Here is a 57,166-nt window from a genome sequence, read left to right as displayed (position 1 = left end):
CCTCTACGTGATTGCCGACATCGGCAAGCTAAAACTTGAGCTACACGCCGCCGAAGCCTTACTGCGCAAGGCGGGTCAGGAACTCGACGAAATCAACGCTGCGCCCATAGACGAGCACTCGGCAGCGCGCGCTTCCATTGCCGTGGCGCGTGCCAAGGTAATGACCACCGAAATCTCCTTGTTGGCCAGCGAAAAGCTGTTCGAACTGGCGGGCAGCCGCGCGACCCTGGCCGAGTTCAATCTCGACCGCCACTGGCGTAACGCACGCGTCCATACCCTCCACGACCCGGTGCGCTGGAAATACCACGCAGTCGGCACCTGGCATTTGAACGGCACCCTGCCTGCTCGCCATTCCTGGATCTGAACCAGACCACTGGAGAACACCTTTGATGAGTTCCAACCTTCAGGCGCGCGACAACGCAGCGCTGATTACCAGTGACGCTCAGGCCCTGCAAACAGCCCGCGAACTGGCCCTGCACTTCAAGACCGACAGCGCACAACGCGACCGCGAGCGTCGTTTGCCTCATGCCGAACTCGACCTGTTCAGTCAGTCCGGTCTGTGGGGCATCAGTGTCCCGAAGGCCTTTGGCGGCGCGGGTGTTTCAAACGTTACGCTGGCCAAGGTGATACAGCTGATTTCCGAAGCCGATGGCTCGCTGGGCCAGATTCCGCAAAACCATTTCTATGCCCTCGAAGTGTTGCGCGTGAACGGCAACCCGCAGCAACAGGCGCAACTGTATGCCGAGGCGCTGGCTGGCGTGCGGTTCGGCAACGCGCTGGCCGAACTGGGAACCAAAACGGCACATGACCGCACCACTCGCCTGACCCGTGACGGCGACGGTTATCGCATCAATGGCCGCAAGTTCTACGCGACCGGCGCGCTGTACGCGCAACGTATTCCCACCTCGGTGATCGACGACGAGGGTGTGCAGCAACTGGTTTTCGTCGCGCATGACAGCGAGGGCCTGACCGTCATCGACGACTGGAGCGGTTTCGGGCAGCGCACCACGGGCAGCGGCTCGGTGCTGTTCGACAACGTGTACGTCCGCGCCAACGACGTCGTACCGTTCCAGAGCGCTTTCCAGCGCCCCACTACAGTCGGGCCGCTGGCGCAGATTCTTCATGCCGCGATCGACACCGGCATCGCCCGCGCAGCCTTTGAGGACGCCCTGACCTTCGTGCAGACGCGCACCCGGCCGTGGATCGACTCGGGTATCGAAAAGGCCGTGGACGACCCGCTGACGCTGCACAGCTTCGGCAAACTCGGTATTCGCCTGCACGCTGCCGAAGCACTGCTCGAGCGCGCCGGGGAGTTTCTCGACGTTGCCCAGGCAGACAGCAATGCCAAAACCGTGGCCGCCGCCTCGATAGCCGTTGCCGAAGCCCGCGCCATCAGCACAGAGATTTCCCTGGCGGCCGGCAGCACGTTGTTCGAACTGGCTGGCAGTCAATCGACACTGGCTGAACACGGCCTGGATCGCCACTGGCGCAATGCGCGCGTTCATACGCTGCACGATCCGGTGCGCTGGAAGTTTCACGCCATCGGCAATTACTACCTCAACGACACCAACCCTCCGTTGCGGGGGACGATCTGATGGCGCGTAAAAAGATCCTCCTCAACGCGTTCAACATGAACTGCATCGGCCATATCAATCATGGTCTGTGGACGCATCCGCGTGATACCTCAACGCAATTCAACAGCCTGGAATACTGGACCGAGCTGGCGAAACTGCTGGAACGTGGTCTGTTTGACGGTTTGTTCATCGCCGACATCGTGGGCGTGTACGACGTCTATCAAAACTCGGTGGACGTCACCCTCAAGGAAGCCATCCAGTTACCGGTCAACGACCCGCTGCTGCTGGTTTCGGCAATGGCTGGCGTGACCAGACACCTGGGCTTTGGCCTGACGGCCAACCTGACCTACGACGCGCCCTATCTGTTCGCCAGGCGCATGTCGACACTCGATCATCTGAGCCGTGGCCGGGTGGGCTGGAACATCGTGACCGGCTACCTCGACAGCGCGGCGCGCGCCATGGGTCTCACCGAGCAGAACGAGCACGACCGCCGTTACGATCAGGCCGATGAATACCTGGAGGTGCTCTACAAACTCTGGGAAGGCAGTTGGGAAGACGATGCCGTCATCAATGACCGCGAGCAGCGCGTCTATGCCCAGCCGGGCAAGGTGCACAAGGTACGGCACCAGGGCGAGTTCTATCAGGTCGAGGGCTACCACCTGTGCGAGCCGTCACCGCAACGCACGCCAGTGCTGTTTCAGGCCGGCAGTTCGGAGCGCGGCCTGCAATTTGCCGGGCAAAACGCAGAATGCGTGTTCATAAGCGGCCAGAACAAGACCGCGACCCGCGAGCAGGTAAACAAGGTGCGCGCCAGCGCAGTGAAGGCCGGGCGCAACCCGGAGGACATCAAGGTGTTCATGGGCCTTAACGTCATTGTCGCCGCGACCGAGGCGCTGGCTCGGGAGAAACACGCCGAGTACCGCCACCATGCCAGCGCCGAAGCAGGCGTGGCGCACTTTGCGGCGTCGACCGGTATCGATTTTGCCGAATACGAACTGGACGAACCCATTCAATACGTGAAGAGCAACGCCATTCAGTCCGCGACCAGAAACCTGAAAAACAACGACTGGACCCGCCAGAAACTACTCGATCAGCACGCGCTGGGCGGCCGTTATATCACCCTGGTCGGCTCGCCTGAACAGGTCGCTGATGAGCTGGAATCGTGGATTGCAGAAACCGGCCTGGATGGTTTCAACCTGACCCGCATCGTCACGCCAGAGAGTTATGAGGACTTCATCGATCTGGTGATCCCGGAGTTGCAACGCCGCGGGTCCTACAAGACCGCTTACGAAGACGGCACCTTGCGCAGAAAGCTGTTTCCGGAAGGCACGGATCGATTGCCGGAACGGCACGCGGGAGCGGCACACCGGCGTATTTGATTATCAAACGGACGCAGAGCGTCCAGAACGGCATTACCACGCAGAATGCTCGGCGTTATACATAAGTCTGCTCTTGATTCTGGCCGAAGGCCGTGGGAGCGGACTTGTCCGCGAAAGGGCCGGTATATTCTCTGAAAATGCATCTACTGAGATACCGTCTTCGCGGACAAGTCCGCTCCCACAAAGCTCCATATTCAAGGAGTCTCAGGACTTTGTGCAGAACGCAGGAGCAATAATTTCTTAAAGGACCGCACCATGAGCAAAACCCTCGCTGCACTGGCCCTCGGGCTGTTGACCCTGACCGCTTACGCTGACGACAAGCCCTTGAAAGTCGGCACCACGGCAGCCTTCGCCATACCGCTTGAAGCCGCTGTCGAAGAAGCTGGCAAGCAGGGCCTGAAAGTCGAGCTGGTCGAATTCACCGACTGGATCGCCCCCAACGTCACCCTCGCCGCAGGCGATATCGACGTGAACTACTTCCAGCACATCCCTTTCCTGACCAACGCCAATGAAGCCGCCGGTTTCGGCCTGGTGCCCTACGCGCCGGGAATCATCAACAACGTGGGTCTGTACTCGAAAAAGTACAAAAGCTTCGATGAGCTGCCGACTGGCGCAACCGTGGCCATCGCCAATGACCCGATCAACAGTGGACGCGGCCTGCAACTGCTGGCCAAGGCCGGGCTGATCACCCTCAGGCAAGGCGTCGGCTACAAGGCGACCGAGGAAGACATCACCGCCAACCCGAAAAAGCTCAAGATCATTCAGGTTGAAGCCGTGCAGCTGGTGCGCGCCTACGATGACGCGGATCTGGTGCAGGGCTACCCTGCCTATATCCGTCTGGCCAAAACCTTTCCCGCCGACTCGGCCATCCTGTTCGATGGCCTGGACCACCCGGAATACGTCATTCAGTTCGTGATCAAACCTGATCATAAAGATGATCCGCGTCTGGCGAAATTCGTCGATATCTACCAGCACTCGCCCGTCGTCCGCGCTTCGCTCGACAAGGTCAACGGCAAGCTTTACCAGGCGGGATGGAAAGAATGACCGCAACCGCGCAACGCCAACTGCCACTCGATACCCCGATCGCAAGCACACTGGCGCAACAGGCCGAGCTGCACCCGGAGCTGAATCGCGCCCATGTGCGGTTCATCAACCTGGGCAAGACCTATCACGGCAAGCAAGGCCCCGTTGAAGCGCTGGGCAATATCGACCTGGCTGTCCAGCGCGGCGAGATCTTCGGCATTATCGGCCGCAGCGGCGCAGGCAAGTCCTCGCTGATCCGCACCATCAATCGCCTGGAACAACCCAGCAGCGGCCGGGTGCTGATCGATCAGGTGGACATCGGCGAGTTCGACGAAGACAAACTGGTGGAGCTGCGCCGACGCATTGGCATGATCTTCCAGCACTTCAACCTGATGTCGGCCAAGACCGTCTGGCAGAACGTCGAGCTGCCGCTCAAGGTCGCAGGCGTGCCCAAGGAGCAACGCGCGCGCAAGGTCGCGCAGTTGCTGGAACTGGTGGGTTTGCAGGACAAACACAACGCATACCCCGCGCAACTGTCCGGCGGGCAGAAACAGCGCGTCGGCATTGCCCGCGCACTGGTGCATGATCCCGCAATCCTGTTGTGCGACGAGGCCACTTCAGCACTGGACCCGGAAACCACTCAGTCGATCTTGGGCCTGTTGCGCGAAATCAATCAGCGCCTGGGCCTGACCATCGTGCTGATCACCCATGAAATGGCGGTTATTCGTGATATCTGCCACCGCGTTGTGGTGCTGGATCAAGGCCGAGTCGTCGAGCAGGGGCCGGTCTGGCAAGTGTTCGGCGACCCGCAGCACGACGTCAGCAAAACCCTGCTGGCACCGCTGCAAACCGGGCTGCCGAAGGAGTGGGCCGAGCGTCTGAGCGATCAGCCGCAACGGCCTGATGCAGCCCTGTTACTGGATGTGCATTTTACCGGTGCCAGTGACCAGGGGCCTGATCTGGCCGCGCTGTTTGCCGCGCTGGGCGGCAAGGTGCAATTGCTGCAGGGCGGGGTCGAGCGCATTCAGGAGCGGGCCATCGGCCACTTGATTCTGTCGGTCGCCGGCTCAGTGCATACACGCGACGAGTTGCTGGCACGCGCCCGTCAACTGGCGCCACGCGCGGAGGTATTGGGTTATGTGGGTTGATCGTTTGCTGCAAGGCACCCTCGACACGTTTCTGATGGTCGGTGTGTCGTCATTGATCGCACTGCTGCTGGGCATCCCGCTGGCGGTGATTCTGGTCACCAGTTCCAAAGGCGGCATCTATGAGGCACCGGGGATCAACCGCGTGCTGGGTGCCTTCGTGAACCTGTTTCGCTCTATTCCCTTCCTGATTCTGATGGTCGCGCTGATCCCGTTCACGCGGATGATCGTCGGCACCACGTATGGTGTCTGGGCAGCCGTTGTGCCACTGACCATTGCTGCCACGCCGTTCTTTGCACGGATCGCCGAAGTGAGCCTGCGCGAGGTCGATCACGGCCTGGTCGAAGCGGCGCAAGCGATGGGCTGTCGGCGCTGGCACATCATCTGGCACGTATTGCTGCCAGAAGCGCGCCCCGGCATCGTCGGCGGCTTTACCATCACGCTGGTGACGATGATCAACTCATCAGCCATGGCCGGTGCCATCGGCGCAGGCGGGCTGGGCGACATTGCCTATCGCTACGGCTATCAGCGCTTCGATACGCAGGTGATGCTGACCGTGATCGTCTTGCTGGTGGCGGTCGTAGCGCTGGTGCAACTGGGCGGTGACCGGCTGGCGCGCAGCTTCGACAGGCGCTGAGCAGCCGCAACGCAGCGAGGGTATATTGGCGGTCTTCCTTTACCGGACCGCCCCTGATGAAACTCGACCCTCAGATGCTTGCGCAGATTACCTCGACCACCGTCAGCCATTACAACAGCGTGGCCGACGAATTTCGCGAAGGCACACGCGACCACGACGTCAGCCAGAATATCGATGCCCTGTTGCGGCATATCGAAGGCCCGGCACCGTTGCAGATTCTCGACTTCGGCTGCGGGCCGGGGCGTGATTTGAAGACGTTCACAGCGATGGGCCATGTGGCGGTCGGGCTAGACGGCTCAGAACGTTTCGCCGAAATGGCACGCGCCGAGACCGGTTGCGAAGTGCTACAGCAGAACTTCCTCGAACTCGACCTGCCGCAAGGCCGCTTCGATGGCCTCTTCGCCAACGCAGTGCTGTTCCACATCCCCAGACAGGAACTGCCACGCGTGCTGCGCGAACTGTATGCCACGCTCAAACCGGGCGGCGTGCTGTTCAGCTCCAACCCGCGTGGTGAGAATCAGGAAGGCTGGAACGGCGAGCATTACGGCGCGTACCACGACCTCGAAACATGGCGCGAACTGCTGACCGAAGCCGGGTTTAGCGAGCTGGAACACTACTACCGCCCCGCCGGGCTGCCGAGAGAGCAGCAGCCTTGGCTGGCAAGTGTCTGGCGGCGTCAGTGATGTGCGGCGCTGTGCAGTTCGTGTGCTGGTACTTCTGACAGTATCGTTCAGCAACCTGTGCGTCTTAGGATAGATTCAGCCACTTAAACAGGCGGCTTGCATCCATCCGAATCGATCAAAGGAACTGATCATGGCGAACGAATATCTGGAAAATGGCGATTTCAGCGACAATCTTACTCACTGGACAGCCCCAGTGGGCTTTGAGCCAGACTTCAAGCCCAAAGGCGAAGGTCAAAGCATCAAGCTGAATACGGGAGTGACCGTAAGCCAGTCTATTATTGAACTGCCCGCCCAGCGTCTGCATCTCGAGTTCGACGTTCTTAACGCAGAGGATGTAGACGACGTGTTCTTCGTCGTGGTCGTGGGTGGCTACAACATTAAGGATGAGATTAATCTGACGCAGGTCGTAAACTTCGCAACTCAGGAATGGGTGCATTATTCTGGCGACTTCGATTTCCAGGTGCAGCTCAGGAAATGCTTCTTGAATATATCTGCCCCGGCGGAGACCTCCAGCTTTTCGCCTTCAGGCCTGACAAAGGCCTCGCCGTTCGGCCCGGTACGGTTCGCCAACCTCAGCCTGTCCACGATCGACGTCAAAGACGCAGGCGAGACCGACTGATTGCCGGGTCGTCAGCCCTGCCCCGCGTTACAGGCGGCAGGGCACGCCGACCTCAATGCGCTGGCTGCGCGTGCTCATCGTCACCCTTGTCAGTCGCTTCGCGACGCTGTTCGTCGGTTGGTTCCTTGATGCGGTACCAGGCCACGTACAACGCAGGCAGGAATAGCAGGGTCAGCAACGTGGCGATGATGATGCCACCGATCATGGCGTAGGCCATCGGGCCCCAGAACACTTCCCGCGCAATGGGGATCATGCCCAGGCTCGCCGCGGCCGCGGTCAGCAAAATCGGACGACGGCGATGCTCGGTGGCTTCGACCACAGCGTCCCAAGGCAGATACCCACTGCGCTCATAGGCATCGATCTGGGTCACCAGAATCACCGAGTTGCGGATGATGATGCCGATCAGCGCCAGCACCCCGAGAATCGCCACGAACCCCAGTGGCGTCCCCGTCGGGATCAGCGCCAGCACCACACCGATTAGCCCCAGAGGCGCGACACTGGCCACCAGAAACATCTTCTGAATGCTGTGCAACTGAATCATCAGGAACGTCGCCATGAGGAACAGCATCAGCGGCGCAACGCTGGCAATCGGCCCCTGCGCCTTGCTGCTTTCTTCGACCGTGCCGCCCGTTGCAACCTTGTAGCCGACCGGCAGACCAGCGGCGAACTTGTCGATTTCAGGTTGCAGCTGTTTGACCAGATCGGTTGGCTGAATCGCATCCCGTACCGCGCCCTTGACGGTGATGGTCGGCATGCGATCGCGGCGCCAGACCAACGGCTGCTCCAGCTCGTAACCAACGGTGGCGAACGCCAGCAGCGGAATGGATGTTCCAGTCTGGGTCACGATTTGCAGGTTCTGCAGGGTTTCCGGCGTGCCGCGTTCTGCGTCTTCAGCACGTCCGATCACATTGATCAGATAGATATCATCACGCACCTGGGTCACGGTTGAACCGCTGACCACGCTGTTCATCAGCTTGGCGACGTCTTCCGACGACAGGCCCAACTGCCGGGCCTTGTCCTGATTGATATCGATGCGCAGCACCTTGCCCGGCTCATTCCAGTCGTAGATCACTTCGCCCACATGTGAGTTGTGATCGAGCAGTTTGGCCAGCTCGATGGCGTGCTGGCGCACCTTGTCGATGTTCTCGCCGCTGACGCGATACTGCAACGGACGACCCACCGGAGGGCCCATCTCCAGCGCCTGCACATACGAACCGATGCCGACGAAGTCATCACGCAAGCGTTTTTGCAGACGGGCAGTCAACGCGCTCCGCTCCTCCAGGCCTTTGCTGACAATCACCAGCTGGGCGTAGAACGGGTTTTCCAGTTGCTGATCGAGTGGCAGGTAAAAACGCAACGCGCCCTGGCCGATGTAGGTGCTCCAGCGCTCGATGTCCGGATCGTCCTTGAGGCTCGCTTCAAAACGATCCACCACCTTGCGCGTTTCGTTGATCGAGGCGTTCTGCGGCAGGTTCAGGTCGACCAGAATTTCCGGGCGGTCCGAAGACGGGAAGAACTGGTTCTGCACGAACTGCATGGAGAACAGCGACGCGGCGAACAACCCTACCGTGATGGCAATCGCCAGCCAGCGATGGCGCATGGCCCAGAGCATGCTGCCGTTGAATGCCCGGCCGATGCGGCCCGGCTCTTCGGATTTCGGTTTGATGTTGGCGCTCAGAATGTGCACGCCGATCACCGGTGCGAACAGAACGGCGACCAGCCACGACACCAGCATCGCCACGGCTATCACGGCAAACAGCGTGAATGTGTATTCCCCCGCAGAGCTGTTGTTCAGGCCGATCGGCACAAAGCCGGCCACGGTCACCAGCGTACCGGTGAGCATCGGGAACGCTGTCGAGGTATAGGCGTAAGTCGCGGCCTGCTCCTTGGATTCACCCATTTCCAAACGTGTGACCATCATTTCCACGGTAATCATAGCGTCGTCCACCAGCAGGCCGAGGGCGATGATCAGCGCGCCGAGGGAAATCCGTTGCATGGTGATGCCGCTGTATTCCATGAACACGAACACCATCGCCAACACCAGCGGAATCGAACACGCGACCACCAACCCTGCGCGAAACCCGAGGCTGACGAAGCTGACCAACAGCACGATAATCACTGCCTCGAACAACGCGCTGGTGAAGCCGCCCACAGCCTTGTTGACCACCTCGGCCTGATCCGACACCTTGTGCACGCCAATGCCGACTGGCAGCTCCGCTGTTGTAGCGTCCATACGTTCGTGCAGCGCCTTGCCGAACGACTGGATATTGCCGCCCTTCTGCATCGCAATGGCCAGGCCGATCGCCGGTTTGCCATCGAAGCGGAACAGCGGCTTTGGCGGATCGGTGTAGCCACGGGTTATGTCAGCAATGTCGCTCAGACGATAAAAACGGTCATTGATGCGCAGATTGACTGCAGCCAGATCCTTCTCGGAAGCGAACTGGCCGGAGGTACGCACCGAGATCCGCTCCGGCCCGGCTTCTATCACCCCGGCAGGCGTCACCGCGTTCTGCGATTGCAGGCTTTGCACCACCTGGCTCTGGTCGATGCCCAATGCTGCGAGCTTGCGTGTCGAGAAGTTCAGGTACACCACCTCGTCCTGCTGACCGATCATCTCGACCTTGCCCAGCCCGGGCACGTCGCGGATGTCGGCGCGGACCTTCTCGACGTAGTCACGCAACTGACGCATCGAGAAACCGTCTGCGGTAAACGCATAGATCGAGCCGTACACATCGCCAAACTCGTCGTTGAACGACGGGCCTTGCAGCCCCTGCGGGAACTGGCCACGGATGTCATCGACTTTCTTGCGCACCTGATACCAGATTTCCGGTATCGCCTTGGCACTGGTGGTGTCACGCAGGTACACGAAGACCGTGGACTCGCCCGGTCGTGTGTAGCTCTTCACGTAGTCCAGCGAGTCCAGTTCTTCGAGCTTCTTCTCGATGCGGTCGGTGACCTGCTTGAGGGTCTCATCCACCGTCGCGCCCGGCCAGCGGGTCTGGATAATCATGGTCTTGATGGTGAAGGACGGGTCTTCCTCGCGCCCAAGCTTCATGTAGGAAAACACGCCCATCAGCAGCGCGACAAACATCAGGTACCAGACGAACGACTGATGCTTGATGGCCCACTCGGATAAATTGAAATTCCCTTTCATCGCGGGCTTTCCTCATCGACTTTGACTTTCTGGCCCGGCTTGAGGCTGTTGACGCCCGCGCTTACCACTTTTTCACCTGCCTTGACGCCGTCGGCCAGCACGAAACTGTTGCTGTCACGGCTGATAATGTTCACAGCCCTCGGGTTGACCGTCTGGTTTTGCGGGTCGACGATCCATATCTGGCTTTTGCCATCGGCCTGCTGCAAGGCATTGATCGGCAAACGCATGCGCGGCGTGATGGTCGAGCTGAGCGTCACGCTGATGGCCGTGCCCAGCCGGAAGGCCGCTGGCGTTTGCGCCAGCGTCAGACGTGCACGGCGGGTACGTGTGGTACGGTCGGCCTGAGGTTCGATTTCACGAATGGTGGCGGTGGTGTTCACTTCCGGGTTCAGCTGACTGGCGACCGTGAATACCACGTCGGACGGCAGCTGGTCGGCCAGTGTGTCAGGGAGGTCGATCACCGCTTCCTTGATGTCCGGCCGCGCCAGGGTCACGACTTCCTGCCCGGCCGTAACAACCTGACCGGCTTCAACTTTCCATTCGGTGACCACAGCATCGTGATCACTGCGCAGCTCGCTGTAGCTCAATTGATCGCGGGCCTGTTGTGCAGCGGCTTTAGCCTGCTCCTGCGACGAGCGGGCGGTCTTCAGATCAGTCAGGGCGATGTCCAGTTGCGCCTGGGCACCCACACCGCGATCAAACAGTTCCTGCTGGCGGCGAGCATTGGCCTGAGCGTTGATCAACTGCGCCTGCACATTGGCCAGGTCGCCCTGCCGGGCACGCACTGTATTCTGCTGATCGGTCGGATCAAGGGTGGCGAGCAAATCGCCTTTCTTCACTTCAGCGCCTACGTCGACGTTGCGCCGGGCAATACGTCCCGCCACACGAAAACCCAACACGCTCTGATAACGCGCCTGAATATTGCCGGCAAAACGCCCGAAATCCTGATTTGACTCAGGCCTGGCTTCGACGAATACGACAGGACGCACCGGCTCCGGAGGGGCCTCGTCCTTGCCGCAGCCACTCAACAGAAAGCCACTGGACAGAAGGCCGCCCAACAACAGGCATGACGACAGACGCTTCATGGCTGCACCTGCGCGCTCTGCTGTTTGGGCTGTTCGGCAATCTCGACCTGCATGTCCGGGTGTAACAACTGTCCGCCTGCCACCACGACTTTCTCCCCACTTTTAAGCCCGTCGCCGATGATGACTTTGGCGGTCAGGTAACGGGTGACTGTGACCCTGCGCAAATTGACTTTGCCCTGCTCGTCCACCACCCACACGGCAGGCTTGCCCAACTGCTCGCCAAGGTCCTTGGTCAGCGCCGCCCAAGGCAGCTCGACACTGGCATTGGCCGGTGCGCTCAGCGCCACGCTGACTACCGAGCCCAGGTCCATGCCTTCAGGCAGCGGATCGAGCGCGATCTTGACCTGTAAAGTGCCGGTTTGCGCCGAGACTGCCGGGGTCACTTCGCGTACTTTGCCGCTGACCTTGATGTCCGGGTTGTCGAGCAGCGTGACCTGCACAGGCTGATTGGTCGGCGGCTGAACGAACAGGGACTCGTAGACATTGAACACCGCATCCCGATCACCGTCGCGTGCCAGATCGAAAATCGGCATCGTGGCCTGCACCACCTGCCCGACTTCAGCCTGACGCGCGGTGATCACACCCGGCGCATCCGCGACCAGTGCGGTATACCCCAATTGTTCACGGGCATTGGCCAGTTGCGCTTGCGCAGCCTTCAACGAGCTTTCGCTGCCGCGCAAGGCGGCCTGGGCCGAGTCATATTCACTACGGCTGGTATAGCCTTTGGGCAACAGCTTTTGTTGCCGGACAAAAGCGGCGCGGGCCTGATTCACGCGGGCCTGCTCGGCGGCCACAGAGGCTGCGGCCGAATCGACATTGATCTGCAAATCCTTCGGATCAAGCCGGGCCAGCACCTGCCGGGCAGTGACCCGGTCGCCGACATCGACATTACGCTGAATGATCTTGCCATTGACCCGGAATGAAAGCCGGGTCTGCACCCGCGCCTGAACATCACCGGTCAGGGCGACACTGGCGGCGAAGTCGGCACTTTTTACCGTTTGCACATAAACCCTGGGCAGTTCGGGCGCCGCCGGTTTTTCCTCGCCACACCCCGTTAACATCGCCAAGGCAGCAGCGAGACCGAATGTAACCAGTCTAGAAGGAAGAACGGGCATGCAGACTCCTTGTGCGGCTGCCGGATGTGGGCGCGATAGGGCGAGAGAATAGCGTGACTATGCGACTGTGCGCGAGAGGGAGGGTTCATTAACTGGGCAGAGGTTGCGCGGGAGAGGCCCGCAGCAGCTTTCTTTTGAATGTGGTCAGTTCAAACTCCTGCAGAGACACTGTCTTGAATGTCTCTGCCGAACTTGAACATAGTGTATATATCAAACCACCGATTCATGCCCCCCACGGATTGAATGCGAGGGCTGTTCAGATATAGTTGGCATCCTATCTACTTCATACAAATACTTTTGAAAAACAGGCCTTCTTATATTTCGGTATTTAGGATAGCCCGTTCTGCGAATAGTAGCCGACCGTGCCGGCGCGACGCTTGATGGTAATAGCCGTGGTCGTGGTAATGCAAAGGATGCGGCCGGTAAATCAGCACTGGATTGCGGAGGGCGTTGATTTGGAAATATTAGCGAATTTCTGCCTGCCGGACGCTGGTTCTGTCTAGCAAGCCCGAAACTCTCCAGCCTGGAGGTTGAACGCCCCACTCCAGCAGCCTTCTTTACAATTGAACTCAGAGCAAAACCAACGCCCGCAACAGCTAACACACTGCCCACGCCCATAAGCACCCCACTGAGCGTTGGATTCGATTCTTTTACGTGCGTAGACACATAAATTGACCCACCTCCAGTGAGCAATAGCCCAGCCGCCAAAAACCCACTTAAAAAAGACGAAAAATGCCCGGTCGGGTCTATGTATTTGATCGGATTGTTTAGCCCATACGCATACGCATTCAACCCACCGTCACCAAACGGGCTAAAACTGTCCGGGCTGTTAAAGCGCATCAGCACCGGGTTGTAGGCGCGATAGCCATTGCCGAGCAGGTAATGGCCGGTTACCAGGTCAGGCTGCTCGCCGTTGAAACCGGGTAGTTCTGCAATAGCCTGCTCGGCTTGACGATGCCCGAACGGCGTATACGCGATATCAACCTGCCTCCCGTCTTCGCTCGCGTGCAGAACGCTGTTGTGCAGGTCACTGGCGACCATCGTCGTCACGACCTCTTCGCCCTCGCGACTCTGCTGCGCCAGTAACTGGCCGCCTGCGCGGATACAGGTTCGTTGCCTGTCGCCCTGCAACTCTGTCATCAGTTGCTCGCCGTTATAGAACCGACTGGAGAGGACCTGAGCCAGCGGGTTCAATGTGGAGACACGGTCCAGCGGGTCGTAGGTGTACGTGCAGAGGAGAGCCATGATCGATCCTTGATGATGGAGTAAGCGTTCAGGTGAATCAGGCTGGAGAAATCATGTACAGATAAACGTATCAGTACATCATGCGACTCAATTCGTCTGCCGGATCACCCCAAGGGCGTGTTTCTCGAATGGCGCTAGCGGTATCAGCGAACTCACTTTTTAAACTTGAACGCCTATCATTGAGCAGTTTTATATCTGCCCCTGCATCCTCCCAACGCTTGATGCGCGGGTTGAATGTCCGAACGGCCAGCACTGGAATCACCATGCCTATTGCAGTCGCGAGCAAAACATCCTTGGCAGGGCCGTCAGGGTCGACCGCGTTGATTACACGGCTTACGGTAAACACGGTGCTCGCTGCGATCTGGCCGAGTGCCGAGGAAGCTGTCAGTTTCGTCGATAGCGGAGCATTGCCCTTGGCGACAGCCTTTATCGCAGGAACAGCCGCTTTTACACCCAGGTAAGCACCGAACAAACCGAGCCCTACCCACACAAATGAAAGTATCTGACTCTCATCTATCTTATGCCCGGTCGGATCAGACCGATTAACCGGATCACCCGCGCAGTACGCATAGGCATTCATACCGCCCTTGCCAAACGGGCTCAGGCTGTCCGGGCTGTTGAAGCGCATCAGAACGGGGTTGTAGGCGCGATAACCATTGCCCAACAGATAATGACCGGTCAATGGGTCGGGTCGCTCATCGTTGAAGCCTGGCAGCTGGCTCAACGCTTGCCGATGCCCGTAGGGGGTGTAGGCGATAGGGTCAGACAAGCCGGCCGATACGGTGTGGAGCACGCTGTGCTGTTGGTCCGAGCCGATCAACAGCGTAGCGAGCGCTGACTGCGTGGCCAGCAACTGACGGTCGCGATGCAGGAACCGAACCTGTTCTGCCCCCTGAATCTCGCTGACCAGGGTGTCGGACTGATAGAACGAGCGGGCAATGGTCCCTGCCACAGGCGTGCGAGCCGCAAGCCGGTCAAGCGCGTCGTAGCGGTAACGGCACAGGGTAGTTTGCTGGCGCATGGTGAGTAACCGGAGTGGTCTTGATCGGCGAGGCAGGCCTCTTCAGGCACACAATGCATTGCGGGGACCGCAGCGGCTACTCGTAGAACTGCTAGGTTGCGTCAGGGGCTGTCAGTGGCTCTGAACACATTCCAGCTCGGCCTTGGCCATGTTGATCAGATGCACCACCGAGAACGCCAGATCACGTTTCAGGCCCTCGAGGTTGTCACCGGTTTCAGAAGCGGTGGCAGAGGCACAGCGCAGTATTTCGCTGACCTGTATCAGGGAATCTTCGAGAGAGTTGGGGAGCGGTGGAGACGGGGTCGAGTTGATCATCGCTTATTCCTTTAGCTGACAAGACCACCAGATGCCTGCTGCTAAACAAACAAGGGTGGCGACTTTGACGCGGGTTAGCAGACCGGTGTGGAACAAGCGCAAGCAACCGGCGCACCCGAAGGTGCCCCACGCAAAGCCGCCATAAACGGCACTTGCGCCACTTGTAATCCACAAACAGGCTGCTAAACCCGGTCGCTGACTCGCAGCGACCGACGCAGCCTAGTGTGCGGATTTGGCAGGCGCAAGGGCCCGGGATTTTCTAGGAAAGGTCATACGCAGGAAAGAGAAAAGACTGAAGGAAAGGTCCTGCAGGACAGGTTTTTCGTGAGCGGAAGTAACCTGATTTGTTCAGAAGAGGACGCAGAGCGTCCAGAATGGCATTCCCACGCTGGAGTGGTATGACCCCCGAAGGTTGGACGCAACCTTTGGAGGCGTCATGGGTAAATATACAGTGCAGGCAAAACTCGCAGCCGTGAAAGAATATTGTGCCGGCAAGGCAGGGTTGAGGGATGTTGCGCATCGCCACGATGTGGACTTTTCCTGTCTTCGTCAGTGGGTCGCGGCTTATCAGATCCACGGCCCAGCGGCTCTTAAAGAGAAAAAGCGGCAGCGTTACAGTGACGAGTTCAAGCTAGCTGTTTTGAAGCGCATGCATGATGAGCGATTATCACTGCGCCAGACAGCGGCCTTGTTCGATATCCGTCAGTTCGGCATCATCAATCTATGGCAGCGCCTTTTTGACGAAGGTGCGCTTAACGCCTCCTCAAAGCCCCCTGAGAAAGCTGGACGCCCAAGAAAGATGACGACGACCCTTCCCCCTGTGAATTCCGCTCCAGTCGACGATGAATCGCGTTCGCGTGACGAGTTGCTTGCCGAGGTGAAGCAACTGCGGATGGAGGTCGATTATCTAAAAAAGCTCGATGCCTTGGTTCAGAAGAAGCAACGAATAGCGCAGCAGAAAAAGCGCAAATCGTAATAGAACTGAGGCCTTTGCATTCTCTGGACGGCCTGCTGAAGTTTGCCGGTCTGGCACGCAGCACTTTTTACTATCAACAAAAGGTACTGCTGGCAGACGACAAATACGCAGGGCTGAAGGACCTGATTCAGGCAACGTTCTACGAGCATAAGGGCCGGTATGGCTATCGTCGCATCACGGCAGTCTTGCGCAGGGCGGGCCATCTTGTGAACCACAAGACGGTGCAGAAACTAATGGGGCAGCTAGGCCTGAAGAGCCTGATACGCGTGAAGAAATACCGTTTCTACAAAGGCGAAACAGGTAAGGCCGCGCCTAACCTGCTAAAGCGTGATTTCAAAGCGCAATACCTTAACCAGAAATGGGCCACCGACGTGACCGAATTCAAAGTAGGAGGCCAGAAACTCTATCTGTCGCCGATCATGGATTTGTACAACGGCGAAATCATTTCCTATGCGATTGCCAGGCGCCCGCTGTACTCCATGGTCGACGAAATGCTTGACGGAGCATTCACGCGGCTTGGACCGGATGAAAAGCCGATTTTGCATTCTGACCAGGGCTGGCAATATCGGATGCCTATTTACCAGCGACTGCTCCATGAGAATTCGATCACAGCCAGCATGTCGCGCAAGGGTAACTGCTATGACAACGCGGCTATAGAGAGCTTTTTTAGCACGCTGAAATCCGAATTTTTCTACCTGAACAAATTTAACGATCTGGATGAGCTTCAAGCGGGTATCGAAGAGTACATTGAGTATTACAATCACTCACGCATAAAACTGAAGCTTAACGGCCTGAGTCCTGTGGAATTCAGGATGCAGGCCGCCAAGGCAGCGTAAGTGGATAATTGTCCAACCTTCGGGGGGCATACCAGAGCGTGAGGAACGATAGGCGCCCGGGAGATCTTCTATCGTTCCTCACGCTCCGCGTGGGAATGCCCTTCATGACGCTCCGCGTCATCTTCAAAACGCGTCGATCAACTGCCCTCTGTGCCGGGCGCCTCTTCGAAGAAGTAGTCCTTCCAGCTCGCCGCCTTGTTTTTAAGTACGCCCAGTTCATGCAGTTTTTCGGCGTAGATGAAGGTGCGCTGCGGGGTGACGGTGAAGTCGATTTCCGGGTCAGCGACGATTTTCTCTACCAGCGGCAACGGCAGTTTCGATTGCTCGACACGGATGTAGGTCTGCGCGGCAGCGGGCTTGTCGGCCTTGATGATCTTCTCGGCTTCGGCCAGCGCGTCGTAGAACGCCTTGTAGGTTTTGGGGTTTTCGTCGTGGAATTTCTCGGTGGTATAGAGCACGTTGAACGTCGCCTGACCGCCCAGCACGTCATAGGAACTGAGCACTTTGTGGACGTTGGGGTTTTCCAGCGCCTGATACTGGAACGGCGGGCTGGAGAAGTGCGAGTTGATTTCCGAACCGCCCGCCAGCAGCGCTGCGGTGGCATCCGGGTGCGCCAGGCTCACCGAGATGTTGTCGAATTTCTTGTAGTTGTCGTTACCGAATACCTTGGCGGTCTCGATCTGCAAAGTACGCGACTGAAAGCCCACACCGGCAGCCGGTACAGCGATGCGGTCCTTGTCGGTGAAGTCCTTGATGGTTTTCACGTTGGGATTGTTGGTCAGCAGGTAGTTGGGCATGGAACCCAACGAAGCAATGGCTTTGACGTTCTGTTTGCCCTTGGTGCGATCCCAGACGGTCAGCATCGGTGGCACACCTGCCGACACCACGTCCAGCGCACCGGCCAGCAGCGCTTCGTTCATCGCCGTGGCACCGGAGATGCTGTTCCAGTCGACCTTGATGTCCAGCCCCTGTTCCTTGCCATGTTTCTCGATCAGTTTCTGATCGCGCACCACGTCGAGGATCAGGTAGCCGATACCGAATTGCTGAGCAATGCTGATCTTGCCTTCCGCCTGCACGCCGCTGCTGAGCAGGGCACCGAACAGGCCAAGTGTCGCCGCCAATACAGTCAGCGCCGGACGATGAAATGTTGTTGTCATGTGGTTCTCACCCTGATTTTTTTAAAAAAGACGGTGCTTCAACGCTGCATGCCCCAGCGCTTGACGGTCAGGCGCTCGATATTGGCGAACAGCAGGTTCTCGACCAGCAGGCCGATGAGAATGACTGCCGCCAGACCTGCAAAAACCTTGTCGGTATACAGCTCGTTACGATTCTGGAAGATGTACCAGCCCAACCCGCCCTTGCCGGACGACGCACCAAACACCAGCTCGGCGGCGATCAGCGTGCGCCAGGCGAAAGCCCAGCCGATTTTCAAGCCGGCAAGGATCGACGGCAGCGCAGCGGGAATCAGGATGTGCCAGACAAAGCGCAAGCCTTTGAGGCCATAGTTGCGCCCGGCCATACGCTGGGTTTCCGAAACGCCGAGAAAACCTGCGTAGGTATTGAGCGCCAGCGCCCACAGTACCGAATGCACCAGCACGAAGATCAGGCTGTTCTGGCCCAGCCCGAACCACAGCAGCGCCAGCGGCAACAGGGCAATGGCCGGCAGCGGATTGAACATCGCAGTCAGCGTGCCGAGCAGGTCGCGGCCCAGTTGGGTGGACACTGCCAGGGTGGTCAGGGCGAACGCCAGCACGATGCCGATCAGGTAGCCCTGAATCAGTACGGTCAGGGAAATCCACACCTTGCCTGGAAGCTCGCCGGAGATCAGCCCGTCATAAAAGGCGGCCGCCGTTTGCAGAAAGCTCGGCAACAGCAGGTCGTTGTTCTGCAAACGTGCAGCCAGTTCCCAGATCACCGCCAGAGCGATCATGATGACGCATTTGCGCACCCAGCTCAGTTGCCAGATACGCTGCGCCAGCGGCAGATCGCGGGCCAGGTCTTCCTGAGTGAAAGGCTCCAGCGTGATTTCATATTCTTCGCGAGCGGGAGGTGCGAGGCTCATGGTTCGGGTTTCCCGGTAATCGTGTAGATAGGACGCGGAGCGTCCTGAAAGGCATTACCACGCGGAGCGTGGGAACGATCAAGGCAGTCGCCTAGTAAGCAATCCGGATGTCCTGAAAATTCAGATCCTGCTCCACTGGCCCGGCCTCGCCCTCATCGAACAACAAACGATGAATACGCTGCGCGGTCTGCTGAAAGCCAACGCCGCCCAGGCTTTTCAGGTCGTATTGATGGCTGTTGATTTCCGCCCGTACGCGGCCGGGATGCGGTGACAGCAGCAGGATGCGGTTGCCCACCACCAGCGCCTCTTCAATGGAATGGGTAACGAACAGCAGCGTGAAACGCACCTCGTCCCACAGCTCCAGCAGTTCTTCCTGCATCTTGCGCCGGGTCAGTGCATCGAGCGCGGCGAACGGCTCGTCCATCAAGAGGATTTTCGGCTGCATGGCCAGGGCTCGGGCAATTGCCACGCGTGCTTTCATGCCACCGGACAAGGTATGCGGATAGGCATCGGCAAACGCGCTGAGGCCGACTTTTTCCAAGTAATAACGAGCGCGCTCCAGCGCCTCGGGACGCTTCAGGGTGCGTGACGCCAGCAGCGGAAACATGACGTTCTCGATCACGGTTTTCCACGGCGGTAACTGGTCGAATTCCTGAAACACCACGATGCGGTCCGGGCCAGGTTCGGTGACCTGATGACCTGCCAGACGAATCTCGCCCTCGCTGGGCCGGATGAACCCGGCTACGGCTTTGAGCAATGTGGACTTGCCGCAACCGGATGGGCCGAGCAGCACAAAACGATCGGCCGGGTCGACCTCGAAACTGACCTGATGCGTCGCCCGCACCACGCGCTCTGGCGTGCGGTATTCAAGGCTTACACCGCGAACTTGCAACAAGGCTTCAGTGATGTGCTGAACAGTCGGTTGCGGTTGGGCGCTCGTGCTGGCCGTGTGGCCTTGCGCGACAGCATTCATGAACGGCTCTTCTGAATCAAAATGGCGCGGTGCCTTGAATGGTCGTGCGATGCAGTTTGCGTCGCAGATGGGCCGGGCAGCCGGCAGCCAGGTGAATCAGGGAACGGTTGTCCCAGAACACCATGTCGTTGGCTTGCCATTGGTGCCGGTAAATATGCTCGGGCTTCACGCTGTGGGCGTAGATCTCGTTGAGAATCTGGCGGCTCTCGTCTTCCGGCAGGTCAAGAATCCGGGTGGTGAAACCCTCGCTGACAAACAACGCCTTGCGGCCTGTTTCAGGATGCGTGCGAACAATCGGGTGGCTGACTTCGACCACTTGGGCCAGTTGCTCGGCGGTCAGGGTCGGACGCCAGTTGGCGGCGTTATGGCCCTCGGCGTAGCGCGCAGTGTAACTGTGAACCGCCGAGCGCCCTTCGACGGCATCACGCAGGTGTTGCGGCAAGGTGTCCCACGCCTGATGCATGTCGGCGAACAGCGTGTCGCCACCTTCGCTCGGCAACTCTTGTGCGTAAAGCATCGAACCCAGGCTTGGCAGCTCTTTGTAAGACAGGTCCGAATGCCAGTATTTACCGGCATCGCCCAGCCCCACAGGCTTCTCGTTCTCGACAATGTTGGAGACGATCAGGATTTCCGGATGGTTAGCCAGCAGAAACTGCTTGAGCACATGGATCTGCAACACACCAAAACGACGGCTGAAATCGACCTGCTGCTGCGGCGTGATCTGCTGATCGCGGAACACCACGACGTGGTGATCCAGATGCGCCTGATGCACTCGCGCGAAATCCGCGTCATTCAACGGCCTGGACAGATCCAGCCCGACGATTTCCGCGCCCACCTTTCCGGTGAATGGACGCACGTCGAACGATTGCGAAGCAGATTGAGCGGACGATGAAGCGAGGGAGGCTGCTGGCATGAGAACTCCGACTCCAGAACAGTGTGACTGAAAGGCGGAACTGTATAGATATAAGAAAGAGAATTTAAATACCGTTGAGGAATATCGATAGTTCTGAATGCTTCCTGAGGATTTTTTGAGCGCACTCGCTAACATAAATGTGTCACGGCAGATACATCCAAGTGTAAGAACGCCTTGCTAGGGTCGGCGCCTTATCAAGATTGAGTACAGGCGCTCGCCATGCGATGTAATAAACCGGTTGCCCACGTAATGATGTCGTCGTTGATACTTTCACTGCTTGCGGTATCGGTACAGGCAGCGAGCCGTGCAAATGACGACCGGATCAACGGGGTCGATCTGCTTTCCGGGTTCAACACGTTGTGGACGACCGGTGCAACCTGGGATACCGGCACACCGACTGCGCTGGGGCAGAGCCTGCTCCGACGCAACCTGCAAATTGTCGTCGACCGTGCCAACTCGCGCACGCTTGCCCAGGAAACCGCCGCTTACTTCGATGACCGTCGCGATCAGAGCTACAGCGCCATCAGCGGTCTGGGCTCATTGAGTGATGCCTATAAAGCAGGCGCGGGGGCCTTCACTACCATCACGCAATTTGACGACAGCAACAAAACCGTCAAGTACGACGACAAGGGCAATGGCGCAGGCAGTTCGTCTTCAGCGCTGGGCAAAGTGGTCGATCTGGTCGGCGCCGTGCGCAAAGACGCCTCCACGACCCCGGCCAAGTCCCACTATCTGTATCCACGGCCATGGCGGCAGAGCCTGGACGGACAAAACCTGGCATTCGTCGTCGCGCCGTCTTTGCGCCCGGCCGAAAGCACCACGCCGGCCAGTGACTCGGGGTTCCCCAGCGGCCATACCAACGCCGCCTACCTGTCTGCCTACGCCTTGGCCTACGCAATCCCAGAGCGGTTCAGCGAGTTGATGCTGCGTGCTTCGGAGATTGGCATGCACTCGCCCCTCGACGTGATCGGCGGGCGTATCACGGCGACCTATTTCGCCATCGACAACCTGTCCAATTCAGCCAACACGCAATTGCGCGCCGATGCTCGCGCACAGGCGCTGGCCTACTTCACCGCTCAGTGCGGCGGCGACGTCAACAATTGCATGACGGCCATCGACCCGGCCACCGATCGCACTTCCCAGCATGCGCAGGACAAGGCGCTGTATACCGCGCGCATGACCTACGGCTTCGACCCGGTCGGCCCGACCAATCTCGCGCCGGTCGTGCCGACCAACGCTGAAGTGCTGCTGGAAACACGTTTCCCGTACCTGGACGCAAGCCAGCGCCGCGAGATTCTGGCGACCACTGAGCTGTCGTCGGGCTACGCAGTGATCGATCAGTCAGGTGGCTACGGTCGCTTGAACCTGTATGCCGCAGGCGATGGTTACGGCGCGTTCAATTCCAACGTCACCGTCAACATGAACGCCAGCCTCGGCGGCTATAACGCCATCGACGCCTGGCGCAACGACATCAGCGGCAGCGGTGCGCTGATCAAGAACGGCACGGGCAACCTGATCCTGACCGGCAACAACACCTACTCGGGCGGCACGCTGATCAACGGCGGCACCCTGACCGGTCATGCCCAGGCCTTCGGCAGCGGCACGATCACCGACAACGCAACGCTGGTGGTCGATCAGTCCACCAACGACACCCTCGCCAACACCCTGACCGGCAACGGCGCGTTGATCAAACGCGGCGTCGGTTCACTGAACCTGACCGGCAACAGCAGCCTGTCCGGCGCGACGACCGTGCAGGCCGGTCGCCTGGCAGTGAATGGCAACCTCGGCAACTCCATCGTCAGCGTGCAGCAAGGCGCGACGCTGGGTGGCAACGGCACCGTCGGCGGCATCAACGTCGCTCAGGGCGGCGTAGTCGCACCGGGTAATTCGGTCGGGCAGCTGAACGTCAATGGTGACGTCAACCTGGCTCAGGGTTCGGTTTATCAAGTGGAATCGGACGCCAATGGCAATGCCGACCGCATCGTCGCCAGCGGCCGTGCGACCCTCAATAACAGCACGCTGTCATTGGTTGAAGGCGGCAACTGGGTAGCGGCAAGCCGTTACTCGATTATCTCTGCAGCCGGTGGCGTCAGCGGTGCATTTGCCGCCGTGCAAACCAACTTCGCGTTCCTTACCCCGACGCTGAACTACACCGCGACAGACGTCGGTCTGACGCTGGATCGCAATGCACAAACCTTCGCCAGCCTGGCGACCACGCGCAATGCCAGCGCCGTCGCTCAGGGGCTCGACAGCGCGGGCGCAGGCAATGCGCTGTGGCGTCAGGTGGTGCAGGACGACGCAGCAACCGCACAGGCGACCTTCAAGGCGTTGTCCAACGAGCTGCACGCATCGACTCAATCTGCGCTGATCGAAGACAGCCGTCTGGTGCGCAACGCCATGAACGATCGCATGCAGCAGGCGCAGTCCGCGCAGTCATTCGGCAGCACTACGCAAACCCTGGCCGGCGATGCCTCGCGTGGCGTGGTGTGGACTCAAGCCATCGGCGCGACCGGCCAGACCGACAGCAGCCGCGACGCTTCAGGCCTCGAAACCCGCACCAGCGGCCTGCTGTTCGGCGCCGACGTACCCCTCGACGACACCTGGCGCATAGGCGCACTGGCAGGCTTCAGCAACAGCAGCTTCGACCTGCGCCACGCGTCCGCTCCACCGACAGCGACAACTACCACCTGGGCGTTTATGGCGGCGCGAAATGGGGCCAACTGGGCCTGCGTCTCGGCGCAGTGCGCACCTGGCATGAGCTGACCGCCAAGCGTACGCTGGACCTGCCGGGCTCGTCCGAGCACTTCAAGGAAGACTACAAAGCAGCGACCAATCAGGTCTTCGGCGAACTGGGCTACTCCATCGAAATGGGCAATGCGCTGCTCGAACCCTTCGCCAACCTCGCCCATGTGCGCCTAGACACCGACGCCTTCGACGAGAACAGCAACGCCATCAGCCTGGAAAACAAATCCCAGAACAACCACATCACCTTCAGCACCCTGGGCCTGCGCGCTGCCACTCGCTTGAACGCCGACAGCGTGACGATCAAACCCAACGCCACACTGGGCTGGCGTCGCGCCTACGGCGACGTCACCCCGGAAAGCCGCTCAGCCTTCAGCGGCGGCAGCACCTTCGAACTCTCCGGTGCACCGATTGCCCGCAGCGCCGCAGTGCTCGGCGCAGGTGTCGACCTGGGGTTGAGCGATACCTTGAGCGTAGGCCTGAGCTACGACGGTCAAGTGAGCAACGATGCTTCGGATCAGTCGCTGAATGCTCGGGTGACGTTGGCGTTTTAAAGGCAGGTAATGGTGCTGCTCTCTGTAGGTTCAGAGGGCAGCATGCGGGACTTCGCGCTCCAACGTGTAGGACCAATCAGAAAACCTCTGGCCACTTTGACTTCATTATCGGCCTTCTCTATGGTGCATCTACCAGACGGGGCAGTCAGGGAGACACCGAATGCCGCTATGGAGCATTGTGCCGTCGTGGCTCGATATAGAACGACGCTTTAGCCAAAGCATGGGCTACCAGCCTGGAGCCAGCTTCCAGCGCAGCCTCAACAATGAGCCGGTTTCAACACTACAGCTCAACCTCAGACGCGTCGGCAATATCAGAAGCGCGTTCAACCGCGGCGAATTGGAAGCGGCCCGTCGGCTTGGGCGGCGTTTCGCAGATATCGACATCTCCAGCATCATCAACGACCTGATAGACGTGGTTAGCCAAATGGCTATGATCGTCGCGGGCAGTACGCTCGCCGGTGGCGCAATAGGTGCGGGAGTCGGCAGCTTTTTCTTTGGTGCAGGCGCCGTGCCTATGGGCATGGCGGGTGCCGCAATCGGCCTGGAACTTAGCACCTGGATCCTTGGCATTCTCGGCTTGGCATCCATTGCCGAATTCTTCGTCGACGGCCTTCCTCGTATTGTCGACAACTACACGCGTGGCATCGCCATCGCCTGGCAAGGCACCCGTGGCGAGCCTGGCCTCAACCCCTTCGGCGGCGACGATCCGCAGGTTGTAAGCCGTGCAGCGCACCACATCGCCCAAGGCCATGAAGAAGTTGTGATACTGCTACTGGGCGCCATCGTCGCCTACCTGACGCGCGGCCGAGGTAACGCAAGCGTGCTTGCCAATGAAATGCAAGCCAGTAAAAAAGGTGCGAAGCTGGGCCAATGGATGCTCCAGCACGAAGACGCCCTGACAAGACACCCCGACCTGCAAAACGCCAGCCCTCGTAAAAGTGCACTGGACAAACAGGAACCGCCGCCTCCGCCGCCCAATCGACGTGCGGACGAGCCCGAACCGAAAAGAGCGTCGGGCATGGCGGAGCATGAGGTGCCATGTTTTAGATTAAGTGAAAAGCACCGCAACCTTGCTAAAGAGTTTGATGACCAGCTAGAAGCTCAGCAAAATGGGTTGAATGACTTGACGGTGAATGATTATCTGAAAGGGCGGAAAGCTTTTACGGATGGGGACGTTGTGCGAGACCCTCAGTTGGCTGCAAAGGCGCGCGAGGAATTTCGCAATGAACTAGAGGAAAAAATGCAAGACGAACTAATCTCGGGCGGAGCTATGCCCGAGTGGGCAGAAGCAACAGCCAAAAAAATGGCCTCAGAAAAAATGGCAACTCTGGCCGCACTGCATAATCCTGATTTATTTGCTGGAGGGAAAGACATAATTGGTGGTTTTGGTGATCGGAGGATCAACTCTAGCTTGGGTGCACAATGGCCAAGCCGTATTACAGGCTTGGATAGTGCCGCACAGGAGGTGCCAGAGGCGTTGCGTAGGTCTACCAATATGAATGCCAAACTTAAAAAATGTGAATAGAGGGAAAATTATGGACGAGCACTATGCTTTTTTTCTCAAAAAGTTCGGCCCGGCGATGGAACGCCGTGAAGTACCCGCATCAAGCATTGCCAAGTATAAACACAGACTCCCTGATCAGCTACTTGATTACTGGGCTGATCACGGCTGGAGCGGGTATGCGGAGGGACTTTTCTGGACGGTAAACCCTCAAGATTATGAAGAAATACTTGACCAATGGCTTTCAGACACCAAATTCTGCAGCCAAGACAATTACCACGTTATAGCTCGAAGTGCGTTTGGAAAACTTTACGTATGGGGTGAGAAAAACGGATTTAGCTTAACTATAACCAGCTCTATGGCACGTTATGTAGAACGGGAATCTAAGTTTAAAGGCGACGCACTCGATTTGGGAATAAGAGCATTTTTCTCTACAAAAAGCCCGAAGACCAATGGTTTTGAAGAACTATTCCTCCCCGCTCTTGAAACTCTCGGCCTACTTAAAGCGGATGAAATGTACGGCTTCGTTCCTGCTCTTGCCCTGGGAGGACCGATGGAACTGAAAAACTTGAAAAAAGTGAAAACTATCGAGCACTTAACATTCCTGTCTCAGCTCTCGCCACTTCAGGACTGGGGGTTTCCAGATGTCTAAATCCGGAAACCAGAGATTAGCCTTCTTCATGACGCTGTCAGTTCGGACTGCATGATGGACGAAGACTTTGCTTTCTTCCTAGGGTCTGTTCCCGTTTCGACGTAACCCATTGATCTCTATGAGAACAGGCCCGTATTGTTGGAGTTCTCACACAACACCAATACGAGCCTGCAATGCCCCGATTAATGCTCAGTGATGAGCACTGGCCGAAGCTTCGAGAAATTTTGCTGCACGAATCGATCTACAACAAGCGAGATTTGCGCACCACGGTTGAAGGCATGCTGTACCGCATGCGTGTGGGTTGCCCTTGGCGAGACCTGCCGAAAGCGTTTGGAAACTGGAGCAAGGTCTACAAGCGGTTCAATGCCTGGTCTGCTTCAGGCAAGTGGGTCAAGGTGCTTGAGGTGCTGATGACCGATCCTGACATGGAGTGGGTTTTCATTGATGGCAGTTATGTAAAGGCTCATCAGCACAGTGCAGGTGCTGCCAGCACGCAGGACCAGGCCATCGGAAAAAGCCGAGCCGGTAACACCAGCAAGATTCACCTGGCTGTAGACGCTTGTGGGCTGCCCATTGCATTTGACGTGACCGGAGGCCAGACCAATGATTGTTCGCAGGCGGCCTCGTTGATTGCCAAGATGCCCAATGCAGAAGTGATCATTGCGGACAAGGGCTACGACACTGAAGCGATACGCGCTCAGGTCGAGCAGCAAGGCAGCAAAGTGGTGATTCCACGAAAGCGCAATTCTCTGAAAGGGAACGCAGATCTGGACAAAGGGTTATATCGCAATCGACATCTCGTAGAAAACGCCTTTGCCCGGTTGAAGCATTTCCGGGCGGCGGCTTCTCGGTTCGACAAACTCAAGAGAAACTATGAAAGCGTCATAGCAATGGCCTGCGCTTTTCTGTGGCTGCCAATGTGAAACGGGAACAGACCCTAGAAAAATTTGGCTCTGCGATTGAGCGAGATGAAGTTCTGAAGTCAAGCACCATGAGATATAAAAACAAACTGCCTGACCAACTACTGACGTATTGGATAGATCATGGCTGGTGCGGATATGCAGATGGGATTTTCTGGACCGTGAACCCTCAAGATTATGAAGAAATACTTGAACACTGGCTTACTGACACAGATATCCATGGATTGGATAATTACCATGTTATCGCACGCAGCGCTTTCGGAAAGCTTTACGTATGGGGTGAAAGGAAAGGTAGCTGCTTGACTATTAACAGCTATGTAGCCAGATACACTCCTCGTACCTCTAAATTTACAGGCGAAAAACTCGATTTCGGAATAAAAGTTTTTTTCTCGTCACAAAAACCTAATGAAATCGACTTAGATGATCTATTCAAACCGGCTCTCGAAAAACTCGGGCCACTCAAAAGTGACGAAATGTACGGCTTCGTCCCAGCCCTGGCACTCGGCGGTCCGATGGAACTTAAAAATCTACAAAAATTAAAAACCATCGAGCATCTAACTTTTCTGTCTCAGCTCTCCCCACTTCAGGATTGGGGGTTTCCCGATCTTTGAATACAGCAATGAAATCAATTCTTCACCGCGCTCTTAGCATTGCATCGTGGACAAGCACAATGCCTTTCCTCAAAAGCCCTGACCCTATCCAGATTCAGCGAAACGGACTCAGCTCCATTTTCATTTCCCGGCCTCTCGATCAGCCTCAACAATCGAGGTCGGGAATGGGCTGCGTGCCTTTGCAAACCACCACAGGGCACCCGCTCCGATAACGCTCGTCAGCACGGTCAGCATCAGGATGACCTGGCGAATGCCCAAAGGCGCTGCGAGCAGGGCCACCAGCAAACCTGCCAGAGGCTGCGACAGGTTGTTGAGCAACGTGATCACGCCCACCGTCTTGCCGAAGTCCTGGGGCGGTATCACACGCTGCCGGAGGGTGCGCATGTAGACGTTGAACATCTTGTCGAAGCCGACGATCAACAGAAAACCCAGCGCATAGCCCATCAGGTTCGGGCTCAGGGCGCTGATAAATGCCCCGATCGCGATCATTGAATACCCGACACCGCCCAGCACCCGCAAAGGCAGCACCACACGGGCCAGGAAGAACAGGATCACGATAGTAGTCAATGCCCCCGCCGCCTGCAGCCCTGCGTAGTTATCCTTGCCTGCGCTGTACTCGCCGATGACCATGGCTGCCGAGGTAGCCAGCGTGACGCCGACGATCAGGTTGACGCCCACCGCCAGCGTGATGATCTTTTTAAATTCAGCTAGGGTCTGTTCCCGTTTCGACGTAACCCATTGATCTCTATGAGAACAGGCCCGTATTGTTGGAGTTCTCACACAACACCAATACGAGCCTGCAATGCCCCGATTAATGCTCAGTGATGAGCACTGGCCGAAGCTTCGAGAAATTTTGCTGCACGAATCGATCTACAACAAGCGAGATTTGCGCACCACGGTTGAAGGCATGCTGTACCGCATGCGTGTGGGTTGCCCTTGGCGAGACCTGCCGAAAGCGTTTGGAAACTGGAGCAAGGTCTACAAGCGGTTCAATGCCTGGTCTGCTTCAGGCAAGTGGGTCAAGGTGCTTGAGGTGCTGATGACCGATCCTGACATGGAGTGGGTTTTCATTGATGGCAGCTATGTAAAGGCTCATCAGCACAGTGCAGGTGCTGCCAGCACGCAGGACCAGGCCATCGGAAAAAGCCGAGCCGGTAACACCAGCAAGATTCACCTGGCTGTAGACGCTTGTGGGCTGCCCATTGCATTTGACGTGACCGGAGGCCAGACCAATGATTGTTCGCAGGCGGCCTCGTTGATTGCCAAGATGCCCAATGCAGAAGTGATCATTGCGGACAAGGGCTACGACACTGAAGCGATACGCGCTCAGGTCGAGCAGCAAGGCAGCAAAGTGGTGATTCCACGAAAGCGCAATTCTCTGAAAGGGAACGCAGATCTGGACAAAGGGTTATATCGCAATCGACATCTCGTAGAAAACGCCTTTGCCCGGTTGAAGCATTTCCGGGCGGCGGCTTCTCGGTTCGACAAACTCAAGAGAAACTATGAAAGCGTCATAGCAATGGCCTGCGCTTTTCTGTGGCTGCCAATGTGAAACGGGAACAGACCCTAGGCCACGGATATGCCCGAACGCAATCCGTAAGGGCTGCAGCCAGATGTCTTGATGCTGCTCGAACACTTCCAGCTTAAAACGGCCAAGACGTTGCCACGCCAACATGCAGAGGTCTGCCAGCAGGAATAGTCCGGCGATCCAGAGCACTACCCAGTGCCAGGCCCACACTTCAAGTATCAGTGCCGCCACCAGCGGCCCGAGGACCAGCCCTGACTGGTCGGCGATCTGGGAATAGGACAACGTTTTGGTGTAGCTGTAGTGCTGAAAGATATGCGGCATGAGCACTTCGCGCGCCATGATGCCTTGCGTGGTCAGCACCCCGCACAATGCCGAGAGCACCACGAGCCACCCAATGCCACCAAAGAGTGCGTAGAGCACCATCGCCAGCACGCAGAGCAATGCCCGGTAGACCTGGCTGATGTGCAGAATTCTGATAGGCGAATACTTGTCGCACAGCGCGCCGCACAACGGAAACGCGAGAAACCTAGGAACGATTCGACGAAAAGCCCATGAAGCGCTGTTGGTGGTCTGGAACACCACCAGCGGCACTATGAACAACAGGATCTGATCCGCCAGCCTGGACAGGAAAAGCGAGATGAAAAAAGCGAGGTAATCCTTGCGCATGAAGAACTCCGTTCAGTACTGGCAGCGCGTGCGACAGTTATCATCGCTCAGGTCATAATCGGCTTGATACATCGATGCTGATGCGCCCTCTCCTGTCAGCTTGTAGAGAAATACCGATGAACTCATCGCCAAGGTATTTGGCCGTTCTGGCCACCCTGTTGATGGTCCTGCTCGCAGCTTGCAGCGCAGTGCCAGGCTCTTCCATGAAAACCGTCGCCGTTGCCCAGTCAGACCCGGGCGAAGGTGGTGTTCCCGCATTTTACACATGGCCGGATAAAGTGCCGTCGACACCGGGCCAACTGCTGCGCTCGGAACCGCTGACGGCCAAACAGAGCCTTGAGAATGCCGGACAGAATGTCCGCATCCTGTACACCTCGACAGACGGGCTCAACAACCAGCCAGTCGCAGTGTCAGGAGCCTTGTTCATGCCCAAGGGTGAGCCGCCAAAGGGCGGATGGCCGCTGATGGCGTGGGCGCATGGCACGGTTGGCAGCGCGGACATCTGTGCGCCTTCCTTTGCCGGGCGCAGTGATCGCGACACGCGCTATCTGAATGAATGGCTCGGGCGGGGCTACGCGATTGTGGCTACTGATTACCAGGGTTTGGGCACGCCGGGGCTGCACTCGTTCGGGCTGAGCAGTCCGCTGGCGTATGGTGTGCTCGACAGCATTCGTGCGGTTCAGAAGGCGGACTTCAATCTGTCTTCGCGGGTAGTTGTGTTCGGGCAGTCGCAAGGTGGCCGTGCCGCTTTCGCAACGGCCGTCTACCAGAAGACTTATGCGCCCGAATTGAACATTGTCGGTGTGGTTGCGACAGGGACGCCGTATCCGATGGCTCAATCGCGTGAGAAACATGCCGAACCGGACACCTTCCGCGATCAGGTCACGCCGTCGCTGGCCTATAACCTGTTGCGACTGAGCACTGCCGCACTGATCGACCCGTCGCTGCATCCTGCCGACTACCTGAGCGACCGCGCAAAGCCTGCGTTCGAAACCAGTCAGCGTGAATGCCTGCAAGCCATCGAGCGCAAGGTGGTCGCGGATGGACTGACATTCAACAACAGTTTCAAACGCTCACCCGATAAGGCGCTCGATCAGGTAAATCGCCATTCGGACTACCCGACGTTAAAGTCGGACATTCCGGTTTTTATCGGCACGGGGGCAAGGATGTCATTTCACCTGTTCGCAGCCAGATCGCGCTGGTGAAAGATGCGTGCAAGGTCGGCGACCGCATCGAGTGGCATTACTACCCGCAGCTGGATCACTCCGGCGCAGTGAATGGCTCTCTGCCGGACTCGACACGCTTTGTCGAGAAAGCGTTTTCAGGGGCCTTTATGGCGGGGAATTGTGGGGCGATGCGGAGCGACGCACGATAGACGAGATTATCGTTCGGTACGCTCCAGCGTCGGAGTGCCTTGGGTGACGCTCTGCGTCACAGATCCGTGCCGCGTCACATGCTCGAAAGAGGACGCAGAGCGTCCAGAACGGCATGCGACGCGGAGCGTCGCACGATAGTGATGTTATCGTTCCTCACGCTCCAGCGCAGGAATGCCTTGCGTGACGCTCTGCGTCACAGGTCTGCGCCGCGCCGCCTGTTCAAGACCGGACGCGGAGCTTCCAGAACGGCATGCGACGCGGAGCGTCGCACGATAGTTGGATTACGCACGACACTCAGTGGGTCAGAACGCAGGCAGTACCGCGCCGTCGTACTTCTTGTTGATGAAGTCTTTGACTTCCTGGCTGGTCAACGCTTTCGACAGCTTTTCGATGGCGTCGGTGTGGGCGTTGTCTTTGCGGGTGACGAGGAAGTTCACGTACGGCGAATCGGCACCTTCGATGATCAGCGCGTCTTTCTTAGGATTGAGCTTGGCTTCCAGCGCGTAATTGGTGTTGATCAGCGCAAGGTCAACCTGGCTCAACGCACGTGGTAGTACAGCCGATTCGAGTTCGCGGAATTTGAATTTCTTCGGGTTGCTCGCGATGTCTTTTGGCGTGGACAGGGCGTTGGTCGGATCCTTCAGGGTGATCAGGCCACCTTTTTGCAACAGCAGCAGTGCGCGGCCTGCGTTGCTGCCTTCATTTGGAATGGCGATGGTTGCGCCTTCAGGCAAATCAGCCAGCTTCTTGTACTTGCTGGAATAGCCGCCGAACGGTTCAACGTGTACGCCCACGCCAGTCACCAGATTGGTGCCTTTGCCCTTGTTGAAGCCATCCAGATAAGGCTTGGTTTGAAAATAGTTGGCATCCAGACGCTTTTCGCTCAATTGAACGTTTGGCTGCACGTAGTCAGTGAAGACCTTGATTTCCAGGTCCACGCCTTCTTTGGCCAGGGTCGGCTGGATCAGCTTCAGGATTTCCGCATGCGGCACGGGCGTTGCACCGACCACCAGTTTTTCGCCTGCGTGAGCCAGGCCAATCGAGAACGCAGCCGCCAGAGCGGTCATCAGAAACGTCTTTTTCATGCAATGTCCTTAGCGAAATCCGGGAGCGTCATCAGAAAATGACGCTTTATTACTCAATGGTTTGCCGTCGCGCGATCCAAACCCTGCGACATCATGCTGACATTACCGAGATTTTATATTCCGATAAAAGACTTTTTAATCGAGTACTTATATCTTTTTGTCTCACGCCTTCACGCAGGGTTCTGCTCAAGCTGCGATGTCACCGTTTCGAGCAATCGCCGCAGCGCGCAAAGCTGCTCGCGATCCCCGCTGCTCACCAACAACCTGGCCTGACGCTCGATCAGCGTCAGCGGCGCGGCAATATCCGGCAGATTGATATCTTCAGCCCGAATTTCGTCGCCACTGCTGACCAGCAAGGCAAAGTGAATGACGTTCTCCAGCTCACGGGTGTTGCCGGGCCAGCTGTGGGCTTCAAGCGTGCGCTGCGCGTCTTCGCTGATCAGTTGCACAGGCAGGCTGAGGCGCTGGCTGTAGATACCGACAAAATATTCGGCCAGCGGCAGGATATTGCCCGGTTGCTCGCGCAACGCCGGCAGGTCAAGACGCCCCTCGCTCAGGTAGTGATAAAGCCGCTCGTGAAATTTTCCGGCAGCCACCGCCTGTGCCAGATCGATGCTGGTGGCGGCTACCAGACGCACATCGACCGGGCTCGGCTGGTGCGCGCCCACTCGCGTGACTTCGTGGTTTTCCAGGGCGGCGAGCAGCTTGACCTGAATGGGCAGTGGCAGGTCGCCGATTTCATCCAGATACAAAGTGCCGCCGTTGGCCGAGCCAAACCAGCCGGCCCGACTGCTGACCGAACCGCTGTGCGCTCCGGCGGCATAACCGAACAACTCCGCATCGGCGTAAGTCGGGCTGATGGCACCGCAGTTGACTGAAACGAACAAGCCCGAGCGATCACTGCCGCGATGAATATGCCGCGCCAGTAATTCCTTGCCGGTCCCGGACTCGCCACGGATCAAGACCGGCAGCGAACGAGGCGCCAGCTGTTCCATTTCTTCGCGTAAACGGCGCGAGCGCGGGTCGATGAATACCAGCGCCTTGGCACGAATGCTCAGCGGGCTTTTTTCTGCATCGGGGAAAGTCAGCAGCGGCTGACCGAAATTTTCGTGAAAGCTCATGACACACTCCCACCTGAGCCCTTGCGACGGCTCAAGCGTTTAAAAGACAGGACCCGTTGGGTCGATAAACAAGCTCCGCTCATGCGCGACGACGCGCATGCTGCTCCAGACGGTTTTGCAGCCGGTACAGGTAGGCGAACCCCTGCTCCCAGCGCTGATGTCCGGACTTGACGTTGATATGCCCGGCCTGACTCAGAAATCCGACTTCCGCCCCCCAGTGACGGGCCATTTCCATAGCGCGCTGAGAGCTGACCGCAGGGTCGTTGTCAGAACTGACAATTTGTGTCGGAAACGGCAGCAGATCATTAGGGATCGGCGCAAAATTACGCAATGCAGGCGGGCAATTCGGACGTTCGACGTCAGCAGGTGCTACCAGCAACGCACCTTGCACCTGACGCAGAGTCTCCAGCGGTGCGAGTTGTGCCCAATGCGCGACTGTCACGCAACCCAGGCTGTGAGCGATCAGGATCACCGGCGTGCTGTGCGCTGCAATCGTGCGTTGCAACTCGCCCACCCAGTCCTCACGGCGTGGTTTGAGCCAGTCGGCCTGTTCCACGCGCGTGCTGTTGGGCAGGCTGTTTTGCCAGTGGGTCTGCCAATGATCATCAGGAGACCCTTGCCAGCCTGGCACGATCAGATACCGGATCGACTCGTTATGCATGGATTCGCCTCCTGCATGTATGCGTTCATGAGACGAGTATAGGGATGGAAGTTATATTCGCTAAGGAATAAGAAGCTATTTATTAATTCCTAAAACGAATATCAGCTGTCAGGCAAAAAAAGAAGCCGTCCCCTGCCTTCGAGGAACGGCCTCTAATAAAAAATCACTTTCAGCGCAGAGAATATCCGCGCTTCGTTACAGGATTACGACGGCCTCAAGTTGCGGGAACAGTTCGAGAACCCGATTCATCAACGCTCAGCGCCACGGCCTCGTCGTTCTGCGGCACTTCGCGGGCGACGGTCCACACCACAATGGCGGCGACGATATCGAAAATCGCCAGCACCACGAACAGCGGGCTGTAGCCGATTTTGGTGACCAGCACGCCGAACACCATGGTGAACGCCGCCGCCCCGAAAAAGCCGAACATTCCGCCCATCCCGGTCGCTGTGGCCACCTCGTTCTTGCCGAACGAATCGGAGGTGATCGAGTACAGTGCGCCCGACAGGGTCTGGTGCGCGAAACCGCCGATGCACAGCAATGCGATAGCGGTGTAAGGGCTTTCGACCAGCCCGATACAGGCCGGGCCGATCATGCATGAGCAGCCGAACAGCATGACCATCTTGCGAGATGTGAACAGCGACACCTTGCAGTATTTGTGAAACAGCGGGCTCAGATAACCGCCCAGTACACAGCCGATGTCAGCCGCCAGAAACGGCAGCCAGGCGAACATCGCGACTTCCTTGATGTTCATGTGGCGCTCGGTCATCAGGTACAGCGGGATCCACGCGTTGAAGGTTTGCCAAGCGGGCTCGGACAGGATGCGCGCCGAAGCGATAGCGTAGAAATTGCGGTTCTTGAACAGGCGTTTCCAACTGCCTTTCTGGGCAGGTGCATCCTTGAGGCGCGATTCCTGGCCGCTGAGAATATAGTCACGCTCAGCATCGCCCAGACGCTTCTGGTCACGCGGGTGCTTGTACAACAGCAGCCATAGCCCGCTCCACACGATACCCAGGCCACCGACAATCAGAAACGCCAGCTCCCAGCCACTTTGCAGGATGGCCCAGACCACCAGCGGGGGCGCAAGCAATGCGCCGAACGACGAGCCAATGTTGAACCAGCCGATGGCAACCGAACGCTCCTTGGCCGGAAACCATTCGGTCGTGGCCTTGACGCCTGCCGGCAGGCCCGCTGCTTCGGTCAGCCCGAGCATGCCACGGAAGATGGCCAGGCTCTGCCAGCCGGTTGCGAACGCTGCGGCAGCGCAGGCAGCCGACCAGGCAATGGCAAAAATCGCAAAACCCATTTTGGTGCCGATGGCGTCGATAATGTAGCCCGCCACCGGCTGCATGATGGCGTAGCACAGCTGCCAGGCGACGACGATGTGCGCGTACTGTTCGGTGGAAATGCTCAGTTCGCTCATGAGCGTCGGCGCTGCGACGGACAGCGTGTTGCGTGCAAGGTAGTTGACGACCAGGCCAGCTGTTACCAGCCCCACCATCCACCACCGAATGCCTTTTATTTTCATCTCTTCACCCTGTTTATTTTTAGATTGGCGATGAGCGTCCCGCGGCCATGACCGTGAGGCGGCTGGTTTTATGTAACTTCAGATTACGGTCGGTTCAGGCAGGGTTATCGAGGTAATTCGCCGATAATCGTGCGAAAAAGTCGAAAAAACGGAGGATATAAACTTTTTTATTGCCTGAGAAATCAGACTGGTCATGGACTTGTTACTCTTTGAATTATTTTTGTGGTTGTAATTTTCTGCAAGTCTTAGGTTGTCGTACAACATGGCGCATTTATAGTCATTTGCCATGCCAGTGTCAAATGACATCAACGCTCGGCTTCCTCAGGAAAAGGGCCCGCGGAGGTTTACTGAAAAGGCTCGGTTTTTTTGTTATACGACAACTGCTTGGTCGAAGCGTATTCATAGGCCGCTTTGACCTATTCAGCGCTGCCCGACGCCCCTGACACGTGACGATTGCCGCCCGATGGCAAGAAACGTGTCTAAAGACTTGTACAACTGTCACAAAAGCTTTCATTCTTGGTCACGGCGTCAGGCAACGGAAATGCCCCGCGAAACCATGTCGGCACAGCCCGACGCTGAATCACCTCATGTCAGGGAGAGGCGTCCACATGCCTGAGCCAAGCAGTCTCGCCAGCTGGACCCCTGCATTGCGCAGGCAGCTCGATGCCTTGGGCGTGGATAGCAACACGTTGTGCCAGAGCGCTGGCATAGACCCGAGTATGCTGGGTGATCCCGGCGCACAGTTTCCCTCAGACATCACCGCCGACCTCTGGGAGCGAGCGGTACAGGCCTGCCTCGATCCAACCCTGGGTTTGCGTGTCTCGCGCTTTGTCAGCCCCACGTCGTTCCACGCGCTGGGCTATACGCTGGTGGCCAGCGGCTCACTGCGCGAGGTTTTCGAACGCATCGTACGTTACCGCTCAATGGCTGAGGACTCTCTGGAGCTGGACTTCAGAACGGTGGGCGAGCGCTATGAATTCCGCTTCGGCACGCCGAAATCGTGTCAGCTACCCGCTCATGAGTTGCTGGATGCATTCGCCGCCATTTATGTGCGCACCTGCCGCAACCGGCTAGGCAGGGGCTACGCGCCGCTGGCGGTGCATCTGCAACGTCCCGCACCTGATAATCCGCAGCCCTGGCAGGATCTGTTCCGCTCGCCGGTGATGTTCGCGGCGCAGGAGAACTTGCTGGAATTTGGCGGTGATCAGTTCGACAGCCACCTGGATGACGGCCCGGTACAGGTAAACGGGCAGGAATCCAGGGGCGATCCGTTACCTTCGCTGATCTGGGAGCAGCGCGTGCGCTCGGCCATCGAAACCCTTCTGCCGGATGGCGAACCCACCGTCAGAACCATCGCCGAAGCCCTGCACCTGAGCACGCGCAGTTTGCAACGTCATCTGGCCGACGAGGGCTGCTGTTACGACCTGCTGCTCAATCAATGCCGCCAGAACCTGGCATTGCTGCACATGAACGATCCGCAAAGCTCGCTGAGCGAAATCGCCTACCTGCTGGGCTTTACCGACACCACCAGCCTGAGCCGCGCCTTTAAACGCTGGACCGGACTGACACCAGGGCAGTATCGCAACGGATTGGTGCGCTGAGCATGAGGAACGATCATCAACTATCGTGCGACGCTCCGCGTCGGCTTGCGTTTCTGGACGCTCTGCGTCCTATCCTGAATAGGCGGCGCGGCGCAGATTTGTGACGCAGAGCGTCACGCAAGGCATTCCCACGCTGGTGAACTGCCCCCAAGAAGTTGGACACCAATCCGACCTCACGGGGGTGTTCAAATGGGTAAGTATTCAGAGCAGTTCAAGCTCACTGTCGTCAAAGCGTATCTTGAAGACAACATGGGCTTTCGTATGGTAGCCCGCCAGTTCTCGATCGATTTCAGCCTGCTTCGACGCTGGGTCGCTAACTACAAGAGTCATGGTCACACCGGCCATCGCAAGCCTGGTCTTCGATACAGCGAAGCTTTCAAGCGCTCAGTGCTTGAGCACAGGCGTGAACACAAGCTATCGCTCCGTCAGGCCGCTGCGCATTTTGGTATCGGGGATCCCGGCCAAATAGTCATTTGGGAAAAGCGGCATTACAGTAGCGGTACAGCCCCGTATGTTCCTGCCAGAAGAAAGCCTGTCGCCATGCCAAAGAAGCCTTATCCCGCCAAACCAGTAACCGCCGACGATACGCAGAAGACGCGCGACCAGTTGATGAGCGAGCTTGAATATCTGCGCATGGAGAACGCTTACCTAAAAAAGTTGGAAGAGCTGAAGGAGCAGAAACGACGGCAACCGAAAAAGCCCTGAGCATCAAGCAACTGAGGGGCCGGTTCCCGCTTTGCGCTCTGCTGAGGCTGGCGGGCTTGGCACGCAGCACGTTTTACTATCAGGTTCAGGTGCAATCCAGACCCGATCCCTATGCTGCTTTGAAACAGTTAGTCGAAAGCATTTACCACGAGGAGAAAGGCCTTTATGGCGCTCGGCGTATCACGGCGGTCATTCGCACTGCAGGTATTTTGGTCAACAAGAAGGTTGTAGAACGACTGATGGCAGAACTGGGCCTGCGATCAGTGGTGCGCCCCAAAAAATACCGCTCCTATAAGGGCGTAATCGGAACCATTGCGCCGAATTTGCTGGAGCGCAATTTCAGCGCGCAACGCCCGAACCAGAAGTGGGTGACCGATGTGACTGAGTTCAAGGTAGGCAATCGAAAGCTGTATCTCTCACCCGTGATGGACTTGTACAACGGTGAAATCGTGGCGTATGAAGTGTCGACAAGGCCGAGCTTTGAGCTGGTCACCAGCATGCTGGACAAGGCGCTTCAGCAGTTGCAGGACGAGCCGAAGCTTGTGATGCACTCGGACCAGGGCTGGCAGTATCAACACGCGCAGTATCGCCATAAGCTATCGGTACGAGGCGTCAAACAAAGCATGTCCCGTAAGGGCAACTGCCTGGACAATGCGGCAATGGAAAGCTTTTTCGGTACACTGAAATCCGAGTTTTTCTACCTGAAACAGTTTGAAAGCATCGATGAGTTGAAAGCAGGTCTGGATGAGTACATCCACTACTACAACCATGACCGCATCAAGCTGAAGCTCAACGGCCAAAGCCCCGTAAAATACAGGGCTCAGGCGGCAAGCTAAAACCGTCCAACTTTTGGGGGGCAGTTCACTGGAGCGTGAGGAACGATCTTCAACTATCGTGCGACGCTCCGCGTCCGACCCTATAGAGTAGTGGCGGGCTCAATCCGCGCCAGCTCAGGCAAATCTCCCGACAACCCTAACGCTTCGCGCACGAACAGAGCCTTGGCTTCGGGCATCCGGTTGACCATTTTCAAACCGGTATTACGCAACCAGCGCAGTGGCAATTGGTTAGCCTGAAACAGCCGCTCGAAGCCTTCCATTGCGGCCATCAGCGCCAGGTTGTGCGGCATGCGACGACGCTCGTAGCGGCCCAGCACGCGCAGGTCAGACCAGCGTTCGCCACGCCCGGCAGCGTGGGTCAGGACTTGCGCCAGCACGGCTGCGTCGAGAAAGCCCAGGTTCACGCCCTGCCCGGCCAGCGGGTGAATGGTATGTGCCGCATCGCCAATCAACGCCAACCCCCTGGCAACGTAACGCTTGGCGTGACGCTGACGCAGTGGCACACAAACGCGCTCATCGGCAGACACTACCTGACCCAGACGCCCCTCGAATGCCTGCTCCAGTTCACGACAGAACAGGTCATCTTCCAGCACCATCAGGCGCTCGGCTTCAGCCGGTGTGACTGACCAGACAATAGAGCACCAGTGCTCGCCCTCGCGCTCCAGTGGCAGAAAAGCCAAGGGACCGTCGTCGGTAAAACGCTGCCAGGCAGTTTTCCTGTGGGAATCAGCGGTGCGCACACTGGTGACGATAGCGTGATGCAGGTAATCCCACTCACGGGTCGGCGTTTCGGTCAGGCGGCGCACCGCCGAATTGGCACCATCGGCGGCAACCACCAGCGGTGCGCGCAACTGGCGACCGTCGGCCATGGTCAGCAGCCAGTCATCTCCGGAGTGGCGCATCTGCTCCAGCCGCGCATTGGCCAGCAAGCCGATGTCGCTTTCATGCAGGCGATCGAGCAACGCATCCTGCACCACGCGGTTCTCGACGATATGGCCCAGCACATCAGCGTGCACGCTGGAGGCAGAGAAGTGAATCTGCCCGGTGCCGCTGCCATCCCAGACCTGCATGTGCGCGTACGGGCTGATGCGACGGGCCGCGATGCCTTCCCATACGCCCAGCCGCTGAAGAATTCGCTGACTGGCTGTCGACAAGGCACTGACCCGTGGCTCGAAAGCCGAGTGTTGGTCAAAGGGTTTGACGCTCAGCGGCCCACCGTCGACCACCAGCACATCAAGACCGCTGCCCTGCAACGCCAGAGCAAGGGCACTGCCGACCATTCCGGCTCCGACAATCAGCACATCTGCGCGCGTTTCCATGGTCAAACCGTTCTCGCTTGCGGCCGAAGCCGTGTGTTTAAAGTGTGTGATTCACACATCGGATCGAGTCCCCAGGCCCATCGCCTGACGGGCAAACCAGCGCTTGGCGGCTGGCAACAGGTCCAGGCCCAGCAACCCGACGTTACGCCCGGTGGCAACCGCCGACCGGGAGCTGCCGAACAGGCGTGTCACCTTGTCGGAGAAGCCCACGGTCAATTGCTGATCATGACGCTGACGCTCACGGTAGAGCTGCAGAGTAGACAACTCACCGGGCGGCGCGGCGCTGTCCAGCAGCGTCCCGGCCAGTGCATCGGCGTCACGCAAGGACAGATTGAACCCCTGCCCGGCAACCGGATGCAGGCTGTGCGCCGCATTACCCAGAATCACCAGATGCGAACGCACCTGCTCTTCGGCCTCGATCAGCGCCAGGGGGTAGACATGCCGTGCACCGACCTGACGCAGCGTGCCCAGGCGATAGCCAAACACGCCCTGCAGCTCTTCCAGAAAACTGCGGTCGTCCAGCTCGGCCAGGCGCTGGGTATCGTTGCCCGGACGCGTCCAGACCAGCGCACAGCGGTTTTCCGGCAATGGCAGCAGCGCCATCGGCCCGTCCTCGGTAAAACGTTCGAACGCCTGCCCGCAATGCGCTTCGCTCGGCGTGATATTGGCAATCAGCGCATGCTGGTCGTAGGGCCGTTGCCGCACTCCAATACCCAGCTGCTCGCGCAGGCTGGAGCGACCGCCATCGGCCAGCACGGCCAGATCACAATCCAGTTCGGTTTCGTCACTGAGGCTCAGGCGATAACCATCGGCCAGCGGCTGCATGTGCCTGACCTCGGCCGGCACACGCCAACTGACGACATCACGATCCAGCGCCGCCCACAGTGCCTGACCGAGCCAGGCGTTCTCGACTACGTAGCCGAGCGCCGGAACACCCTCTTCGATCGCAGACAAACGGGTAGCGCCGAAGCGGCCACGGTCCGAGACCTGAATTTGCAGAATCGGCTCGGCGCGGCGGGATATCTGCTGCCAGAGGCCAAGCCGCTCATAGATGCGTCGCGAGCCGAACGACAGTGCCGAAGAACGCGCATCGTAGCTGGGCTGCCAGGCCTCACCCGGCGCGAAAGGTTCGATGAGCACGATTTTCCAGCCGCGCGCCCTGGCACCGGCCTGCAGTGAAAGCGCGAGACTTGCGCCCACCAATCCGCCGCCGACGATGGCAATATTAAAGCGGCTCATGCGACCTGTGCCTTTGCAGCCGCCATCAGCGCCTCGATCTCGGCGACGGTCTTGGGCACGCCACCGGACAGGATTTCACAGCCCTGCCTGGTTACAACCACGTCGTCTTCGATTCGCACACCAATACCTCGCCATTTCTTCGCGACGTCCAGATTGTCGGGGGATATGTAGATCCCGGGTTCAACAGTCAGCGTCATGCCGACCTCCAGTACACGCCACTCGCCGCCGACCTTGTATTCGCCGACGTCGTGCACATCCATGCCCAGCCAATGCCCGGCACGGTGCATGTAAAACATCTTGTAGGCCTCGCTCTCGATCAACTGATCGACGTCGCCTCGCAGCAAACCCAGCTCGACCAGCCCTGCGGTAATAACCTGGACCGTCGCTTCGTGCGCCTGGTTCCAGTGCTTGTCGGGGCCGATGGCCTCGAAAGCCGCATACTGAGACTTGAGCACCAGCTCGTAGATAGCTTTTTGCTCGGGAGAAAACTTGCCGCTCACCGGAAACGTCCGGGTGATGTCACTGGCATAGCAGTCGATTTCGCAGCCCGCATCGATCAGCACCAAATCGCCATCCTTGAGAACGGCATCGTTCTGCTGGTAATGCAGGATGCAACCGTTGCGCCCCGAGGCCACGATCGAGCCGTAGGCAGGCATCTTCGAACCGCCCTTGCGAAATTCGTAATCCAGCTCGGCTTCCAGGCTGAACTCGTGCAGTCCTGCGCGACAGGCCTGCATTGCTCGCACATGGGCACGCGCAGAGATGTCCGCCGCGCTGCGCATGACTTTGATTTCGGCCGCCGATTTGTACAGGCGCATGTCGTGCAACAGATGATCCAGCGCGACAAATTCCTTGGGCGGCTGGGCACCGAGGTGCGCCTTGGAGCGGATCACGTTGATCCAGTCCATCAGGTGCCGGTCGAATTCAGGGTTGCTGCCCATCGACGAATAGACCCGGTCACGGCCTTCGATGAGGCCCGGCAGAATTTCGTCGATGTCGTTGATCGGGAATGCATCGTCCGCACCGAAATCGCGGATCGCGCCTTCCTGTCCGGCGCGCAGACCTTCCCACAATTCGCGCTCGGGATTGCGTTCACGGCAGAACAAAACGTACTCGCCATATTCGCGTCCGGGAATCAGCACCACCACCGCTTCCGGCTCGGGAAAGCCGCTGAGGTACTGAAAGTCACTGTCCTGCCGGTAGACATGCTCGACATCACGATTGCGTATGGCAACCGCCGCAGCAGGCAGGATGGCAATGCTGTCCGGCTCCATCTGAGCCATCAGAGCCTTGCGGCGGCGGGCGTATTCGGACTTCGGGATCTGAATCATGGGCAGCAGGAGTCCTGATGGAGTCTACCGGGCCGCACTGTCGTCAGCGCGGGCCGGTATCGCAGTGATGGGCAATCAGTGCAGAGAAGGCTTGGGTTGCGGCGCAGCAGGCTCATTGAATTCGGTGAACAGCAACAATGGCGCTACGCGCATGTATTCCATGACTTCCATATAGTCGGTCTCGCCGTCTTCGGACTCGTCCAGTGCATCCTGCACCTGGGCAATGGCCGCCAGATCCTCAAGAACATCCTTGGCTTCAGTGCCGAGCGTCTTGTCGCCAATGGCCAGACCGAAGCCTGCCAGAAACCCCTGACACCATTGGCCCAGCGCGGCAGCACGCTCGGTCAGCGGCTCATCGTCGCCCGGCAGCAACAGCACGACGGTCATGTCGTCACCGGTGAGTTCGCCCTTGACCATCTCTTGCAAGCCGATGAGCGCCTGGCTGATATTGTCTTGCGGCTCGGTTTCCAGCAGCACCGAAGCATCGGCAAACCAGCCTTCGTTGTCGAAACCGGCACCCGCGCAACTACGCCCCAGCAGCAGGCCATGCAGCTCGGCAGGGGATACCTGGTGACCGCCACTGTTAAGCAGAGTGGCGAACGCTTTGTACGGAGAATTCTGAATGGGCATGGGTAGCTAGTCGCCAAACGGCGCAATGTCTAGAATGAAGGCCTTGTATCCTAGACTATCCGCGCGACAAGATCACCCGGACGGCGGTTCGAGCTTGAGCACAAGCATCGCCTCCCCTGCCATTCATCAGAAAGTATTCAGTGGAAAACAATGGAAGACACCGACCTGCAAGCGCTGATGAAACGTGTGGAGCTGCTCCTGAAGTATGCCGAGCAACTTAAAGGCCAAAATGCACTCCTATTAGCTCAGGAAAAGACCTGGCGCGAGGAACGCGCCCAACTCATTGAAAAAAACGAAATCGCCCGGCAGAAGGTCGAGTCAATGATTTCGCGCCTCAAAGCCCTGGAGCAAGACTCATGAGCAATGGCAACAGCGTTACCGTTCAGATCCTCGACAAGGAATACTCGATCATCTGCCCTCAGGAAGAGCGCACCTACCTGGTCAGCGCCGCCCGTTATCTGGACGGCAAGATGCGTGAAATCCGCAGCAGCGGCAAAGTCATCGGTGCCGATCGCATCGCCGTGATGGCCGCGCTCAACATCACTCACGACCTGCTGCATAAAGAACATTTGCCTGACGTACAGACCAGCGGTTCGACTCGCGAACAGGTCCGCGATCTGCTCGACAAGGTCGATCTGGTGCTGGCCACAGACACGCCCGGCACACCGGATTCAACTCGGGGCTGATTATTGCGGGGCATTTCTGTATACTCGCGCTGCTCCCTGGAGTGCTTGCCAGTCGGTCATGTCCCTGAGCCGATACGCACAACCACGGGGGTTGCACGTTGGGGTTGGTGTGCATGTCCGCTCGACGGAAAGCCTTAAAACCTCCTGCAATCTCCACCTTGAACTTTCGGGTTCAAGGGCTAAACCGACAGCGGTTCGTCGGGGAGTCCATATTCAGTTCGTTGCCAGCCCTGCTGTCTGGCAACGACGATCCTGCCTTGGTTTCAACACCCTTCCCGGATCAGCCTGCATGACCTTCTGCTCATGATCAGCGCCCAATCGCTTACACGTCCGCAACTGCGCCGCCAGCTACGCAAGGCACGCAGGGCGTTGAGTCGCAGCCAGCAACGCGCAGCCGCCCGCGATGTTTACCGCCAATTGGCGCAGCATCCGCTGTTCCGACGTGCCCGGCATGTTTCGCTATACCTGCCGATGGATGGCGAGATCGACCCTAGGCTGTTACTGCGTGAAGCACAACGACGCGGCAAGGCCACTTACCTGCCGGTGCTCAATGCATGGCCGCGCACGCGCATGGTTTTTCAGCGCGTGCGTCCCGGCGAGAAATTCATCCCCAATCGCTTCCGCATTCCCGAGCCTCTCATCAACCGTGCGAAACAACGCCAGGTGTGGGCACTCGATCTGGTGCTTATGCCATTGGTAGGGTTCGATAACGAAGGCGGTCGCCTGGGCATGGGCGGTGGGTTTTATGACCGCAGCCTGGCGTATCTGGCGCGCAGAAAGGCCTGGCGCAAACCGGTTCTACTCGGGCTGGCTCACGAATGTCAGAAAGTGGATCGACTGGCGCAGGCCAGTTGGGATGTACCGCTGCAAGGCACGGTATCTGATAAAGGCTGGTATCTGACACAGATACTCTGATCGTTCAGCCAACAGGGCAATCAACGATCAGAGCAGAAGCAGGGCTTAATGCCTGCCGGGGTTTTTTTGCTGTTGTTGAGTGATTTCGACTGGAGCGTCATCCTTGCTGGTCCATAAGCTTTGCGCATAACCGGTTGTCACGACACCCAAGCCAAACAGAATAACCAGAATCCAGAGTAAATCAGGCTTGCGTTTCATTGACTGCCCTCCTTAGGCAAATCAATACGATGTCAGCATCGGTTTTTGTATAGGCCGTGCAACAGCGTGGAGCTTTAAAGGGCGGCATTTTGCGGTAACGTGAACCAGTACGCAAATAGTGGCGCAAGCCGACTGTCGGTTTGTGATCAAACTGTCGGTAATACCGTGAACTTTTGTCTCTGGAGAGAGAGCAATGGCCTATTGGCTGATGAAGTCCGAGCCTGACGAATTCTCGATCAGCGACCTGCAAAAACGGGGTAACGCTCGCTGGGACGGGGTGCGCAACTATCAGGCGCGTAATTTTCTAAGGAGCATGGCAGAGGGCGACGAATTCTTTTTCTACCACTCCAGTTGCCCGGAGCCGGGAATCGCCGGCATCGGCAAAATCGCCAAAGCCGCCTATCCGGACCCCACTGCGCTGGACCCCGACAGCCACTATCACGACGCCAAGGCCAGCGCGGATAAAAACCCGTGGAGTGCCATAGACGTCGAGTTTGTGGATATCTTCAAGAGCGTGCTGGGGCTCGGTTATCTGAAGCAACAAAGCCAGCTGGAGCAACTGCCTCTGGTGCAAAAAGGCAGTCGGCTTTCAGTGATGCCCGTTACCGCCGAACAATGGGCGGCGATCCTGGCACTGCGCTGACAAGCGTTATTGAACGATGAAGTTATTGAACAGCAAGTCTTCAACAATCGGCTTGCCTTCTTCATCGTTCATGACGCGCTGCACTTGCTTGAGCGCTTCCTGACGAATGTTTTCCTTCGCCTCGGCACTGCTCATGGAATCAACCGTCTGCTGAGTGAACAACGACACCAGTTGATTACGGATCAAGGCGTCATTGCGCTTCACCGCCGCCTCGGCATCGGCACCCGTTACACGCAACGCGATGTCAGCCTTGTAGACGCGCAGCTTGGGGCCGCCATCCAGCGCGTAGTTGCCCACGAACGGCGGCGTCAGCGAGACATAGGCCGCTTTGGGCGGGCCGCCTTCTTCCTTGGCTTCCTCTTGCGCCATGACAGGCAATGACAAGGCCAGCAATACCAGAATCCACGCTTTCACAGTCCACTCCTTAATACGGTTTGCCACGTAGCTTACAGCTTATGTGTGCTTATCAGGCCGGGCCATGCTTGTTGACCCGAGAACCCACTTAACTCACTTTATCGGCCATTACCGAAAAAGGAATAGCCTAATGAAAGCCCTGTTATGCAAAGCCTTCGGTCCGGCCAGCACGCTGGTGCTTGAAGACGTGCCAGGCCCCGAGATCAAAAAGAACGAAATCCTCCTCGACGTGCACGCCGCAGGGGTCAACTTTCCCGACACGTTGATCATCGAGGGCAAATACCAGTTCAAGCCAACCTTCCCTTTCTCGCCGGGTGGCGAGGCAGCAGGCGTGATATCAGCCGTAGGGGAAAAAGTAACCCATCTCAAGCCCGGCGACCGCGTGATGGCGCTCACCGGCTGGGGCAGTTTTGCCGAGCAGGTCGCTGTACCCGGTTACAACGTACTGCCGATACCGACGAGCATGGACTTCACCACCGCTGCGGCGTTCAGCATGACCTACGGCACCTCCATGCACGCGCTCAAACAACGCGCCAACCTGCAAGCCGGCGAAACCCTGCTGGTGCTCGGCGCATCCGGCGGCGTGGGCCTGGCCGCCGTGGAAATTGGTAAAGCCCTCGGCGCACGCGTCATCGCCGCCGCCAGCAGCGCTGAAAAACTTGAAGTCGCCAAAAACGCAGGCGCAGACGAACTGATCAACTACAGCGAAACCAGCCTCAAGGACGAAGTAAAACGCCTCACCAACGGCAACGGCGCCGACGTCATCTACGACCCGGTCGGCGGCGACCTCTTCGACCAGGCCATCCGCGCCATCGCCTGGAACGGCCGCCTGCTGGTCGTCGGCTTCGCCAGCGGCCGCATCCCGGACCTGCCCGTCAACCTGACCCTGCTCAAAGGCGCATCGGTGGTCGGCGTGTTCTGGGGCTCGTTTGCGCAGAGACAACCGCAGGACAATGCGGCGAACTTCAAGCAGCTGTTTGCGTGGTTTGAAGAAGGGAAATTGAAGCCGCTGGTGTCGACGGTTTATCCGCTGGAAAAGGCTGGGGAGGCGATTGATTTGTTGGGTGAGCGCAGGGCTGTGGGGAAGGTGGTGGTTTTGGTTGGCAAGACTGCCTGAAACCTGCTTAAAGAGACTGTCAGAAATTTTGTGTTCGGGCATAACATGTAGCTAGAGGTGCATGTATGCCGACCAAAAAGAAGTCCGCCAATGCAACAGCGAGGGAGTTGCCCTCGATTCCCCAAGAGCTGATCGAGCAGTTTGTTAAAGGCCCGATGAGCGCCGAAGCCATTCAAGACGCGTCCATGGCGTTCAAGAAGGCTCTGATCGAGCGTGCGCTAGGCGCCGAGCTGGGTCACCACCTTGGTTGCCCTCAGGGCGCGGAGCGCCCTGAGGAGTCGACCAATCAGCGTAATGGCAAAAGCAGCAAGACGGTTCTGACCGACGACGGGCCGCTTCGCCTGGATATCCCCAGAGACCGCGATGGTAGCTTCGCCCCGATCCTGATTCCCAAGCACGAACGCCGTTTTACAGGCTTCGACGACAAGATAATTGCCATGTACGCCCGGGGCATGACGGTGCGTGAGATCCGCGCTTTTCTGTCTGAGCAGTATGGAACTGACGTGTCCCATGACTTCATCAGCTCAGTCACCGATGCGGTCATGGAAGAGGTGAGCGCTTGGCAGCAACGACCCTTGGAACCGATGTATCCGGTGATCTTCTTCGATGCGTTACGGGTCAAAATCCGGGACGAGGGGTTAGTGTGCAACAAGGCTATTTATCTGGCGCTGGGGGTATTACCTGATGGCACGCGCGACATTGTGGGTATATGGATCGAGAGCACCGAGGGTGCCAAGTTTTGGATGAAGGTGTTCAACGACCTCAAGACTCGTGGCGTTGAAGATGTTCTGATCGCCGTCACGGATGGCCTCAAAGGAATACCGGAGGCGTTGGGGGCGGTTTTTCCTGCCACGACGCTGCAAACCTGCATCGTGCATCTGATCCGCAACAGCTTGGACTATGCCGCTTGGGATAAACGTCGGGCACTGGCCAAAGCACTCAAGCCGATCTACCAGGCGATCAATGCAGATGTGGCTGAGCAAGAGCTTAACGCCTTTGAAGCGGGCCCCTGGGGCAAGCAGTATCCGACTGTGGTTGCTGCATGGCGTCGCGCCTGGGATCGGGTTATACCGTTTTTTGTTTTCCCGGCGGGCATCCGCAAAGTGGTTTACACGACCAATGCCATCGAGAGCATCAATGCCCAGTTACGCAAGATCATCAAGACTCGAGGGCACTTCCCGACCGATGAGGCCGCGACGAAACTGATATGGCTTGGGTTGCGCAACATCACCGCCAACTGGGGTCATGCGGCACACGACTGAAAAGTGGCAATGAATCAATTTGCGATCCTGTACGGAGACCGATTTACCAGACCGAGCTGGTAAAACAAGGGCCTGCCTGACGGCAGGCCCTAACCAGCCCGAACACAAAAAAACTGATAATCCCCACTTTAAATACAGCTTATCAGATAACCTAAAATTTACTTCCGACGTTGATACCGAGCTCAAAAACGCAGACACTGTGGGTGAGCTGGCTGCGGCTCTACAGAAAGAATAAAAAACTAACTTATCTCGCCGACCGCATTAACGACAGACTTAGCTTTTCGACTCGTAGCTGTTGAGTCTGAGTTAACCTACGGATACTAACGTTTAGAGTGCACTCACTAAGCGTCATCTTGAAGTGATTCAAAATATGAGCACTACTCACTAATCTCTCGCAACAAGTCCGAGACCAAGGCATTAATGCTTTGGTCCCGGCACTTCGCTGATGCGCCCATCCCTACAACACCTTCCTCACATTCTCCGGCAAATAATCCACATACTTACGCATCGGATTTTTTTGACATTGGGCGATAATGCCCGGCGCCGCCTCCAGCAGTTCAACAACCAATGCCTGACGTTCGTCCAGGGTGAGAAATTGCTCTATGACCGGACCGCTCGACAGGTACAGCTCTGTCCGCATTAGCGCATCCGGCTTGACGTCCTTGCGCCAGTTGCGACCCTCGAACATTTCCCTGTTCAACTGCCAGCACAACTCCTGCTTCAGCTCGGCATTGGCTGTCAGCGGCGGGTTGCTGTGTGGTCGCCCTGTGAAGGTAAACGTGACCGTAACTGCTTCGCCCTCGGGATGAGAGGCCGGTGGGTCCCAGGGTTCAAAGGTCCATAGTTCAACAGCACTTCGGGTCAGGCTGATGAACCTCGGATCAGTTGCCCCCTGCACTTCAAGAAAGCGCACGCCGCCATCGGCCTGAATGAAAATCCTGACGGTGACACTGTTTTTTACCAAGGCATAACGCATCGACGCCGGATAGTCCGGCTCCGGCATATACAACGGTACCGGATACGACGGCAACGCCTGTGCTGTCCCCGCCGAGAGTAACCCCGCCAACACGATCACACTCAGCACGCGGCTCATTCGCTGCCCTCCGCTTGCTCGGCCAACCCGACCATCAATACCTTGACCGGCCCAGGCAGGTAATCCCCATACAGATGATCCGGATTGCTTCTGCAGTTGCTCACTACCGCAGGTATCGACGCTCCGAGCAATTCAAGCAACGCCTTGCGCTGGGGCTCGCTGCGCTGGTGGGCAACATGACTGCCGAACAGCGCCTGCCCGGTGTACCAGAACACGTCGACTTTACTCAGCGGCTCTTTGGGATAGTCCTGGCGGGCGGATTTCACTTCGTGGTTGAGGTAACCGCAACGGATGTTGCCCAGGCCGACGGTGACTTCGGTATTGAAACGCCTATAGCCATGGGAGCCGAAAATCACCGGCACGGTGATCGTGGTCATGGGCGGCGCGCCGACTGTTCCGACCCAGGGTTTGTAACGCCACTGGCGGAGCGCCTGCTCCACCGCTTCGGCGAGTTGCGGGTGGCCGCTCTCTACGGCCCTGACTTCGCGGACCTGACCGTCGGACTTTATCCACAGCTGTGCCCGGACCTTGCCTGCGTAGCGGGTCTTGACCAGTTCAGGAGGAAACACCGGTGCTGGCGTGTACACCGGCACCAGAAATGACTCCGTCGCGCCAACGTGCGGGGCCAGTGCGACGGCAATCATGAAGGCGAAAATTCTCATTGTTGTATGGGCTCATCGTCGTGGTGCGCCGCTGCGGCGCAATGACGACGATGGTAAAAGCCTGCCGAAAGACCAGTAAGCACGCGGCTTCCGATACGCCTGTAGGACCCATCCCAAACTTTTGAAACACATACAAACGCTCGCCAAATGTTCATAAAAGAACAGGAAAACGTCGGTATCTCCTACAAAAAATCAGTCCAAAGGCACTGCTTTTTTCTGTAATGAAAATGTAATATTCGCATTCGCAAAAAAACAATAATCAGGAGCTTCTCCATGTTTGGGTTTTTCCGCCCTGCCAGGCATCAGGCACCCCTTCCCGAAGAAAAGGTCGATAGCACTTATCGGCGTCTGCGCTGGCAGATCTTCGCAGGCATCTTTATCGGTTATGCCGGTTACTACCTGCTGCGCAAGAATTTCTCGCTGGCTATGCCGTATCTGATCGACGAAGGCTATACGCGTGGCCAGCTGGGCGTGGCGATGTCGGCCATCGCGATTGCCTACGGCTTGTCGAAATTCCTCATGGGGATCGTTTCGGACCGCTCCAACCCGCGGTACTTCCTGCCCTTCGGCCTGCTGGTATCTGCCGGGATCATGTTCATCTTCGGCTTCGCGCCGTGGGCGACGTCCAGTGTCACGATCATGTTCGTGCTGCTGTTCATCAATGGCTGGGCCCAAGGCATGGGCTGGCCGCCGAGCGGGCGGACGATGGTCCACTGGTGGTCGCAGAAAGAGCGCGGCGGCGTGGTGTCAGTGTGGAACGTGGCGCACAACGTCGGCGGCGGCCTGATCGGCCCGCTGTTCCTGCTCGGCATGGGCTGGACCAACGACTGGCACGCAGCATTCTATGTGCCGGCGGCCGTTGCGCTGCTGGTGGCGGTCTTTGCTTTCGCCACCATGCGCGACACCCCGCAATCGGTGGGCCTGCCGCCTATCGAGCACTACAAGAACGATTACCCGGAAGGCTACGATGCCAGCCACGAAGAGGAATTCAGCGCCCGGGAAATCTTCGTCAAATACGTGCTGCGCAACAAGTTCCTGTGGTACATCGCGATGGCCAACGTGTTCGTTTATCTGCTGCGCTACGGCGTGCTGGACTGGGCCCCGACCTACCTGAAAGAAGCCAAGCACTTCACGGTCGACAAGACCTCATGGGCCTATTTTCTTTACGAGTGGGCAGGTATTCCGGGCACGCTGCTGTGCGGCTGGATGTCGGACAGGATCTTCAAGGGTAATCGCGGCCTGACCGGCATGGTGTTCATGTTTCTGGTGACCATTGCCACGCTGGTGTATTGGCTGAACCCTGAAGGCAACCCGACCGTCGACATGATCGCGCTGGTGTCTATCGGTTTCCTGATCTACGGCCCGGTCATGCTGATCGGCCTGCAGGCGCTGGAACTGGCACCGAAGAAGGCAGCGGGTACGGCAGCCGGCTTTACCGGGCTGTTCGGCTACCTGGGCGGGTCGGTCGCGGCGAGTGCTGCGATGGGCTACACGGTCGACCACTTCGGCTGGGACGGCGGCTTTGTGCTGCTGATCGGCGCGTGCATTCTGGCGATGGCATTCCTTGCGCCGACGCTGCGGCACAAACAGGTCGCCAGCACCTCGCGCGATACCAAGGACTGACCCAAAGGCCGGTCAGGCGGTCTCTGACTTGCAGCGCTTGAGCCGCGCCTCCAGATTCAGGTCTGGCATGGCGTGGCTACGCAGGGCCTTGGCCGTCTGTTCCACGTACTCGCGAGTGGTTCCATAGCGCCCGCTGGCGCTGGCCAGCACCTGGCTCAGCACGCTGTCGGGCAGGTTGCCAGCGTAGCTGGGCAAATGCCGTTCCAGCACGAAGCCCAGCGCCTGTACTTTCCTGCCGTCTTCAAGGCGGCAATTGAGCCAGTGCGGGCGATACGACGGATACGGCATCTCACGCTCCCACAAGGCCAGCAGCGATTTCTCCAGGCATTCATCCGGCAGGCGATAGGCAAAGCCGGTGCATGAACCGCCGCGATCCAGCCCGAATACCAGGCCTGGCACCTCAGGCGTACCGCGATGTTCGTGCGACCACAGGTAAAGCCCACGGTGATAACCGTGCACTCGACCGCGCTGGCTCTCTACCGCAGTGCACTCGGGACGCCAGATTAGCGAGCCGTAGGCGAACAGCCAGACCGGGCCGCCTTTGTGAAGACGCATGGTGGCGTCCATGGATGCGAGCAGTTGCTCGCGGGTAAGCTGCGGACCCAGATCGATAACGGGCGGGTACGTCAGCCCAAGGCCGTCATGCACTGCAGCGGCCAACTCGTTGATTGGATTCTCCATTTGCCCCCCTGACAGTCTGGCTGTCAGTTTTTACCGAGCCCCGCTGACTCGCTCGTGGGTGAGCGGCATCAGGGTGTCGTGGTTCGGTTGTTGCCACAGACCAAAGGCCTGCCTCTACAAAAAGTTGTCTGGCGGCGAATTGACATCGCCGTAAGCTATAAGCAGCTGAAGCAATTTACACTCCAGTTATGCAGCCGTCAGTCCGGCGTTACGGACGCGGTGCGTAGGCGAATACGTCTGCGCGCATCTGGTGAGCGTCCATTCCGGCACTGACAAGAGCGTCCAGCGTTCCGTAAACCCTGGCAGGCGAGCCGCTGGCGTAGACGTAAACCGCCGACAGGTCCTTGATGTCTTCGCAAACTGCCTCGTGCAGCAGACCACAGCGCCCTTCCCAGCCACACAGGTCACTGACGACCTTGTGCAGGAACAGGTTCGGCAGTGCCGTCCACTCATCCCAGTGGCTGACCTGGTAAAAATCCTCGGGCCGACGCACGCCCCAGTACAAATGCACCGGATGACTGAAGCCTGCTGAGCGACAGTGCTCAAGCAAACTGTTCATTTGCGCCATACCTGTACCGGCAGCGATCAGTACCAACGGCCCGTCCGGCAGCTCGGCAAGGTGGGTATCGCCAAACGGCAGCTCGACCCGCGCCATTTTGTTGCGTTGCAGTTGCTCGATCAGGCTGCGCGCACTGTCTTCACGAGCCAGTACATGCAGCTCCAGATCACGGCCACTGTGCGGTGCCGATGCGATGGAGAATGCCGACTTCTCGCCATTCTCCCGCTCGATCATCAGGTACTGTCCAGCGTGATAACGCGGTGGTTTGCCTGCCGGGGCGCGCAAGCCTACCCGCCAGACATCGCCACCGATTTCGACACACTCGCTCAACTGGCAGGCAAAGCTGCGCACCGGCAGCTCACCCTTGGCCAGCACGCCATCCCAGAGCACAACACAATCTTCAAGCGGCTCTGCTACACACGTATGAATCTCACCGTGATCAAGCTCCTGACCCGACTGCATCACCCGCCCCTCGACCAGCAAGGCCGAGCAGATATGACAGTTGCCGTTGCGACAGCTCTGCGGGCATTCATAGCCCAGACGCTGCGCAGCATCGAGAATCCGCTCGCCCGGCAGGGTGTCCAGCACCGCACCTGACGGCTGCAAGGTTACGCGCATCAGTCTATTCCCAACTGAGTCCAGATCTCGTCCACGCGGCGTGTGGTGGCTTCGTCCTTGACGATAGCCCTGCCCCATTCACGCGTGGTTTCGCCTGGCCATTTGTTAGTGGCGTCCAGGCCCATTTTCGATCCCAACCCGGACACCGGAGAGGCAAAATCGAGGTAATCGATAGGCGTGTTGTCGATCATGACCGTGTCGCGCTTGGGGTCCATGCGGGTGGTGATGGCCCAGATCACGTCATTCCAGTCACGAGCATTGATGTCATCGTCGGTGACGATCACGAACTTGGTGTACATGAACTGGCGCAGGAACGACCAGACCCCCAGCATCACGCGCTTGGCATGACCAGGGTACTGTTTCTTGATGGTCACCACCGCCATGCGATAGGAGCAACCTTCAGGCGGCAGGTAAAAATCGACGATCTCCGGAAACTGCTTTTGCAGAATCGGCACGAACACCTCGTTCAGCGCGACGCCCAGAATGGCGGGCTCATCCGGTGGACGGCCGGTGTAGGTGCTGTGGTAGATCGGCTTGATACGGTGCGTGATGCGCTCGACGGTCAACACCGGAAAGCTGTCGACTTCGTTGTAATAGCCGGTGTGGTCGCCATAAGGCCCTTCGTCGGCCATCTCGCCCGGATGAATCACACCCTCCAGCACGATCTCGGCGCTGGCCGGCACTTGCAGATTGCTGCCACGGCATTTGATCAGCTCAGTGCGCGAGCCACGCAACAGCCCGGCGAAGGCATATTCGGACAGGCTGTCCGGTACTGGCGTCACGGCACCGAGAATGGTCGCCGGGTCAGCGCCCAGCGCGACGGCAACCGGATAAGGTTCGCCGGGATGCTTGGCGCACCAGTCGCGAAAATCCAGCGCGCCGCCACGATGGCTGAGCCAACGCATGATGATCTTGTTGCGGCCAATGACCTGCTGACGGTAAATGCCGAGGTTCTGCCGCTCTTTGTTCGGGCCCTTGGTGACCGTCAGGCCCCAGGTAATCAGCGGTGCGACGTCGCCCGGCCAGCAGGTTTGCACGGGCAGCATGCCGAGATCGACGTCATCGCCTTCGATGACAATCTCCTGGCAGGGTGCATCCTTGACCACCTTGGGGGCCATGGCGATGACTTTGCGGAAGATGGGCAGCTTGGACCAGGCATCTTTCAGTCCCTTGGGCGGCTCGGGTTCTTTCAGAAACGCCAGCAGCTTGCCGATTTCACGCAGCTCACTGACCGCTTCGGCGCCCATGCCCATGGCTACGCGCTCTGGCGTGCCGAACAGGTTGCCCAGCACCGGGATATCAAAACCGACCGGTTTTTCGAACAGCAGGGCCGGGCCCTTGGCACGCAAGGTACGGTCACAGATTTCAGTCATTTCCAGCACAGGCGAGATCGGCATCTGGATGCGTTTCAACTCTCCGCGCTGCTCAAGCTGCTGCACGAAATCCCTAAGATCTTTGAATTTCATTAACCCGGCCATTTATCCAAATAGACGCACATCGTACCTGCTCCAGCCCTTCAAGGCAGCTAATCGGCGGCGCGCGGGCAAAAAAAATGGTGCCCCGAAGGACACCATTCTTTGTTTCAGCCTGCCAGTTACTTGCGTTTCATGGACAGGAAGAACTCATCGTTGGTCTTGGTCTGCTTGAGCTTGTCGATCAGGAACTCGATAGCCGCGACTTCGTCCATCGGGTGCAGCAGCTTGCGCAGGATCCACATGCGCTGCAACTCGTCATCAGCGGTCAACAGCTCTTCACGGCGTGTGCCGGAGCGGTTGATGTTGATGGCCGGGAACACACGCTTCTCTGCGATCTTGCGATCCAGAGGCAGCTCCATGTTGCCAGTACCCTTGAACTCTTCGTAGATGACTTCATCCATCTTCGAACCGGTTTCAACCAGTGCGGTGGCGATGATAGTCAACGAGCCGCCTTCTTCGATGTTTCGCGCAGCACCGAAGAAGCGCTTTGGCTTCTCGAGCGCATGAGCATCGACACCACCGGTCAGTACCTTGCCGGAGCTCGGGATGACGGTGTTGTAGGCGCGAGCCAGGCGGGTGATGGAGTCAAGCAGGATAACGACGTCTTTCTTGTGCTCGACCAGGCGCTTGGCCTTCTCGATCACCATTTCGGCAACCTGTACGTGACGGGTTGGCGGTTCGTCGAATGTCGAGGCAACCACTTCGCCGCGCACGGTGCGCTGCATTTCGGTTACTTCTTCCGGACGCTCATCGATCAGCAGAACGATCAGGTGCACTTCCGGGTTGTTACGCGTGATGTTCGACGCGATGTTCTGCAGCATGATGGTCTTGCCCGCTTTCGGCGGAGCAACGATCAGACCACGCTGACCTTTACCGATCGGTGCGCACAGATCGATCACACGACCGGTAAGGTCTTCGGTGGAACCGTTACCGGCTTCCATCTTCATGCGAATAGTCGGAAACAACGGCGTCAGGTTTTCGAACAGAATCTTGTTCTTGGCGTTTTCCGGACGGTCGTAGTTGATCGTGTCGACCTTGAGCAGAGCGAAATAACGCTCACCTTCCTTTGGTGGACGGATCTTGCCAACGATGGTGTCGCCGGTACGCAGGTTGAAGCGGCGGATCTGGCTAGGGGAGACATAGATGTCATCCGGGCCGGCCAGGTAGGAAGCGTCTGCAGAGCGCAGGAAACCGAAGCCGTCCTGGAGAATCTCCAGCACGCCATCACCGGATATTTCCTCGCCACTTTTGGCGTGCCGTTTGAGCAGGGAAAAAATGACGTCCTGCTTGCGCGAACGGGCCATATTTTCTATGCCAGCCTGTTCGGCCATTTCGAGCAATTCGGTAATCGGCTTTTGCTTGAGTTCAGTCAGGTTCATATGGGGAATGACGTAATCATGTATGGAGGGGGAAATTAAGCTTTTGGCTTAATGAGGCCGCGCCGCAGAAAAGGCGACAGGATCGCGTACTAAATCGAAAGGAGAGCGTCGGCGACGGCTAGCAGGGGGCAACGGAGAAGCCGTTGCGGGGCCGAATGTACCACCTGATTTTCCAGGCGTCTAGTACGACACCCGAAAAAAACCCCGCTATTTGCGGGGCTTTGAAGTGCTTCAGATGTTGGCGTCGAGAAACGCGGCCAACTGCGACTTCGACAGAGCGCCCACTTTGGTAGCTTCGACGTTGCCATTCTTGAACAGCATCAACGTCGGGATACCGCGCACGCCATGCTTGGCAGGGGTTTCCTGATTCTCGTCAATATTCAGCTTGGCAATTGTCAGCTTGCCGGCATAGGTGTCGGCGATTTCGTCCAGCACCGGGGCAATCATCTTGCACGGACCGCACCACTCAGCCCAGTAATCTAC

General features: G+C 58.1%; 49 protein-coding genes, 1 other RNA gene and 5 pseudogenes (2 of these 55 only partly in view). 26 read left to right on the top strand and 29 right to left on the bottom strand.

All coding sequences use genetic code 11. The features are described 5' to 3' along the window. The 8 genes from AC4ANK_RS02675 to AC4ANK_RS02640 all read left to right on the top strand — a co-directional run. Window positions 1-364: the final stretch of an SfnB family sulfur acquisition oxidoreductase gene (locus AC4ANK_RS02675; RefSeq protein WP_005730957.1), read on the top strand. The gene continues 809 nt to the left of window position 1, outside the view; 364 of the gene's 1,173 nt are visible here — the last part of the coding sequence; its start codon lies beyond the left edge, outside the window; it ends in the stop codon at window positions 362-364. 25 nt (window positions 365-389) lie between these two features. Further along, the gene (locus AC4ANK_RS02670; RefSeq protein ID WP_002551600.1) at window positions 390-1,595 is read left to right on the top strand and encodes an SfnB family sulfur acquisition oxidoreductase; all 1,206 of its coding nucleotides are present in this window, start codon (window positions 390-392) and stop codon (window positions 1,593-1,595) included. Beyond that, entirely contained in the window at window positions 1,595-2,953 is a 1,359-nt protein-coding gene (locus AC4ANK_RS02665; protein ID WP_460384142.1) for an LLM class flavin-dependent oxidoreductase, read from the top strand. Before AC4ANK_RS02670 ends, AC4ANK_RS02665 begins: the two co-directional genes overlap by 1 nt. A gap of 255 nt (window positions 2,954-3,208) precedes the next feature. Continuing rightward, window positions 3,209-3,997, top strand: coding sequence for a MetQ/NlpA family ABC transporter substrate-binding protein (locus tag AC4ANK_RS02660; RefSeq protein ID WP_016982749.1), 789 nt, complete (start codon window positions 3,209-3,211; stop codon window positions 3,995-3,997). Beyond that, a complete protein-coding gene (locus AC4ANK_RS02655; protein ID WP_002551597.1) occupies window positions 3,994-5,124 on the top strand; it encodes a methionine ABC transporter ATP-binding protein in 1,131 nt (376 codons plus the stop codon). Before AC4ANK_RS02660 ends, AC4ANK_RS02655 begins: the two co-directional genes overlap by 4 nt. Further along, entirely contained in the window at window positions 5,114-5,758 is a 645-nt protein-coding gene (locus AC4ANK_RS02650) for a methionine ABC transporter permease (RefSeq protein ID WP_002551596.1), read from the top strand. The genes AC4ANK_RS02655 and AC4ANK_RS02650 overlap by 11 nt, the downstream gene beginning before the upstream one ends. Before the next feature lie 56 nt (window positions 5,759-5,814). After that, window positions 5,815-6,441: a class I SAM-dependent methyltransferase gene (locus AC4ANK_RS02645; protein ID WP_002551595.1), complete on the top strand. Its 627-nt coding sequence runs from the start codon at window positions 5,815-5,817 to the stop codon at window positions 6,439-6,441. Window positions 6,442-6,571: 130 nt separating this feature from the next. Continuing rightward, window positions 6,572-7,060, top strand: a complete 489-nt coding sequence (locus tag AC4ANK_RS02640; RefSeq protein ID WP_031597315.1) for a hypothetical protein — start codon at window positions 6,572-6,574, stop codon at window positions 7,058-7,060. Window positions 7,061-7,112: 52 nt separating this feature from the next. Here AC4ANK_RS02640 and AC4ANK_RS02635 read toward each other — a convergent pair whose 3' ends face one another. The 6 genes from AC4ANK_RS02635 to AC4ANK_RS02610 form a co-directional block, all read right to left on the bottom strand. Next, window positions 7,113-10,214, bottom strand: a complete 3,102-nt coding sequence (locus tag AC4ANK_RS02635) for an efflux RND transporter permease subunit (protein WP_031597316.1) — start codon at window positions 10,212-10,214, stop codon at window positions 7,113-7,115. Continuing rightward, window positions 10,211-11,299: an efflux RND transporter periplasmic adaptor subunit gene (locus AC4ANK_RS02630; protein ID WP_002551594.1), complete on the bottom strand. Its 1,089-nt coding sequence runs from the start codon at window positions 11,297-11,299 to the stop codon at window positions 10,211-10,213. Before AC4ANK_RS02630 ends, AC4ANK_RS02635 begins: the two co-directional genes overlap by 4 nt. Continuing rightward, complete coding sequence (locus tag AC4ANK_RS02625; RefSeq protein ID WP_010205252.1) at window positions 11,296-12,414, bottom strand: efflux RND transporter periplasmic adaptor subunit; 1,119 nt, start codon at window positions 12,412-12,414, stop codon at window positions 11,296-11,298. The genes AC4ANK_RS02630 and AC4ANK_RS02625 overlap by 4 nt, the downstream gene beginning before the upstream one ends. A 210-nt stretch (window positions 12,415-12,624) precedes the next feature. Further along, window positions 12,625-13,659 carry an RHS repeat-associated core domain-containing protein gene (locus AC4ANK_RS02620; protein WP_002551592.1) on the bottom strand — a complete coding sequence of 345 codons (1,035 nt, stop codon included), beginning with the start codon at window positions 13,657-13,659 and terminating at the stop codon, window positions 12,625-12,627. Window positions 13,660-13,729: 70 nt separating this feature from the next. Further along, entirely contained in the window at window positions 13,730-14,680 is a 951-nt protein-coding gene (locus AC4ANK_RS02615) for an RHS repeat-associated core domain-containing protein (protein ID WP_002551591.1), read from the bottom strand. Between the two features lie 111 nt (window positions 14,681-14,791). Beyond that, the gene (locus AC4ANK_RS02610) at window positions 14,792-14,995 is read right to left on the bottom strand and encodes a DUF6124 family protein (RefSeq protein WP_002551590.1); all 204 of its coding nucleotides are present in this window, start codon (window positions 14,993-14,995) and stop codon (window positions 14,792-14,794) included. Between the two features lie 436 nt (window positions 14,996-15,431). On the opposite strand from AC4ANK_RS02610, the gene AC4ANK_RS02605 reads away from it, so the two are divergent. After that, a protein-coding gene (locus tag AC4ANK_RS02605) for an IS3 family transposase (protein ID WP_095178871.1) occupies window positions 15,432-16,807 on the top strand; the annotation gives its coding sequence in 2 pieces (ribosomal slippage) (window positions 15,432-15,903 and window positions 15,903-16,807; 1,377 coding nt in all). Between the two features lie 137 nt (window positions 16,808-16,944). Here AC4ANK_RS02605 and AC4ANK_RS02600 read toward each other — a convergent pair. The 4 genes from AC4ANK_RS02600 to AC4ANK_RS02585 form a co-directional block, all read right to left on the bottom strand. Next, entirely contained in the window at window positions 16,945-17,964 is a 1,020-nt protein-coding gene (locus AC4ANK_RS02600) for an ABC transporter substrate-binding protein (RefSeq protein ID WP_002551589.1), read from the bottom strand. A gap of 38 nt (window positions 17,965-18,002) precedes the next feature. Beyond that, entirely contained in the window at window positions 18,003-18,869 is an 867-nt protein-coding gene (locus AC4ANK_RS02595; RefSeq protein WP_002551588.1) for an ABC transporter permease, read from the bottom strand. A 91-nt stretch (window positions 18,870-18,960) separates the two neighbouring features. After that, entirely contained in the window at window positions 18,961-19,842 is an 882-nt protein-coding gene (locus tag AC4ANK_RS02590) for an ABC transporter ATP-binding protein (protein WP_002551587.1), read from the bottom strand. A gap of 16 nt (window positions 19,843-19,858) precedes the next feature. Then, on the bottom strand, window positions 19,859-20,755 hold the full coding sequence (locus AC4ANK_RS02585; protein ID WP_005730943.1) for a TauD/TfdA dioxygenase family protein: 897 nt from the start codon (window positions 20,753-20,755) through the stop codon (window positions 19,859-19,861). Window positions 20,756-20,974: 219 nt separating this feature from the next. Here AC4ANK_RS02585 and AC4ANK_RS02580 point away from each other — a divergent pair. From AC4ANK_RS02580 to AC4ANK_RS02560, 5 genes and pseudogenes are all read left to right on the top strand, one after another. After that, a pseudogene (locus tag AC4ANK_RS02580) lies at window positions 20,975-24,051 on the top strand (autotransporter domain-containing protein). Between the two features lie 160 nt (window positions 24,052-24,211). Continuing rightward, window positions 24,212-25,576, top strand: coding sequence for a DUF6861 domain-containing protein (locus tag AC4ANK_RS02575; protein WP_002551584.1), 1,365 nt, complete (start codon window positions 24,212-24,214; stop codon window positions 25,574-25,576). Window positions 25,577-25,586: 10 nt separating this feature from the next. Further along, window positions 25,587-26,204 (top strand): GAD-like domain-containing protein, encoded by a 618-nt coding sequence (locus tag AC4ANK_RS02570; RefSeq protein ID WP_057425626.1) that lies wholly within the window; start codon window positions 25,587-25,589, stop codon window positions 26,202-26,204. A 173-nt stretch (window positions 26,205-26,377) separates the two neighbouring features. Continuing rightward, entirely contained in the window at window positions 26,378-27,127 is a 750-nt protein-coding gene (locus AC4ANK_RS02565) for an IS5 family transposase (RefSeq protein ID WP_460382697.1), read from the top strand. Next, window positions 27,124-27,735 (top strand): GAD-like domain-containing protein, encoded by a 612-nt coding sequence (locus tag AC4ANK_RS02560; RefSeq protein ID WP_460385120.1) that lies wholly within the window; start codon window positions 27,124-27,126, stop codon window positions 27,733-27,735. Before AC4ANK_RS02565 ends, AC4ANK_RS02560 begins: the two co-directional genes overlap by 4 nt. A gap of 120 nt (window positions 27,736-27,855) precedes the next feature. Here AC4ANK_RS02560 and AC4ANK_RS02555 read toward each other — a convergent pair. Then, a pseudogene (locus AC4ANK_RS02555) lies at window positions 27,856-28,446 on the bottom strand (MFS transporter); the annotation flags it as partial. 91 nt (window positions 28,447-28,537) lie between these two features. Between AC4ANK_RS02555 and AC4ANK_RS02550 the strand changes: the two are divergent. Next, window positions 28,538-29,287, top strand: a complete 750-nt coding sequence (locus AC4ANK_RS02550; RefSeq protein WP_460382697.1) for an IS5 family transposase — start codon at window positions 28,538-28,540, stop codon at window positions 29,285-29,287. Window positions 29,288-29,302: 15 nt separating this feature from the next. On the opposite strand, the pseudogene AC4ANK_RS02545 reads toward AC4ANK_RS02550, so the two are convergent. Next, window positions 29,303-29,929, bottom strand: a pseudogene (locus AC4ANK_RS02545) (MFS transporter); the annotation flags it as partial. A gap of 116 nt (window positions 29,930-30,045) precedes the next feature. Here AC4ANK_RS02545 and AC4ANK_RS02540 point away from each other — a divergent pair. After that, window positions 30,046-31,304, top strand: a pseudogene (locus tag AC4ANK_RS02540) (lipase family protein). Window positions 31,305-31,607: 303 nt separating this feature from the next. On the opposite strand, the gene AC4ANK_RS02535 reads toward AC4ANK_RS02540, so the two are convergent. The 4 genes from AC4ANK_RS02535 to AC4ANK_RS02520 all read right to left on the bottom strand — a co-directional run bounded on the left by AC4ANK_RS02535 (window position 31,608) and on the right by AC4ANK_RS02520 (window position 35,697). Further along, window positions 31,608-32,390, bottom strand: coding sequence for a MetQ/NlpA family ABC transporter substrate-binding protein (locus tag AC4ANK_RS02535; RefSeq protein ID WP_002551581.1), 783 nt, complete (start codon window positions 32,388-32,390; stop codon window positions 31,608-31,610). A 170-nt stretch (window positions 32,391-32,560) separates the two neighbouring features. Then, on the bottom strand, window positions 32,561-33,511 hold the full coding sequence (locus AC4ANK_RS02530; protein WP_002551580.1) for a sigma 54-interacting transcriptional regulator: 951 nt from the start codon (window positions 33,509-33,511) through the stop codon (window positions 32,561-32,563). Window positions 33,512-33,590: 79 nt separating this feature from the next. After that, the gene (locus tag AC4ANK_RS02525) at window positions 33,591-34,172 is read right to left on the bottom strand and encodes an alpha/beta hydrolase (RefSeq protein ID WP_005734806.1); all 582 of its coding nucleotides are present in this window, start codon (window positions 34,170-34,172) and stop codon (window positions 33,591-33,593) included. 214 nt (window positions 34,173-34,386) lie between these two features. Then, complete coding sequence (locus AC4ANK_RS02520) at window positions 34,387-35,697, bottom strand: MFS transporter (RefSeq protein ID WP_002551578.1); 1,311 nt, start codon at window positions 35,695-35,697, stop codon at window positions 34,387-34,389. A 608-nt stretch (window positions 35,698-36,305) separates the two neighbouring features. On the opposite strand from AC4ANK_RS02520, the gene AC4ANK_RS02515 reads away from it, so the two are divergent. Together AC4ANK_RS02515 and AC4ANK_RS02510 are read left to right on the top strand one after the other, a co-directional pair. Beyond that, the gene (locus tag AC4ANK_RS02515; protein WP_057442997.1) at window positions 36,306-37,298 is read left to right on the top strand and encodes an AraC family transcriptional regulator; all 993 of its coding nucleotides are present in this window, start codon (window positions 36,306-36,308) and stop codon (window positions 37,296-37,298) included. Between the two features lie 189 nt (window positions 37,299-37,487). After that, a protein-coding gene (locus tag AC4ANK_RS02510; RefSeq protein ID WP_095077641.1) for an IS3 family transposase occupies window positions 37,488-38,839 on the top strand; the annotation gives its coding sequence in 2 pieces (ribosomal slippage) (window positions 37,488-37,947 and window positions 37,947-38,839; 1,353 coding nt in all). Window positions 38,840-38,919: 80 nt separating this feature from the next. Here AC4ANK_RS02510 and AC4ANK_RS02505 read toward each other — a convergent pair. The 4 genes from AC4ANK_RS02505 to AC4ANK_RS02490 all read right to left on the bottom strand — a co-directional run bounded on the left by AC4ANK_RS02505 (window position 38,920) and on the right by AC4ANK_RS02490 (window position 43,358). Continuing rightward, window positions 38,920-40,158: a 2-octaprenyl-3-methyl-6-methoxy-1,4-benzoquinol hydroxylase gene (locus AC4ANK_RS02505; RefSeq protein ID WP_002551577.1), complete on the bottom strand. Its 1,239-nt coding sequence runs from the start codon at window positions 40,156-40,158 to the stop codon at window positions 38,920-38,922. 51 nt (window positions 40,159-40,209) lie between these two features. After that, on the bottom strand, window positions 40,210-41,397 hold the full coding sequence (gene ubiH / locus AC4ANK_RS02500; RefSeq protein ID WP_002551576.1) for a 2-octaprenyl-6-methoxyphenyl hydroxylase: 1,188 nt from the start codon (window positions 41,395-41,397) through the stop codon (window positions 40,210-40,212). Then, the gene (gene pepP / locus AC4ANK_RS02495) at window positions 41,394-42,728 is read right to left on the bottom strand and encodes a Xaa-Pro aminopeptidase (RefSeq protein WP_002551575.1); all 1,335 of its coding nucleotides are present in this window, start codon (window positions 42,726-42,728) and stop codon (window positions 41,394-41,396) included. Before pepP ends, ubiH begins: the two co-directional genes overlap by 4 nt. Before the next feature lie 75 nt (window positions 42,729-42,803). Beyond that, window positions 42,804-43,358, bottom strand: a complete 555-nt coding sequence (locus tag AC4ANK_RS02490; RefSeq protein ID WP_002551574.1) for a YecA/YgfB family protein — start codon at window positions 43,356-43,358, stop codon at window positions 42,804-42,806. Between the two features lie 150 nt (window positions 43,359-43,508). Between AC4ANK_RS02490 and AC4ANK_RS02485 the strand changes: the two genes are divergently transcribed. The 4 genes from AC4ANK_RS02485 (at window position 43,509) to AC4ANK_RS02470 (ending at window position 44,959) form a co-directional block, all read left to right on the top strand. Then, window positions 43,509-43,718: a TIGR02449 family protein gene (locus AC4ANK_RS02485; protein WP_002551573.1), complete on the top strand. Its 210-nt coding sequence runs from the start codon at window positions 43,509-43,511 to the stop codon at window positions 43,716-43,718. After that, window positions 43,715-44,044, top strand: a complete 330-nt coding sequence (locus tag AC4ANK_RS02480; protein WP_002551572.1) for a cell division protein ZapA — start codon at window positions 43,715-43,717, stop codon at window positions 44,042-44,044. Before AC4ANK_RS02485 ends, AC4ANK_RS02480 begins: the two co-directional genes overlap by 4 nt. 30 nt (window positions 44,045-44,074) lie before the next feature. Beyond that, a non-coding RNA gene (ssrS, locus tag AC4ANK_RS02475) (6S RNA) lies at window positions 44,075-44,253 on the top strand. 94 nt (window positions 44,254-44,347) lie between these two features. Continuing rightward, window positions 44,348-44,959, top strand: coding sequence for a 5-formyltetrahydrofolate cyclo-ligase (locus AC4ANK_RS02470; protein ID WP_002551571.1), 612 nt, complete (start codon window positions 44,348-44,350; stop codon window positions 44,957-44,959). Window positions 44,960-45,004: 45 nt separating this feature from the next. Here the strand turns inward: AC4ANK_RS02470 and AC4ANK_RS02465 are convergent, their stop codons facing one another. Continuing rightward, window positions 45,005-45,157 (bottom strand): hypothetical protein, encoded by a 153-nt coding sequence (locus AC4ANK_RS02465; RefSeq protein WP_002551570.1) that lies wholly within the window; start codon window positions 45,155-45,157, stop codon window positions 45,005-45,007. Between the two features lie 193 nt (window positions 45,158-45,350). Between AC4ANK_RS02465 and AC4ANK_RS02460 the strand changes: the two genes are divergently transcribed. After that, the gene (locus AC4ANK_RS02460) at window positions 45,351-45,800 is read left to right on the top strand and encodes an EVE domain-containing protein (protein ID WP_002551569.1); all 450 of its coding nucleotides are present in this window, start codon (window positions 45,351-45,353) and stop codon (window positions 45,798-45,800) included. A 6-nt stretch (window positions 45,801-45,806) separates the two neighbouring features. Here the strand turns inward: AC4ANK_RS02460 and AC4ANK_RS02455 are convergent, their stop codons facing one another. After that, complete coding sequence (locus AC4ANK_RS02455) at window positions 45,807-46,214, bottom strand: flagellar basal body-associated protein FliL (RefSeq protein WP_002551568.1); 408 nt, start codon at window positions 46,212-46,214, stop codon at window positions 45,807-45,809. Between the two features lie 130 nt (window positions 46,215-46,344). On the opposite strand from AC4ANK_RS02455, the gene AC4ANK_RS02450 reads away from it, so the two are divergent. Continuing rightward, on the top strand, window positions 46,345-47,331 hold the full coding sequence (locus tag AC4ANK_RS02450) for an NADPH:quinone oxidoreductase family protein (protein WP_002551567.1): 987 nt from the start codon (window positions 46,345-46,347) through the stop codon (window positions 47,329-47,331). A gap of 65 nt (window positions 47,332-47,396) precedes the next feature. Continuing rightward, window positions 47,397-48,590: pseudogene (locus AC4ANK_RS02445) on the top strand (IS256-like element ISPsy17 family transposase); the annotation flags it as partial. Window positions 48,591-49,050: 460 nt separating this feature from the next. Here AC4ANK_RS02445 and AC4ANK_RS02440 read toward each other — a convergent pair. Further along, window positions 49,051-49,686, bottom strand: a complete 636-nt coding sequence (locus tag AC4ANK_RS02440) for a hypothetical protein (RefSeq protein ID WP_002551566.1) — start codon at window positions 49,684-49,686, stop codon at window positions 49,051-49,053. Continuing rightward, the gene (locus AC4ANK_RS02435) at window positions 49,683-50,348 is read right to left on the bottom strand and encodes an energy transducer TonB (protein WP_002551565.1); all 666 of its coding nucleotides are present in this window, start codon (window positions 50,346-50,348) and stop codon (window positions 49,683-49,685) included. The genes AC4ANK_RS02440 and AC4ANK_RS02435 overlap by 4 nt, the downstream gene beginning before the upstream one ends. A gap of 273 nt (window positions 50,349-50,621) precedes the next feature. On the opposite strand from AC4ANK_RS02435, the gene glpT reads away from it, so the two are divergent. Next, window positions 50,622-51,971, top strand: coding sequence for a glycerol-3-phosphate transporter (glpT, locus tag AC4ANK_RS02430; RefSeq protein ID WP_002551564.1), 1,350 nt, complete (start codon window positions 50,622-50,624; stop codon window positions 51,969-51,971). A 12-nt stretch (window positions 51,972-51,983) separates the two neighbouring features. Here glpT and AC4ANK_RS02425 read toward each other — a convergent pair whose 3' ends face one another. The 5 genes from AC4ANK_RS02425 to trxA all read right to left on the bottom strand — a co-directional run. Next, window positions 51,984-52,652 (bottom strand): gamma-glutamylcyclotransferase, encoded by a 669-nt coding sequence (locus AC4ANK_RS02425; RefSeq protein WP_002551563.1) that lies wholly within the window; start codon window positions 52,650-52,652, stop codon window positions 51,984-51,986. A 208-nt stretch (window positions 52,653-52,860) separates the two neighbouring features. Next, window positions 52,861-53,829, bottom strand: coding sequence for a CDP-6-deoxy-delta-3,4-glucoseen reductase (locus tag AC4ANK_RS02420; RefSeq protein WP_460384129.1), 969 nt, complete (start codon window positions 53,827-53,829; stop codon window positions 52,861-52,863). Beyond that, window positions 53,829-55,295 (bottom strand): 4-hydroxy-3-polyprenylbenzoate decarboxylase, encoded by a 1,467-nt coding sequence (gene ubiD, locus AC4ANK_RS02415; RefSeq protein WP_002551561.1) that lies wholly within the window; start codon window positions 55,293-55,295, stop codon window positions 53,829-53,831. Before ubiD ends, AC4ANK_RS02420 begins: the two co-directional genes overlap by 1 nt. Window positions 55,296-55,423: 128 nt before the next feature. Beyond that, window positions 55,424-56,683: a transcription termination factor Rho gene (rho, locus tag AC4ANK_RS02410; RefSeq protein ID WP_002551560.1), complete on the bottom strand. Its 1,260-nt coding sequence runs from the start codon at window positions 56,681-56,683 to the stop codon at window positions 55,424-55,426. A 231-nt stretch (window positions 56,684-56,914) separates the two neighbouring features. Beyond that, window positions 56,915-57,166, bottom strand: partial view of a thioredoxin TrxA gene (gene trxA, locus AC4ANK_RS02405; protein ID WP_004655183.1) — the 3' portion only. Its footprint extends 78 nt past the window's final position; only the last 252 of its 330 coding nucleotides appear in the window; the start codon falls outside the window, past its right edge; its stop codon occupies window positions 56,915-56,917.

It is taken from the genome of Pseudomonas sp. Pmew2, assembly GCF_058129885.1.
This window is presented reverse-complemented; position numbering and strand designations above follow the sequence as displayed.

Coding starts and splice junctions, on each gene's coding strand:
- AC4ANK_RS02670 (WP_002551600.1), top strand. CDS start 390: ATGAGTTCCAACCTTCAGGCGCGCGACAACGCAGCGCTGATTACCAGT.
- AC4ANK_RS02660 (WP_016982749.1), top strand. CDS start 3,209: ATGAGCAAAACCCTCGCTGCACTGGCCCTCGGGCTGTTGACCCTGACC.
- AC4ANK_RS02420 (WP_460384129.1), bottom strand. CDS start 53,829: ATGCGCGTAACCTTGCAGCCGTCAGGTGCGGTGCTGGACACCCTGCCG.
- AC4ANK_RS02590 (WP_002551587.1), bottom strand. CDS start 19,842: ATGAATGCTGTCGCGCAAGGCCACACGGCCAGCACGAGCGCCCAACCG.
- AC4ANK_RS02565 (WP_460382697.1), top strand. CDS start 26,378: ATGCCCCGATTAATGCTCAGTGATGAGCACTGGCCGAAGCTTCGAGAA.
- glpT (WP_002551564.1), top strand. CDS start 50,622: ATGTTTGGGTTTTTCCGCCCTGCCAGGCATCAGGCACCCCTTCCCGAA.
- AC4ANK_RS02535 (WP_002551581.1), bottom strand. CDS start 32,390: ATGAAAAAGACGTTTCTGATGACCGCTCTGGCGGCTGCGTTCTCGATT.
- pepP (WP_002551575.1), bottom strand. CDS start 42,728: ATGATTCAGATCCCGAAGTCCGAATACGCCCGCCGCCGCAAGGCTCTG.
- AC4ANK_RS02610 (WP_002551590.1), bottom strand. CDS start 14,995: ATGATCAACTCGACCCCGTCTCCACCGCTCCCCAACTCTCTCGAAGAT.
- AC4ANK_RS02665 (WP_460384142.1), top strand. CDS start 1,595: ATGGCGCGTAAAAAGATCCTCCTCAACGCGTTCAACATGAACTGCATC.
- AC4ANK_RS02600 (WP_002551589.1), bottom strand. CDS start 17,964: ATGACAACAACATTTCATCGTCCGGCGCTGACTGTATTGGCGGCGACA.
- AC4ANK_RS02530 (WP_002551580.1), bottom strand. CDS start 33,511: ATGAGCTTTCACGAAAATTTCGGTCAGCCGCTGCTGACTTTCCCCGAT.
- ubiD (WP_002551561.1), bottom strand. CDS start 55,295: ATGAAATTCAAAGATCTTAGGGATTTCGTGCAGCAGCTTGAGCAGCGC.
- AC4ANK_RS02490 (WP_002551574.1), bottom strand. CDS start 43,358: ATGCCCATTCAGAATTCTCCGTACAAAGCGTTCGCCACTCTGCTTAAC.
- AC4ANK_RS02485 (WP_002551573.1), top strand. CDS start 43,509: ATGGAAGACACCGACCTGCAAGCGCTGATGAAACGTGTGGAGCTGCTC.
- AC4ANK_RS02595 (WP_002551588.1), bottom strand. CDS start 18,869: ATGAGCCTCGCACCTCCCGCTCGCGAAGAATATGAAATCACGCTGGAG.
- AC4ANK_RS02585 (WP_005730943.1), bottom strand. CDS start 20,755: ATGCCAGCAGCCTCCCTCGCTTCATCGTCCGCTCAATCTGCTTCGCAA.
- AC4ANK_RS02635 (WP_031597316.1), bottom strand. CDS start 10,214: ATGAAAGGGAATTTCAATTTATCCGAGTGGGCCATCAAGCATCAGTCG.
- AC4ANK_RS02480 (WP_002551572.1), top strand. CDS start 43,715: ATGAGCAATGGCAACAGCGTTACCGTTCAGATCCTCGACAAGGAATAC.
- AC4ANK_RS02425 (WP_002551563.1), bottom strand. CDS start 52,652: ATGGAGAATCCAATCAACGAGTTGGCCGCTGCAGTGCATGACGGCCTT.
- AC4ANK_RS02625 (WP_010205252.1), bottom strand. CDS start 12,414: ATGCCCGTTCTTCCTTCTAGACTGGTTACATTCGGTCTCGCTGCTGCC.
- AC4ANK_RS02515 (WP_057442997.1), top strand. CDS start 36,306: ATGCCTGAGCCAAGCAGTCTCGCCAGCTGGACCCCTGCATTGCGCAGG.
- AC4ANK_RS02450 (WP_002551567.1), top strand. CDS start 46,345: ATGAAAGCCCTGTTATGCAAAGCCTTCGGTCCGGCCAGCACGCTGGTG.
- AC4ANK_RS02550 (WP_460382697.1), top strand. CDS start 28,538: ATGCCCCGATTAATGCTCAGTGATGAGCACTGGCCGAAGCTTCGAGAA.
- AC4ANK_RS02575 (WP_002551584.1), top strand. CDS start 24,212: ATGCCGCTATGGAGCATTGTGCCGTCGTGGCTCGATATAGAACGACGC.
- AC4ANK_RS02520 (WP_002551578.1), bottom strand. CDS start 35,697: ATGAAAATAAAAGGCATTCGGTGGTGGATGGTGGGGCTGGTAACAGCT.
- AC4ANK_RS02465 (WP_002551570.1), bottom strand. CDS start 45,157: ATGAAACGCAAGCCTGATTTACTCTGGATTCTGGTTATTCTGTTTGGC.
- ubiH (WP_002551576.1), bottom strand. CDS start 41,397: ATGAGCCGCTTTAATATTGCCATCGTCGGCGGCGGATTGGTGGGCGCA.
- AC4ANK_RS02470 (WP_002551571.1), top strand. CDS start 44,348: ATGATCAGCGCCCAATCGCTTACACGTCCGCAACTGCGCCGCCAGCTA.
- AC4ANK_RS02460 (WP_002551569.1), top strand. CDS start 45,351: ATGGCCTATTGGCTGATGAAGTCCGAGCCTGACGAATTCTCGATCAGC.
- AC4ANK_RS02650 (WP_002551596.1), top strand. CDS start 5,114: ATGTGGGTTGATCGTTTGCTGCAAGGCACCCTCGACACGTTTCTGATG.
- AC4ANK_RS02440 (WP_002551566.1), bottom strand. CDS start 49,686: ATGAGCCGCGTGCTGAGTGTGATCGTGTTGGCGGGGTTACTCTCGGCG.
- AC4ANK_RS02640 (WP_031597315.1), top strand. CDS start 6,572: ATGGCGAACGAATATCTGGAAAATGGCGATTTCAGCGACAATCTTACT.
- AC4ANK_RS02645 (WP_002551595.1), top strand. CDS start 5,815: ATGAAACTCGACCCTCAGATGCTTGCGCAGATTACCTCGACCACCGTC.
- AC4ANK_RS02570 (WP_057425626.1), top strand. CDS start 25,587: ATGGACGAGCACTATGCTTTTTTTCTCAAAAAGTTCGGCCCGGCGATG.
- AC4ANK_RS02435 (WP_002551565.1), bottom strand. CDS start 50,348: ATGAGAATTTTCGCCTTCATGATTGCCGTCGCACTGGCCCCGCACGTT.
- AC4ANK_RS02525 (WP_005734806.1), bottom strand. CDS start 34,172: ATGCATAACGAGTCGATCCGGTATCTGATCGTGCCAGGCTGGCAAGGG.
- rho (WP_002551560.1), bottom strand. CDS start 56,683: ATGAACCTGACTGAACTCAAGCAAAAGCCGATTACCGAATTGCTCGAA.
- AC4ANK_RS02620 (WP_002551592.1), bottom strand. CDS start 13,659: ATGGCTCTCCTCTGCACGTACACCTACGACCCGCTGGACCGTGTCTCC.
- AC4ANK_RS02630 (WP_002551594.1), bottom strand. CDS start 11,299: ATGAAGCGTCTGTCGTCATGCCTGTTGTTGGGCGGCCTTCTGTCCAGT.
- AC4ANK_RS02615 (WP_002551591.1), bottom strand. CDS start 14,680: ATGCGCCAGCAAACTACCCTGTGCCGTTACCGCTACGACGCGCTTGAC.
- AC4ANK_RS02655 (WP_002551597.1), top strand. CDS start 3,994: ATGACCGCAACCGCGCAACGCCAACTGCCACTCGATACCCCGATCGCA.
- AC4ANK_RS02505 (WP_002551577.1), bottom strand. CDS start 40,158: ATGGAAACGCGCGCAGATGTGCTGATTGTCGGAGCCGGAATGGTCGGC.